General features: G+C 71.9%; 51 protein-coding genes and 2 tRNA genes (1 of these 53 running past the window's edge). 22 read left to right on the plus strand and 31 right to left on the minus strand.

The features are described 5' to 3' along the window. Positions 1-137 precede the first annotated feature (137 nt). The 4 genes from ACFY30_RS15290 to leuS form a co-directional block, all read right to left on the minus strand. Positions 138-1,226: a helix-hairpin-helix domain-containing protein gene (locus tag ACFY30_RS15290; protein WP_390845666.1), complete on the minus strand. Its 1,089-nt coding sequence runs from the start codon at positions 1,224-1,226 to the stop codon at positions 138-140. A 112-nt stretch (positions 1,227-1,338) separates the two neighbouring features. Further along, positions 1,339-2,184 carry a DegV family protein gene (locus ACFY30_RS15295; RefSeq protein WP_390845667.1) on the minus strand — a complete coding sequence of 282 codons (846 nt, stop codon included), beginning with the start codon at positions 2,182-2,184 and terminating at the stop codon, positions 1,339-1,341. Positions 2,185-2,279: 95 nt separating this feature from the next. Then, positions 2,280-2,960: a hypothetical protein gene (locus ACFY30_RS15300; RefSeq protein ID WP_390845668.1), complete on the minus strand. Its 681-nt coding sequence runs from the start codon at positions 2,958-2,960 to the stop codon at positions 2,280-2,282. A gap of 136 nt (positions 2,961-3,096) precedes the next feature. Beyond that, the gene (gene leuS / locus ACFY30_RS15305; protein ID WP_390845669.1) at positions 3,097-5,976 is read right to left on the minus strand and encodes a leucine--tRNA ligase; all 2,880 of its coding nucleotides are present in this window, start codon (positions 5,974-5,976) and stop codon (positions 3,097-3,099) included. Between the two features lie 418 nt (positions 5,977-6,394). On the opposite strand from leuS, the gene ACFY30_RS15310 reads away from it, so the two are divergent. After that, complete coding sequence (locus ACFY30_RS15310; protein ID WP_390845670.1) at positions 6,395-7,693, plus strand: cytochrome b/b6 domain-containing protein; 1,299 nt, start codon at positions 6,395-6,397, stop codon at positions 7,691-7,693. Continuing rightward, the gene (locus ACFY30_RS15315; protein ID WP_390655339.1) at positions 7,690-9,300 is read left to right on the plus strand and encodes an NADH-ubiquinone oxidoreductase-F iron-sulfur binding region domain-containing protein; all 1,611 of its coding nucleotides are present in this window, start codon (positions 7,690-7,692) and stop codon (positions 9,298-9,300) included. Before ACFY30_RS15310 ends, ACFY30_RS15315 begins: the two co-directional genes overlap by 4 nt. Positions 9,301-9,437: 137 nt before the next feature. On the opposite strand, the gene ACFY30_RS15320 is transcribed toward ACFY30_RS15315, so the two are convergent. From ACFY30_RS15320 to ACFY30_RS15330, 3 genes are all read right to left on the minus strand, one after another. Then, positions 9,438-9,510, minus strand: a tRNA-Ala gene (locus tag ACFY30_RS15320). A 102-nt stretch (positions 9,511-9,612) separates the two neighbouring features. Beyond that, entirely contained in the window at positions 9,613-9,846 is a 234-nt protein-coding gene (locus ACFY30_RS15325) for a hypothetical protein (protein WP_003976229.1), read from the minus strand. A 3-nt stretch (positions 9,847-9,849) separates the two neighbouring features. After that, entirely contained in the window at positions 9,850-10,023 is a 174-nt protein-coding gene (locus ACFY30_RS15330; protein ID WP_390655338.1) for a hypothetical protein, read from the minus strand. Positions 10,024-10,343: 320 nt separating this feature from the next. On the opposite strand from ACFY30_RS15330, the gene ACFY30_RS15335 reads away from it, so the two are divergent. Further along, positions 10,344-13,718 carry a BTAD domain-containing putative transcriptional regulator gene (locus tag ACFY30_RS15335; RefSeq protein ID WP_390845671.1) on the plus strand — a complete coding sequence of 1,125 codons (3,375 nt, stop codon included), beginning with the start codon at positions 10,344-10,346 and terminating at the stop codon, positions 13,716-13,718. Positions 13,719-14,430: 712 nt separating this feature from the next. Here ACFY30_RS15335 and ACFY30_RS15340 read toward each other — a convergent pair. Next, on the minus strand, positions 14,431-15,438 hold the full coding sequence (locus ACFY30_RS15340; RefSeq protein ID WP_390845672.1) for a beta-ketoacyl-ACP synthase 3: 1,008 nt from the start codon (positions 15,436-15,438) through the stop codon (positions 14,431-14,433). A 188-nt stretch (positions 15,439-15,626) separates the two neighbouring features. On the opposite strand from ACFY30_RS15340, the gene ACFY30_RS15345 reads away from it, so the two are divergent. From ACFY30_RS15345 to ACFY30_RS15415, 15 genes are all read left to right on the plus strand, one after another. After that, the gene (locus tag ACFY30_RS15345; RefSeq protein WP_390845673.1) at positions 15,627-17,129 is read left to right on the plus strand and encodes a DHA2 family efflux MFS transporter permease subunit; all 1,503 of its coding nucleotides are present in this window, start codon (positions 15,627-15,629) and stop codon (positions 17,127-17,129) included. 277 nt (positions 17,130-17,406) lie between these two features. After that, a complete protein-coding gene (locus tag ACFY30_RS15350) occupies positions 17,407-19,137 on the plus strand; it encodes an AMP-binding protein (RefSeq protein WP_390845674.1) in 1,731 nt (576 codons plus the stop codon). Beyond that, positions 19,134-20,111 (plus strand): ribonucleotide-diphosphate reductase subunit beta, encoded by a 978-nt coding sequence (locus ACFY30_RS15355; RefSeq protein WP_390845675.1) that lies wholly within the window; start codon positions 19,134-19,136, stop codon positions 20,109-20,111. The genes ACFY30_RS15350 and ACFY30_RS15355 overlap by 4 nt, the downstream gene beginning before the upstream one ends. A gap of 56 nt (positions 20,112-20,167) precedes the next feature. Next, positions 20,168-20,431 carry an acyl carrier protein gene (locus ACFY30_RS15360; protein ID WP_390655332.1) on the plus strand — a complete coding sequence of 88 codons (264 nt, stop codon included), beginning with the start codon at positions 20,168-20,170 and terminating at the stop codon, positions 20,429-20,431. Between the two features lie 35 nt (positions 20,432-20,466). Then, positions 20,467-21,150, plus strand: a complete 684-nt coding sequence (locus tag ACFY30_RS15365) for an SGNH/GDSL hydrolase family protein (protein WP_390655331.1) — start codon at positions 20,467-20,469, stop codon at positions 21,148-21,150. Then, positions 21,150-22,796 (plus strand): GMC family oxidoreductase, encoded by a 1,647-nt coding sequence (locus ACFY30_RS15370; RefSeq protein ID WP_390845676.1) that lies wholly within the window; start codon positions 21,150-21,152, stop codon positions 22,794-22,796. The genes ACFY30_RS15365 and ACFY30_RS15370 overlap by 1 nt, the downstream gene beginning before the upstream one ends. After that, a complete protein-coding gene (locus ACFY30_RS15375) occupies positions 22,793-23,164 on the plus strand; it encodes a hypothetical protein (RefSeq protein WP_390845677.1) in 372 nt (123 codons plus the stop codon). Before ACFY30_RS15370 ends, ACFY30_RS15375 begins: the two co-directional genes overlap by 4 nt. A 113-nt stretch (positions 23,165-23,277) precedes the next feature. Then, positions 23,278-24,540 carry an acyl-CoA dehydrogenase family protein gene (locus tag ACFY30_RS15380; protein ID WP_390845678.1) on the plus strand — a complete coding sequence of 421 codons (1,263 nt, stop codon included), beginning with the start codon at positions 23,278-23,280 and terminating at the stop codon, positions 24,538-24,540. Beyond that, positions 24,537-24,914 carry a hypothetical protein gene (locus tag ACFY30_RS15385; RefSeq protein ID WP_390845679.1) on the plus strand — a complete coding sequence of 126 codons (378 nt, stop codon included), beginning with the start codon at positions 24,537-24,539 and terminating at the stop codon, positions 24,912-24,914. The genes ACFY30_RS15380 and ACFY30_RS15385 overlap by 4 nt, the downstream gene beginning before the upstream one ends. After that, complete coding sequence (locus ACFY30_RS15390) at positions 24,911-25,876, plus strand: hypothetical protein (protein ID WP_390845680.1); 966 nt, start codon at positions 24,911-24,913, stop codon at positions 25,874-25,876. The genes ACFY30_RS15385 and ACFY30_RS15390 overlap by 4 nt, the downstream gene beginning before the upstream one ends. After that, positions 25,873-26,763, plus strand: a complete 891-nt coding sequence (locus ACFY30_RS15395) for a ThiF family adenylyltransferase (protein ID WP_390845681.1) — start codon at positions 25,873-25,875, stop codon at positions 26,761-26,763. Before ACFY30_RS15390 ends, ACFY30_RS15395 begins: the two co-directional genes overlap by 4 nt. Positions 26,764-26,772: 9 nt before the next feature. Continuing rightward, the gene (locus tag ACFY30_RS15400; protein WP_390655325.1) at positions 26,773-27,705 is read left to right on the plus strand and encodes a diiron oxygenase; all 933 of its coding nucleotides are present in this window, start codon (positions 26,773-26,775) and stop codon (positions 27,703-27,705) included. A 17-nt stretch (positions 27,706-27,722) separates the two neighbouring features. Next, on the plus strand, positions 27,723-28,034 hold the full coding sequence (locus ACFY30_RS15405) for a DUF4873 domain-containing protein (RefSeq protein ID WP_390655324.1): 312 nt from the start codon (positions 27,723-27,725) through the stop codon (positions 28,032-28,034). Positions 28,035-28,107: 73 nt separating this feature from the next. Then, positions 28,108-28,875 (plus strand): dienelactone hydrolase family protein, encoded by a 768-nt coding sequence (locus ACFY30_RS15410; protein WP_390845682.1) that lies wholly within the window; start codon positions 28,108-28,110, stop codon positions 28,873-28,875. A 121-nt stretch (positions 28,876-28,996) separates the two neighbouring features. Next, positions 28,997-29,614, plus strand: coding sequence for a TetR family transcriptional regulator (locus tag ACFY30_RS15415; RefSeq protein ID WP_390845683.1), 618 nt, complete (start codon positions 28,997-28,999; stop codon positions 29,612-29,614). Here ACFY30_RS15415 and ACFY30_RS15420 read toward each other — a convergent pair. Further along, the gene (locus tag ACFY30_RS15420) at positions 29,603-31,336 is read right to left on the minus strand and encodes a BTAD domain-containing putative transcriptional regulator (protein ID WP_390845684.1); all 1,734 of its coding nucleotides are present in this window, start codon (positions 31,334-31,336) and stop codon (positions 29,603-29,605) included. The two genes, ACFY30_RS15415 and ACFY30_RS15420, sit on opposite strands and share 12 nt — an antisense overlap. 75 nt (positions 31,337-31,411) lie before the next feature. Here ACFY30_RS15420 and ACFY30_RS15425 point away from each other — a divergent pair, with 75 nt between their 5' ends. After that, positions 31,412-31,954 (plus strand): RNA polymerase sigma factor, encoded by a 543-nt coding sequence (locus tag ACFY30_RS15425; protein ID WP_390655321.1) that lies wholly within the window; start codon positions 31,412-31,414, stop codon positions 31,952-31,954. 50 nt (positions 31,955-32,004) lie between these two features. Here ACFY30_RS15425 and ACFY30_RS15430 read toward each other — a convergent pair. The 7 genes from ACFY30_RS15430 to ACFY30_RS15460 all read right to left on the minus strand — a co-directional run bounded on the left by ACFY30_RS15430 (position 32,005) and on the right by ACFY30_RS15460 (position 36,389). Further along, positions 32,005-32,077 (minus strand) — tRNA-Ala (locus ACFY30_RS15430). A 120-nt stretch (positions 32,078-32,197) separates the two neighbouring features. Next, positions 32,198-32,860 (minus strand): histidine phosphatase family protein, encoded by a 663-nt coding sequence (locus ACFY30_RS15435; RefSeq protein ID WP_390845685.1) that lies wholly within the window; start codon positions 32,858-32,860, stop codon positions 32,198-32,200. Next, the gene (gene rsfS / locus ACFY30_RS15440; RefSeq protein ID WP_390845686.1) at positions 32,857-33,303 is read right to left on the minus strand and encodes a ribosome silencing factor; all 447 of its coding nucleotides are present in this window, start codon (positions 33,301-33,303) and stop codon (positions 32,857-32,859) included. Before rsfS ends, ACFY30_RS15435 begins: the two co-directional genes overlap by 4 nt. 101 nt (positions 33,304-33,404) lie before the next feature. Beyond that, positions 33,405-35,201, minus strand: a complete 1,797-nt coding sequence (locus ACFY30_RS15445; protein WP_390845687.1) for an LCP family protein — start codon at positions 35,199-35,201, stop codon at positions 33,405-33,407. A gap of 16 nt (positions 35,202-35,217) precedes the next feature. After that, positions 35,218-35,844 carry a nicotinate-nucleotide adenylyltransferase gene (nadD, locus tag ACFY30_RS15450; RefSeq protein ID WP_390845688.1) on the minus strand — a complete coding sequence of 209 codons (627 nt, stop codon included), beginning with the start codon at positions 35,842-35,844 and terminating at the stop codon, positions 35,218-35,220. A 79-nt stretch (positions 35,845-35,923) separates the two neighbouring features. Then, the gene (locus ACFY30_RS15455; protein ID WP_390845689.1) at positions 35,924-36,088 is read right to left on the minus strand and encodes a hypothetical protein; all 165 of its coding nucleotides are present in this window, start codon (positions 36,086-36,088) and stop codon (positions 35,924-35,926) included. 145 nt (positions 36,089-36,233) lie between these two features. Further along, positions 36,234-36,389 (minus strand): hypothetical protein, encoded by a 156-nt coding sequence (locus ACFY30_RS15460; RefSeq protein WP_390845690.1) that lies wholly within the window; start codon positions 36,387-36,389, stop codon positions 36,234-36,236. A 145-nt stretch (positions 36,390-36,534) separates the two neighbouring features. Between ACFY30_RS15460 and ACFY30_RS15465 the strand changes: the two genes are divergently transcribed. Beyond that, on the plus strand, positions 36,535-37,653 hold the full coding sequence (locus ACFY30_RS15465) for a M48 family metallopeptidase (protein ID WP_390845750.1): 1,119 nt from the start codon (positions 36,535-36,537) through the stop codon (positions 37,651-37,653). A 77-nt stretch (positions 37,654-37,730) separates the two neighbouring features. Here the strand turns inward: ACFY30_RS15465 and ACFY30_RS15470 are convergent, their stop codons facing one another. From ACFY30_RS15470 to proB, 5 genes are all read right to left on the minus strand, one after another. Then, the gene (locus ACFY30_RS15470) at positions 37,731-38,801 is read right to left on the minus strand and encodes a hypothetical protein (RefSeq protein ID WP_390845691.1); all 1,071 of its coding nucleotides are present in this window, start codon (positions 38,799-38,801) and stop codon (positions 37,731-37,733) included. A gap of 122 nt (positions 38,802-38,923) precedes the next feature. Continuing rightward, positions 38,924-39,505, minus strand: a complete 582-nt coding sequence (locus ACFY30_RS15475; protein ID WP_390845692.1) for a hypothetical protein — start codon at positions 39,503-39,505, stop codon at positions 38,924-38,926. A 114-nt stretch (positions 39,506-39,619) separates the two neighbouring features. Next, positions 39,620-40,906, minus strand: a complete 1,287-nt coding sequence (locus ACFY30_RS15480) for a glutamate-5-semialdehyde dehydrogenase (protein ID WP_390845693.1) — start codon at positions 40,904-40,906, stop codon at positions 39,620-39,622. A gap of 82 nt (positions 40,907-40,988) precedes the next feature. Next, entirely contained in the window at positions 40,989-41,510 is a 522-nt protein-coding gene (locus tag ACFY30_RS15485; RefSeq protein WP_390845694.1) for a hypothetical protein, read from the minus strand. 161 nt (positions 41,511-41,671) lie between these two features. After that, the gene (proB, locus tag ACFY30_RS15490) at positions 41,672-42,778 is read right to left on the minus strand and encodes a glutamate 5-kinase (RefSeq protein WP_390845751.1); all 1,107 of its coding nucleotides are present in this window, start codon (positions 42,776-42,778) and stop codon (positions 41,672-41,674) included. Between the two features lie 235 nt (positions 42,779-43,013). Between proB and ACFY30_RS15495 the strand changes: the two genes are divergently transcribed. Continuing rightward, on the plus strand, positions 43,014-44,417 hold the full coding sequence (locus tag ACFY30_RS15495) for a polysaccharide pyruvyl transferase family protein (protein ID WP_390845695.1): 1,404 nt from the start codon (positions 43,014-43,016) through the stop codon (positions 44,415-44,417). A gap of 103 nt (positions 44,418-44,520) precedes the next feature. Here the strand turns inward: ACFY30_RS15495 and ACFY30_RS15500 are convergent, their stop codons facing one another. The 8 genes from ACFY30_RS15500 to rplU all read right to left on the minus strand — a co-directional run bounded on the left by ACFY30_RS15500 (position 44,521) and on the right by rplU (position 55,101). Next, entirely contained in the window at positions 44,521-45,747 is a 1,227-nt protein-coding gene (locus ACFY30_RS15500; RefSeq protein WP_390845696.1) for a glycosyltransferase family 2 protein, read from the minus strand. Between the two features lie 175 nt (positions 45,748-45,922). Further along, on the minus strand, positions 45,923-48,013 hold the full coding sequence (locus ACFY30_RS15505; RefSeq protein ID WP_390845697.1) for a hypothetical protein: 2,091 nt from the start codon (positions 48,011-48,013) through the stop codon (positions 45,923-45,925). Positions 48,014-48,171: 158 nt separating this feature from the next. Beyond that, entirely contained in the window at positions 48,172-49,671 is a 1,500-nt protein-coding gene (locus tag ACFY30_RS15510; RefSeq protein WP_390655305.1) for an SDR family NAD(P)-dependent oxidoreductase, read from the minus strand. Positions 49,672-49,897: 226 nt separating this feature from the next. Further along, positions 49,898-51,109, minus strand: a complete 1,212-nt coding sequence (locus ACFY30_RS15515) for a hypothetical protein (protein ID WP_390845698.1) — start codon at positions 51,107-51,109, stop codon at positions 49,898-49,900. Positions 51,110-51,196: 87 nt separating this feature from the next. Then, entirely contained in the window at positions 51,197-52,759 is a 1,563-nt protein-coding gene (locus ACFY30_RS15520) for an alkaline phosphatase D family protein (RefSeq protein WP_390845699.1), read from the minus strand. Positions 52,760-52,945: 186 nt separating this feature from the next. After that, positions 52,946-54,382, minus strand: coding sequence for a GTPase ObgE (obgE, locus tag ACFY30_RS15525; protein ID WP_390845700.1), 1,437 nt, complete (start codon positions 54,380-54,382; stop codon positions 52,946-52,948). Between the two features lie 129 nt (positions 54,383-54,511). Continuing rightward, positions 54,512-54,766, minus strand: a complete 255-nt coding sequence (gene rpmA, locus ACFY30_RS15530) for a 50S ribosomal protein L27 (protein ID WP_023550764.1) — start codon at positions 54,764-54,766, stop codon at positions 54,512-54,514. A 14-nt stretch (positions 54,767-54,780) separates the two neighbouring features. Next, a complete protein-coding gene (rplU, locus tag ACFY30_RS15535; protein ID WP_004931419.1) occupies positions 54,781-55,101 on the minus strand; it encodes a 50S ribosomal protein L21 in 321 nt (106 codons plus the stop codon). Between the two features lie 241 nt (positions 55,102-55,342). Between rplU and ACFY30_RS15540 the strand changes: the two genes are divergently transcribed. Further along, complete coding sequence (locus ACFY30_RS15540; RefSeq protein WP_390845701.1) at positions 55,343-55,945, plus strand: acyltransferase; 603 nt, start codon at positions 55,343-55,345, stop codon at positions 55,943-55,945. A gap of 31 nt (positions 55,946-55,976) precedes the next feature. Here the strand turns inward: ACFY30_RS15540 and ACFY30_RS15545 are convergent, their stop codons facing one another. Further along, the gene (locus ACFY30_RS15545; RefSeq protein WP_390845702.1) at positions 55,977-57,254 is read right to left on the minus strand and encodes a hypothetical protein; all 1,278 of its coding nucleotides are present in this window, start codon (positions 57,252-57,254) and stop codon (positions 55,977-55,979) included. A 74-nt stretch (positions 57,255-57,328) separates the two neighbouring features. After that, on the minus strand, positions 57,329-57,671 hold the final stretch of the coding sequence (locus ACFY30_RS15550; RefSeq protein ID WP_390845703.1) for a nucleotide sugar dehydrogenase. The gene runs 941 nt beyond the window's last position; the window shows 343 of its 1,284 coding nt (coding positions 942-1,284); its start codon lies off the right edge, out of view; the stop codon is at positions 57,329-57,331.

A 57,671-nucleotide genomic window follows, 5' to 3' on the forward strand; every position in this document is an offset into this window, starting at 1 on the left:
GGCCGGAGCGGGCGAGCCCCCGGCCGGAGCGGGCGAGCCCCCGGCCGGAGCGGGCGAGCCCCCGGCCGGAGCGGGCGAGCCCCCGGCCGGAGCGGGCGAGCCCCCGGCCGGAGCGGCCGGCGTGTTGCCGTCGGCCCTCATGGCCGTACGAGATTCCGCAGGTCGGCGTAGCGTCGCTCGCCGATGCCGTTGACGTTGCGCAGTTCGTCCACCGAACGGAAACCGCCGTGCTGCGCGCGGTAGTCGACGATGTGCTGCGCCAGCACGGGCCCGACGCCCGGCAGGGTGTCGAGCTGGTCCACGGTGGCCGTGTTGAGGGAGACGGGAGCCGAGGGCCCGGCCCCCGCCGGCCCCGACGCTCCCGCGGCCGACGGGGGCGCCGGTCCGCCGACGACGACCTGTTCGCCGTCCACGAGGAACCGCGCGCGGTTGAGACCGTCCGTGTTCGTCCCCGGCCGGACCCCGCCGGCCGCGCTCAGCGCGTCGACGACCCGGGAACCGGCCGGAAGGCGATGGATGCCCGGCTTGCGGACCTTGCCGCTGACGTCCACCACGATCTCTGCCCCGGCCCTGCCCACGGCTCCCGGCGCGCCGGTCGGCCCGGCGGGCTCCACCGTGCCCTTCTCGGCTCCCACCGCGTAGGGAGCCGCCGCCCGCACCACCTCCGGTGCCCGCACGGGCTGGGTCCGGCCGGTCCAGAAGTGCTGTACGGCCAGGCCCGCGGCGACGACCAGCACCACCGTCAGCGCGAGCACGCTCCTGCGTTCCATTCCACAGCGTGCCTGCACCCACACCGGCATCCGCTCCCACAGAGCCGGTCCGACCCGCTCCCACCGCCGGCCACCCGCGCCCCGGCCTCTGCCCGCGGGGCTCCCGTCGGAGGCGACCGGACCCGCCTCCGCGTCGACCAGGTCGCCCGGGTCGACCGCGTCGAAGAAACTCGTCGCTCGACGTGCGGTCGCGGCATCCGGCGGACTCAGTGCCACCGGTGCCTCCCGCACCTCGGCAGGGACCGTCTCCGCGTCCTGGGCGCCCTCTCCGCCCCGGTCCCCGCCGCGCGCGGCGAACAGCGTCTCCGCGCGCCGGCGCAGCTGCTCCGCCGAGGCGTGCCGGTGGCCGGCGCGGTCCCGGCCGGGTGGGCGGCGGCGGACGCGGTCGTCGGAACCGGGGGCCCGCCCGGGGCCGCTGGTCGCGTTCGTGGTGCGTGAGCGTGATCGAAGTGCCATGGCACGAGGATGGGACACGTCACGGCAGCGCGATGATCTTGCCCAATTCCCGTGGATCACGCCCCAGTTGTGGACAACTCCACCACCCGCACGAGTGAAGGCAGCAGCCTCCTCACCTCGGCGAGACCACAACTCCCAGCAGCCCGGGCCCCGTATGTGCCCCGATCACCGCGCCGACCTCGCTCACATGCAGATCCGCCATCCCGGGCACCCGAGCCCGCAGCCGGTCCGCCAGCGCGGACGCCCGCTCGTGAGCGGCGAGATGGTGGACGGCGATGTCGACCGGCGCGCTGCCCGCACGGTCGGCCACCAGCTCCTCCAGCCGGGCGATGGCCCTGGACGCCGTCCGCACCTTCTCCAGGAGGTCGATGCGGCCGCCGTCCAACTGGAGCAGCGGCTTCACCGCCAGCGCGGAGCCCAACAGTGCCTGGGCGGCGCCGATCCGGCCGCCGCGGCGCAGATATTCGAGGGTGTCGACGTAGAAGAAGGCGGAGGTGGCGTCGGCGCGTTTCTCCGCGGCCGAGACCGCGTCGTCCACCGTGCCGCCCGTCTCCGCGGCCTCGGCGGCGGAGAGCGCGCAGAAGCCGAGCGCCATGGCGATCATGCCGGTGTCCACCACCCGCACCGGCACCGGCGCCTCCCGCGCCGCGAGGACCGCCGCGTCATAGGTGCCGGACAGCTCGGCGGACAGGTGCAGCGAGACGATCTCGGTGGCACCGGCCTCGGCGATCTTGCGGTAGGTCTCGGCGAAGAGCCGCGGGCTGGGGCGCGAGGTGGTGACGGGGCGTCGCTTCTGCAGCGCCTGGGCGAGGGAGCGGGTCGAGATCTCGGTGCCCTCTTCCAGGGCCTCGCCGCCGAGGACGACGGTCAGAGGCACCGCGGTGATGCCGTGGCGCTCCATCGTCCGCTGCGGCAGGTAGGCCGTTGAATCCGTGACGATCGCGACATGGCGGGACATGAGCTGGAGGTTACCTGGCGTAGCGCGTGGACGGCAGCCCGGGCCCTTTCGCCTGGGCAGCCCTTGACCGAATCAGGGGGCGCAGCACGCGGCGGTCACGTGCCGGTCGCCTCGGGGCGGGGCTTCTTCTGCCAGGGGTAGGTGGGTCGTGGACCGGGCGGGGTGATGGCGGGCCGGGCCGGCTCCTGCGCAGCGCTCGAACCGGGCGGCTGCGCCGTCGGCTCCGAGTCCGGGGTGGTCCAGTGCCGCAGGGCGCCGGCCTCGAGGTCGATCTGGGCGCTCAGGGTGTCCAGGTCGTCCTCGGCGAAGCGGCGGGCGCGGTCCCGGGCCGCCCAGCGCAGGGAGTCGGCCGAGTCCGTGATGCGCTCGGTGCGCTCGCGCAGCGACGGCAGCCGCTCGGCGAGTTTCGCCCGGTCGGGCTCGGACTCCAGGCGCTTGAGCTCGCTGTCCAGTTCATGGCCGTGCGCGCTGAGCCGCTGGAAGAGGCCGAGGGACTCCCTGAGGGACTCGTCCTCCGCCACCCCCGCCCGCAGGGCGTCCTGGGTGGCCCGCATCGAGGTGCGCAGGCTGAGCCGGAGCTGGGCGATCTCCCCGGCCGGTCCGGGCTGGGCGAAGGACTTGGCCCGCAGGGTGTGGTCCTCGACCGTGCGCCGGGCCTGGCCGATGGTGCGGTCCACACCGCGCTTGGCGGCACCGACGGCCTTCACCGTCGCGAAGGCGCCCAGCGCGACGAGGAGCACGAACAGCAGGGCCACGACTGCGATCACTGCTTCCACGAGCTCCTCCTACGGTCCGCGTTCCTCTACAAACCGTAAACGACACGGGCAGGTCCGGAGTTCCAGAAGAACCCCGAACCTGCCCGCACCCGCCCCCTAGGGGACGGCCTCGACCGGTCTCACGCCCCGGCCGACCTCACGCCGGAACGATGTTCACCAGCTTCGGCGCCCGCACGATCACCTTCCGGATACCGGCGCCGTCCAGCGCCTTGACGACGTTCTCGTCGGCCAGGGCCACCTTCTCCAGCTCCTCGTCGGAGATGGCCGGGGACACCTCCAGGCGGGCCCTGACCTTGCCCTTGATCTGCACGACGCAGGTCACGCTCTCGTCCACGACGTACGCCGGGTCGGCGACCGGCAGATCCTGGTGGACGACCGAGTCGGTGTGGCCCAGCCGGTGCCACAGCTCCTCGGCGATGTGCGGGGCCAGCGGGGCGACCAGCAGCACCAGGTCCTCGGCGACCGTGCGCGGCAGCGCCCCGCCCGCCTTGGTCAGGTGGTTGTTCAGCTCGGTGATCTTGGCGATGGCGGTGTTGAAGCGCAGGCCCTCCAGGTCCTGGCGCACACCGTCGATCGCCTTGTGCAGCGCCCGCAGGGTGTCCTCGTCGATGTCGGCGTCCTCGACGTCGACGACGGTCACCTCACCGGTGGTCTCGTCGACGATGTTGCGCCACAGCCGCTGCAGCAGACGGTACTGGCCCACCACGGCACGGGTGTCCCAGGGGCGGGAGACGTCCAGCGGGCCCATCGCCATCTCGTACAGGCGCAGGGTGTCGGCGCCGTACTCGGCGCAGATCTCGTCCGGAGTCACCGCGTTCTTCAGGGACTTGCCCATCTTGCCCAGCAGGCGGCTGACCTTCTCGCCCTGGTAGTAGTAGGCGCCGTCACGCTCCTCCACCTCGGCGGCCGGCACCGCGATGCCACGGCTGTCGCGGTAGACGTAGGCCTGGATCATGCCCTGGTTGAACAGCTTGTGGAACGGCTCCGCCGAGGAGACGTGCCCCAGGTCGTACAGGACCTTGGACCAGAAGCGCGCGTACAGCAGGTGCAGCACGGCGTGCTCGGCGCCGCCGACGTACAGGTCGACGCCGCCGTGCGGCAGGCCCTCGCGCGGGCCCATCCAGTACTGCTCGATCCCGGGGTCGACCAGCCGCTCGCTGTTGTGCGGGTCCAGGTAGCGCAGCTCGTACCAGCAGGAACCGGCCCAGTTGGGCATGGTGTTGGTCTCGCGGCGGTAGCGCTTGGGGCCGTCGCCCAGGTCCAGCGTGACGTCGACCCAGTCCTCGTTGCGGGACAGCGGCGTCTCCGGGGAGGTGTTCGCGTCGTCCGGGTCGAAGGTGCGCGGTGAGTAGTCCTCGACCTCGGGCAGCTCCAGCGGCAGCATCGACTCGGGCAGCGGGTGGGCGATGCCGTCCTCGTCGTAGACGATCGGGAAGGGCTCGCCCCAGTAGCGCTGGCGGCTGAACAGCCAGTCGCGCAGCCGGAAGTTGACGGTGCCCTCGCCGATTCCCCTGCTCTCCAGCCATTCGGTGATGCGCGCCTTGGCTTCGGCGACGCCCAGGCCGTCCAGGGAGACCTCGTCGTTGGCGGAGTTGATGATCTTCGCGTCGTAGGACCCGAAGGCGTTCTCCCACGTGGCGGTGTCGGTGCCGCGGCCGTCGGTCGGCTCCACGACGCAGTGGATCGGCAGCTCGAAGGCGCGCGCGAACTCGAAGTCGCGCTGGTCGCCGGCCGGGACGGCCATGATCGCGCCGGTGCCGTAGCCCATCAGGACGTAGTCGGCGATGAAGACCGGGATCCGCTCGCCGTTGACCGGGTTGGTGGCGTACACGCCGGTGAAGACGCCGGTCTTGTCCTTGGCCTCGGCCTGGCGCTCGACGTCGGACTTGGAGGCGGCCTGCGCTCGGTAGGCGGCGACGGCCTCGGCCGGGCTCGCGTGCCCGCCCGTCCACACCTTGTGGGTGCCCTCGGGCCAGACCGCCGGGACGAACGTGTCGACCAGCGGGTGCTCGGGGGCCAGGACCATGTAGGTCGCGCCGAACAGGGTGTCCGGACGGGTGGTGAAGACCGTGATGTGCTCGCCGTCGACGGGGAAGTCGACACGGGCGCCCTCGGAGCGGCCGATCCAGTTGCGCTGCTGCAGCTTGATGGCCTCGGGCCAGTCCAGCGCCTCCAGGTCGTCCAGCAGACGGTCGGCGTAGGCCGTGATGCGCATGTTCCACTGGCGCAGCTTGGCCTTGAAGACCGGGTAGTTGCCGCGCTCGGAGCGGCCGTCGGCGGTGACCTCCTCGTTGGCCAGCACGGTGCCCAGGCCGGGGCACCAGTTGACCGGCGCGTCGGAGGCGTAGGCCAGCCGGAACTCGCCCAGGACGTCGGCGCGCTCGACGACGGTCAGTTCGCTCCACGCGCGTGTGTGGCCGGGTACGGCACGCTCACCGGATGCGAACTGTGCGATCAGCTCGGAGATCGGGCGGGCCTTCTTCGCCTCGTCGTCGTACCAGGAGTCGAAGATCTGCAGGAAGATCCACTGGGTCCACCTGTAGTAGTCCGGGTCGATCGTGGCGAAGGACCGGCGCTTGTCGTGGCCCAGGCCCAGCCGGCGCAGCTGGGCCTTCATGTTCTCGATGTTGGCCTCGGTGGAGACACGCGGGTGCGTGCCGGTCTGCACGGCGTACTGCTCGGCGGGCAGGCCGAAGGCGTCGAAGCCCAGGGTGTGCAGGACGTTGTGGCCGGTCATGCGCTGGAAGCGCGCGAAGACGTCGGTCGCGATGTAGCCCAGGGGGTGGCCGACATGCAGGCCCGCACCGGAGGGGTACGGGAACATGTCCATGATGAACTTCTTGGGACGGGCGACGACGGCCGGGTCGCCCGCCAGGTCACCCTCCGGGTTGGGAGCGGCGTAGGTGCCCTCGGCGTCCCAGAAGTCCTGCCAGCGTGCCTCGATCTCGGCGGCCATGGCCGCCGTGTAGCGGTGCGGCGCGGCCACCTCGGCGGCAGCGGGGTTCGTCTCGCTCATGATCCTCAAAGCTCCATCGATCGTCTCTGCCAGCGGCTGTGACTTCCCTGGAAACGAAAAATCCCCTCGCACAGGAGGGGACGCCGCGCCGATTCCGAACCGTCCGGTCCACCGGCGTTCGGGACTGATCAGCGCGGCTCGCTAAGCAGAAGGCGTACGGCACGCATGGCGCTAGGGTACCGCAGGCCTTGAGCAAGCTGCGACGGACTTACGTATGACCTACGGACACCGGGCACACCCGGCCGAAGTTGAACAAAGGTCAAGGATTACTTCGCGTAACAGTAACTAAAGGGACATCGTCCCGCCCAGATGGTCACTTGATAACAACGCAATAACTCAAACCTCGTACCCATCGGTATGGAGCCACTTAGAGTTCGGCAGCGGGACCGCTTTCCCGAAACTGCTCGGAGTTGCCCCCATGAACCCTCTTCTCAGTAACAGCTCGATCCCCAAGCCCGGCCGGTCGGCCTACGGGGTGGCGTCGGCTGTCGTCCTGGTCCTCATACCCGTGGTCGTGCTGGCCGGCGGCGACCAGGTACAGGCCTTCCTCAACTTCGGTGCGGGCGTTCTGTCCCTGGTGTGCCTCACCTGCTCGGTCATCTGGGGCCTGGTCGCCCAGGACCGGCTGCTCCTCAACACACGCCAGCGGATCATCGCGCAGGGCGTCCACCGGGTGACCGCCGTCGGCTCGATCGCCTTCCTGCTGGTCCACATCACCGTCAAGATCGCGCTGCAGCACACCGTCCTGATCGGCGCGCTCATCCCGTTCTCCCTCGGCGTCACCGGCATCGGCGGTCTGATCGGCCTCGGCTCCGCGGCGGGGCTGCTCATGATCTTCGTGGGCATCACCGGTGCCCTGCGCAACCAGTTCGCCGCCCCGGCCGAGGTCGCCGCGCGCTGGCGCGCCATGCACATGCTCGCCTACCCGGCGCTGTGCTTCGCCCTGATCCACGGCCTCTACGCGGGACGACTGGCCAAGCCGTTCTTCTTCTACGCGTACGAACTGTGCCTGGTCGGCGTCATGGCCGCCCTCGTGCTGCGCGCCGCCCCGCGTTCCTTCAAGCGCAAGATCGCCGACCAGATCACCGGCATCCTGGGCACGGGCGAGCGGTCCGCCATGGACGGCCTGGAGGCGTCACGCGCGCGCATGGCGGAGGCATCGTCGCTGCCCGGCTACGAGAGCCGTCCGCCCCGCCGGTCCGCGGCCGACACCGTGGGCTCCCGCAGGCCCCCGCAGTCCGCGTCGCCGCTGTACGACACGCCCGCGGCGGAGTCCGGGGCCGGCTTCGCGGCCGCCTACCGCGCCGTCAACACCCCGGGCCCGCAGCAGCAGTACGCCGCGGCCGACCAGACCGCGCGGATGAACATGCCGTTCGACATGCAGGCCACGGAGGCCATGCCGCGCATGGACAGCGGCGGCAGCACCTCGGGCAGCTGGCCGATCCCGTCCCCGCCGCCCGTCGGCGAGGCGCCCCCGTCGGCCTACGACCCGCTGCAGGACACCGGATTCAACATCCCGGTCTATGGCAATCCGGGCACCGGCGGTCCGGGCGGACGTGATGTGTACGACACGGGTGAGACGAACACCCAGTTCGGCACGTACAACTCGAATGACACGTACAACAGCGGTCCCGCCAGTGCACCATCGCCCGGAGCGTCCTTCGACAATCCGGGTTCGGGCGAACCTTGGAACACGCCTTCCGGAGGCTATAGGTGAACGAGGCCCTGCCCGACGTCCCAGAAGTCCGCGTGGTCGGGCTTCCGCAGCTCACGTCGGGCTTCGACCTTGTCGAGAGACTCGATCTGCCCATGCACCTGAAGGTGCATGGGCCGCTTGAACCCATGGGCGGAGAGAAGCTGGCGCAGCTCTCCGAGCGCATCAACCTCAAGGGCCGCGGCGGCGCGGGCTTCCCGTTCCACAAGAAGCTCCGCTCGGTCGCCGACGCCGCGATCAAGCGGGGCGTACGGCCGGTCGTGGTCGTCAACGGCAGCGAGGACGAGCCGGCCTGCCGCAAGGACACGGTGCTGATCAACCGTGCCCCGCACCTCATCCTGGACGGCGCGCTGCTGGTCGCCGAGGCGCTGGGTGCCCGCACGCTCGTGGTGGGGGTCACCCGGGAGTCGACGGAGCGTTCCATGGAGGCCGCGCTGGCCGAGCGCGGCCTGAGCAACGGCCGCCGCTCGGCGCTGAAGGCGTTCGTCCAGCGCAACCCGATCCGCATGGTCACCGGCGCGGCCGCGTCGCTGATCCGCTCCATCGACGGCGGCCCGGCGATCCCGCCCGGCCGCAAGACCAGCGCCTCCCAGAGCGGCGTCGGCGGCGCCCCCACCCTGCTGTCCAACGCCGAGACCTTCGCCCAGCTGGCCATCGCCGCCCGCATCGGGCCGGAGCGCTACGGCAATACCGGCCTCTACGACGAGCCGGGCACCGTCATGCTGACCGTCTCCGGCGCGGTCGCCCGCCCCATGGTGATCGAGGTGCCCACCGGTGTCCCGCTGCGTTACGTCCTGCAGCTGGCCGGCGCCCCGCCGGTCCCCCAGGGTGTGCTGACCGGCGGCTACCACGGCAAGTGGATCGACGCGGCGACGGTCAACGAGGCGATCGTCTCCCGCAACTCCCTGGACGCGGTGGGCGGCGCCCTCGGCGCCGGCGCGATCCTGCCGATCAGTCAGGAGACCTGCCCGCTGGGCGAGTCGCTGCGGGTGGCGCAGTGGCTGGCGGAGGAGAGCGCGGGACAGTGCGGTCCCTGCTACCTCGGCCTGCCGGCCGCGGCGCGCGGCATGGAGGACATCATCAACGGCGGCGGCCCGGCCGCCCTGGAGGCGCTCAAGCAGGTCGCCAAGAACGTCAAGCGGCGCGGGGCGTGCTCGCACCCCGACGGCTCCGCGATGTTCCTGGAGTCGACCATCAAGGCGTTCACCGACGACCTCGCGGCGCACGTCCTCGGGAACGGCTGCGGAAGACCCGTGGAGGGCGTTCTCCCGCTCTTCGAGGACGGCAAGCTCCCCACCGGCATCCCCGGCGGCGCGGAGCCCCAGGAGACCGGCGACAGCCGCCAGAAGATCTTCGTCGACTGGACCCTGTGCCGCGGTCACGGTCTGTGCGCGGACATCCTCCCGGAGGTGTTCCAGCTGGGGGCCGACGGTTTCCCCACCGTGGCCCAGGCGAAGGTGCCGCGCTACGCCGAGGCCAAGGCTCTACGCGCGGTGCGTCGCTGCCCGGCGCTCGCCCTGCGCCTGGAGGAGGACACGCGCGCACAGGCGCCCTCCCGCAACCTGCCGGTCCTCTCCCAGGGCCGCGGCCGCCGCGCCCTCGGCCGCTGACCGCCCCCGCATCCGGAAGGGGCCGCCTGATTTCTCCAGGCGGCCCCTTCGGCATTCCGGCGCACTCACGGCAAGGCGGCAAGGCGATGCAAAAAAGACCCCGCCGGATCGAATCCGATCCGGCGGGATCTTGCTTGTGGAGCTAAGGAGAATTGAACTCCTGACCTCCTGCATGCCATGCAGGCGCTCTACCAACTGAGCTATAGCCCCTTGCGGTGCTCCTTCCGGGTTTCCCCGGCGGCGACGCCAACATTACCGGTCCTCCCGCGAGAGAACCAAATCGTTTCCGTTCTGTCCGCTTTGCCCTTAATGTCAAGCGGTGACGAACGAATAGAACCGCTTGAGCGTGCAGTGCTCCTCGAGGAGCCGGCCGTAGATCGGCTCGCCCTCCAGCTCGCGGTACGTCTCGATCGGGTCGCCTTTTATGATCAGCGCCCGCGCGCATTCCTCGCACCAGTACTGATAGTCGGGGTTCACCGGCTCCATGTCGCGGACGATCGGGGTGCCGCTGCCGCACCAGTCGCATTTCCGCCTGTGTGCACCCATCGATCAGCTCCAGCTGTGGCCGCAGGCCGTGCACACGTAGGAGATTCCGCCGTTGTCCCCGAGGACTTGCGCCACGAACGCGGAACCGCAGGAGGGGCAGCTGAGCCGGGTGGCCTTGTCCCGTGTCAACGCCGCTTCGGAGAGGTGGCCGACCTCTCCGAGGATGCTCGCAGGCATCGCTACTCCCTCCCGTCGGGCCGCGCCCCCTTCCGGCCGTTTGATTCTGCCACGGCCGGGCCAATACGGTCAGCGACGCCTCAGTACCAGTCCGGACACGGCAGGCGCCTCCGCAGAGGTATACGCCTGGCGGGGCCGATCCGACTCAAGCGGGCTCCCGGCCGGGCGGAGCCCCGACACGGCCTCAGGGAATATCCCGGAGGGCTTTGCCACCACGGGCTCACTCGGGAAACCTTGAGTCCGCCACCGCGGAGGAGCACCAGCCGGCCCCGCGGCCGATCCACTCTCGAGCGGAGTCAACAGTGATCGACTTGCGGGTGTTGGGACCAGTACGAGCGATGGTCGGCCGGCAGGACCTGGACATCGGGCACGCACGGCAGCGCAGCCTGCTGGCGATGCTCCTGGTGGACGTGAACAACGTGGTGCCCACCGAGCGGCTCACCGAACTCATGTGGGACGACCACCCGCCGCGGCACGCCCGCAACGCGCTCGCGGGGTACGCCGCCCGGCTGCGCAAGGTCATGGCCGGGGCACCGGGGGAGCCGGTCCTGGCGTCCCAGGGCAACGGGTACGTGCTGCGGGTCCATCCCGCGGCCGTGGACCTGTACCGCTTCCGGGACCTGGCCGCCCGGGCCGCCGAGGCCGAGGACGACGAGAAGCGCTCCGGGCTGCTGGAGGCCGCGCTCGCGCAGTGGTCGGGGTCCGCGCTCGGCGACCTCGGGGGCACCCACGTCGACTCGCTGCGCACGACGCTGGAAGGCGAGCGGCAGGCCGCCCTGCTGGGCTTCTACGACACCCGATTACGGCAGGGCCGGCCGCAGGAGATACTCCCGCTGCTGCAACAGATGGCCGAGAAGAGGCCGTACGACGAGGAGTTGGCGCTCCGGCTGATCCGCGCCCACCGCGACAGCGGGAACCCCGCGGCGGCCCTGCGCACCTACGAGGCCGTCCGGGTACGGCTCGCCCGCGACCTGTCGACGCGGCCCGGCGAGGCACTGCGCCGGGCCGGGGAACAACTGCTCCGTCCGGCGCGTCCGTCGGTGACGAGCACGACGGTCCCCGCCGCCGGCCGGGCGCAAGAGCGGCTGCGGATGCCCGTCAGCACCGGGTACTTCGCCGGCCGGGAGCGTGAACTGGACCAACTGGACGAGTTGTTGACGCCACCGCGCGGCCCGGGCCGGCAGGCCGGTCCGCAGGGCACCAATCTGGCCGTGATCAGCGGCATGGCGGGGGCGGGCAAGACGACGCTGGCGCTGCGGTGGGCGGAGCGGGCCGGCACGGCGTTCCCCGACGGGCAGCTGTTCGTGTCGCTGCGGGGGCACGAGCGGCATCTGCCGCCGCTCGAACCCGCCGAGACGCTCGCCTCGGTGCTGCTCGCGCTGGGGCTGCCGGCCGCCGACATCCCCTTCGGGCTCGACGAGCGTGCCGCGCTGTACCGGACGCTGCTCGTCGGCAGGCGGGTCCTGCTCGTCCTGGACGACGCGGCGAGCTCCGAGCAGGTGCGCCACCTGCTGCCGCCGAGCGTCGACGGCAGCGCGGTCCTGGTGACCAGCCGGGACCGGCTGCCGGGGCTGACCGCGACCTACTTCGCCGGTGAGGTGCTGCTGGACGCCCTGGACGACGCCTCGGCGCTCCTGCTGCTGGCCTCGCTGGTCGGCAGCGCGCGCGTGGCGAGGGAACCGGAGGCCGCGACCGGGATCGTCCAGGCCTCCGGGCGGCTGCCGCTGACCGTGCGGCTCAGCGGGGCCTACGCGGCGAGCCACCCCGAGGAACCGCTGGGCCAGGTCCTCGCGCAGGTCCCGATGACGGACGGGGCGGACGCGCGCGGGGCGATGGGCCGGGCGCTGGACCTGTCGTACGGCAAGCTGACGACGGCACAGCGGCAGCTGTTCCGGCAGCTGGGCGTGATACCCGGCACCGAGTTCGGCCGCGAGACGGTGGGGGCGCTCGCGGACTGCTCGTTCGCCCGGCTCGAGGAACGGCTCGGGGCCCTCGTACGCGCCAACCTGCTGGCCGAGTACGCGCCGCGCCGCTACCGGATGCACGACATGGTGAAGGAGTACGCGGTGGGGCGGGCCACCACGGAGGACCCCTGGGAGGTGCGCCGGGACGTCCTGCTGCGGCTTCTGGAGTGGTACCGGCAGGCGGTGGAGCGGGCGAGCCTCGCCGACGGCATCCAGATGTCGGGGGTGCACCGGGGGGCGGCCGTGGCGGTGCTCAGGCCCTGGGGCGGGCATCCGGCGGCGGTTCCCGGCCCGGGCGAGGACCCCGCGGACGGCGGCGACCCGGCCGGCGCGGGGGCCAAGGACACCGGGGACGCGGCGCGGCGAGGCCCGGACATCGATGTGGGCTGGCTCGACCGGGAGAAGACCAACCTCTGCGCGGCCATCAAGCTCGCCTCGGACCTGGGGCTGGGTCCGGCGAGCTGGCGGCTGGCCGACGCGATGCTGGGCTACATCCGGCTGCATCCGGGCGGCGACGACTGGTCCGCGGCGGTGGAGTCGGCCCAGCGGGCGGCCGCCAGGTCGGGCCACGAGCGGGCGAACACGGCGATGCTGCTCAACGTCGCCGACTCGCGCTACCGGGAGGGCCGCCCTCCCTCCGAACGGCAGCGGGCCCGGGAGGCGCTCGCCGTGAGCCGGGGTGCGTCGTGGCGGGCCGGCGAGGCGCTCTCGCTGGCCGTGATCGGCCGGTCGTACTGGTCGGTGGGTGTGCTGGGGCTGGCGGACCGGTACATGCGCGCGGCGCTGCGCATCCACGAGGAGCTCGGTGACCTCGCGGGGCAGGCCAACGCGGTCGCCCGGCTGGCCCGCAACGCCTACGACGCCGGGGACGCGGTCGCCGCGCTGAGCGGCTTCCGCGAGGCGCTGAGGCTCGCGGAGCAGTCGGGGTCCCGGTTCGGGCTGATCCGGCTGCCCGCCTACATCGCGCTGTCGCTGCGGCTGCTCGGGGAGCACGCGGAGGCCCAGCAGTGGTGCGAGCTGGCGATCCTGACCAGCCGTGAGATGGACTTCCACGAGGGCGTGGCGATCGCGCTGACCTGCCGGGCGGCGCTCTTCAGCGACCTGGGCGCGCATGCCGAGGCGGTGACCTCCGCGCGCGAGGCGCATGTGGCGATCCCGCACCTGTCCGACCCGCGCATCGAGGCGGACTGCCTGATCCGGCTGGGCAGTGTGGAGGCCGCGGCCGACCACACCGATCTGGCCATGCGCAGCTTCGGCAAGGCGCTGCTCCTCGCGGAGCAGATCACCTACCCGCAGGCGGCGGCGCGCGCCCAGGCGGAGAGCGCGGCGGCGTACGTGCGCCTGGGCCTGTACGAGGAGGCGCTGGCGGCCTGCCGGCGTACCCGGCGCGTCCTGCAGAGCTGTGACATGCGTCTCGCCAGGGCACGCACGCTCGTCTCGGAGGCGGACTGCGCCCTGGCGTCCGGCCGGTGCTCGGCCGCGATCGCGGACTACCGGCGGGCCGCCGCGCTGTACCGGGCGGCGGGCCACCGGCTGGGAGAGACACGGGCCCTCCTCTCCTGGGGCCGCGCCGCCGGCACGGCCCCGCGGCACGGCCGGCCGGACCACCTCTGGAGGCGCGCCCTCCGCCTCGCCGACCCCCTGGGCCTGCCGGAGGCGGACACCCTGCGCACCCTGCTGAGCGGCCACCCCGACCACAGCCACCCCCACCCGGGCCCGCCCTTCGGCTAGGGGCCACGACTCCCGACCTGCCACCGGGGCCACGGCTCCCGACCTACCACCAGGGCCACGACTCCCGACCTACGCCTGGGGCCCACGGCTCCCGACCTACGCCTGGGGCCCACGGCTCCCGACCTACGCCTGGGGCCCACGGCCGCCGGCGCACGGCTGGCGGCCGTGCGTCGGCCCAATGCCGTCGGCGCACGGCGTAGGGCCGGCGGCGGACGCCTGAGGGGCCCACCCCTGCCGGCCGACGGCTGCCTGCCCATGGCTGTCGGGCCCGACCCACCACGCCGGCCAAAAACCGACGGTCCACTCCTGCCGGCTGACAGACGGCCGCTGGCCCACGCCACGGGCCACGGACCGACGGCTGACGGCCACAGCCGCCGACCGACGGCCCACAGCTGTCGGCCCCGGCCCACCGCTGCCGCCGACAACGGACAGCCCATGCGTACCGGCTGAAGGCCGTCGGCCCGCCGATGCGGGCCGAATGCTGGCGACTGACGGCTGACGACTGACGGCCCACCGCCGCCGACTGACAGCTGACGAGCTCACGGCCCGCCGCTGCCGGCCGAAGGCCGCCCGCCCACCGCTGCCGGCCCACGCCCAGCGCCGCGGCCGGCGGCTGACGCCCCACCGCCGTCGGCCGACGGATGGCCGGTCGTCGGCCGGCGGCCGGCGTTCTCCGGGCCCCGGCCCGGGGTGGGCGGAGGGGGCGTGGGGCTCAGGGCATGCGGACCACCATGCCCGCGTAGGTCAGGCCCGCGCCGAAGCCGATCAGGACCGCGAGGTCTCCCTCGGCGAGGACTCCGGAGGTCCGCATGCGGTCGAGGGCCAGCGGGATCGAGGCCGCCGAGGTGTTGCCCTGGTCGACGATGTCGCGGGCCACAGCGACCTCGGCGGGGAACCCCACGCTCTGCGCGACCGCCTCGATGATGCGCAGGTTCGCCTGGTGCGGTACGAACGCCTGGACCTCCCCCGGGCCGACACCGGAGCGGGCCAGCACGTCCCGGACGACGTCGGGCAGGTTGGTCACCGCCCAGCGGAAGACCGAGGAACCCTGCATACGGATGACCGGCCCGCCGTGTTCCGGCTCCTCCCGTACGGTGATCGCGTCCCGCATCCCGGGGTCCGTTCCCCACACCACGGTGCCGATGCCGGGGTCCGTGCTCCGCCCGACCAGGGCCGCGCCCGCCCCGTCGGAGAAGAGAAACGCGGTCGAGCGGTCCCGTGGATCGAGGATGTCCGACATGCGTTCGACGCCGACGACCAGGCAGGTGCGCGCCTGTCCCGTGGCGACGGACGCGGCGGCCAGGGCGAGTCCCACGGTGAAGCCGGCGCAGGCGGCGCCGACCTGCACGGCGGCGGCCGGCACCCCCAGCTGGCGGCCGATCTCCGCGGCCAGTTCACCGGGTGGGGCGCCGGAGCCCGCCGTGCCGGTGTCCGACATGGTGGCGACCAGGATCTGGTCGACCTCGTCGGGGGCGACGCCGGCGTCGGCGAGCGCCTTGCCCGCGGCCGTCGCCCCCATCTCGGCCAGCGTCTCGTCCGGCCCGGCGAAGCAGCGGGTGCCGATGCCGCTGCGGCGCAGGATCCATTCGGGTGACGAGTCCAGGGTGCGGCAGATCTCCTCGTTGGTGACGATCCGTCGGGGCCGGTAGGCACCGATGCCGAGCAGGGCCACGGGGTGGCGGGCCGGCCCGGGGGCGGGTACGGCGTGCGTGGTGTTCACACGGGACTCCTGTCGTCGCTCACGGCTGCTGGTTCTGCTCCTGCGTGCTCCCTTCGTAGGCATTACGCACGCGGGACCCGCGACCCCCTGTGACACCGCGACGACAATGCGCACGGATTCCGCTTGACAATCACATACCTACGGTATGTACTCACATACCCAAGGAATGTTAGTTGGAGGGATCGACAGTGACCTCAGGCACGCTTGCGTCTCGCGCCGAGCCGTCGAGCGCGGGGAAGACACTGCTGCTGACATCGGCAGCGACGTTCATGGCCTTCCTCGACACGACGATCGTCAATGTGGCCTTCCCGGCCCTGCACGAGGACTTCCCGAAGGAGTCCGTGACCGACCTGACCTGGGTGGTGACCAGTTACGGCATCCTCTTCGCGGCTCTGCTGACGCCGGCCGGGCGTTTCGCCGACGTCCTCGGCCGACGCAATCTGTTCCTCTGGTCGGTCGGTATCTTCAGCGCCGCGTCGCTGGCGTGTGCCATCGCGCCGAACGTCGAGATGCTCGTGGCGGCCCGCGCCGTCCAGGGCATCGGCGCGGCCGGCATGATCCCCGCCGCACTCGGCCTGGTCCTGTCCGAGACCCCCGCGGAGAAACGGGCCGAGGCCATCGGCATCTGGGGAGCGGCCGGTTCCATGGCCGCGGCCGCCGGCCCCTCGCTGGGCGGGCTCCTGGTCAGTGAGATCGACTGGCGCGCGGTGTTCATCCTGAACATCCCGATCGGCCTCGCCGTGATCGCCGGCGGGCTGCGGCTGCCCAAGCGGGCCGCGGAGAACTCGAAACTGCCCGACCTCTTCGGCACCGCCACCGTCACCCTCGGCATCGCCGGCATCGTCATCGGCCTCACCAAGGGCGGCGACTGGGGCTGGGACGCGGTGAAGACATGGGTGTGGATCGGCGCCGGCATCGCCTTCGTGGCCTTCTCGCTCCTGCGCTCCCGCTCGCACCAGGCGCCGGCCGTGGAGACCGAGCTGTGGCGCACCCCGATGTTCGCGGCGGCCAACCTCACGTCGTTCCTGCTGGGCGCCGGGCTGTTCGTCTGGTTCCTGTCCGGGCCGCTGTACCTCACCACGATCTGGCACTACTCCGTGCTCAAGGCCGGTCTCGCCGTCACCCCGGGTGCGGTGCTCTCCGCGGTCGCCGCCATCGCGGTGGGCCGCCGGGTGCCGCCGGAGAAGCAGCGGCCGGTGGTCATCGTCTCCGGCCTGATCTTCCTCGGGCTGAGCTTCTGGGCGTACTACGGCCTGGGCAGCGAGGAGAAGTTCATGGCCCTGTGGCTGCCGTACGGCGCCCTCGGCGGAGCGGTGATCGGCGCCGCGCTCACCAGCGTGACGACCGCCGCCTCCATCTCCGTGCACCCGCTGAAGTTCGCCACCGGCACCGGCATGAACACCACCGCGCGCCAGTTCGGCGGATCGGTCGGCGTCGCCTCGATGGCGGCGGTGTTCGCGGCCGGTGACCTGAGCACGCCGCAGCCCTACCTGAACGCGTTCCTGCTGGCCGGCATCTTCATCGCCGCCTCCGCGGTGCCGGCGTTCTGGCTGTTCACCAAGAAGTCGATGGCCCAGATCGCCGAGACCCAGCGGCAGATCCAGGCCTACATGAAGGCCCAGGCGGAGGCCGCGGCCAAGGCCGCCGCGGCGCAGAGCGCCGACAACGCGCCCGCGGTGGACCGGGCCTGACTCCGGCTCACCCCCCGACGCCGGCCGCGGCTCAAACCCCCCGCGGTCGCGGCCGGCCCCCGGCGGGGCCGCGGTTCTCGGACCCGCGGCCCCGCTCGGCGCGTCCCCGCACGGCGCGTCCCCGCACGGCCCATCCCAGCCCGCCACACCCCGCACGGCACATCCCGCACAGCCCGTCCCCGCGCGGCCGCCCGCAGAATTCCGGGATTGCCACGAGGGGGGAGTCCCACCAGCCCGTAACACAGGACGAGAGCCCATCGGTTCATGAGGGGAATTGATGAACACAGTCCTCGACTGGCTGGACTCCCCCGCACCCGAGCGTGGAATCCACTACTACCGAAACGGCGACTGGCACCTGCGCGACTACGCCGGCATCGCCGCGGCCGCCCGCAGCACGGCCGCCCACCTGCACGCGAACGGCGTCACGAAGGGCGTCGTGTCACTGCTCATCGAGGAGCCCGAGACCTTCGTCCCGGCGTTCCTCGGCATCATGTACGCGGGGGCCACCCCGTCACCGATCGCCTCGCCCGTCACCTTCGGCGGCCACGAGGCCTTCACCGAGCACGCGGCCGCCGTCCTCGGGGCCGCCGAACCGGCCGCCGTCCTCACCGACGAGGCCCTCGCCCCGCTCGCCGCCACGGCGTGCGCGAAGGCCGGCGTGGGCACACCCCTCGTCCTTCCGGACCCGGCCACGCTGCCCGCGGCCGACGGCCTGGCACGGCGCACCGCGGAGCTCGCGCTCCTGCAGTTCACGTCCGGCTCCAGCGGCACCCCCAAGGGGGTCCGGGTCACCGGCGAGAACCTCACCGCCAACGTCCGTGCCATCCACGGCTGGCTCGGCGTCACCGGCGAGGACTCGTGCTCGTCCTGGCTGCCGCTGTACCACGACATGGGCCTCATCGGGACCTTCCTGGGTTCCGTCGTGGCCCAGATCGACCTGTGGCTGATGAGCCCGGTCGACTTCATCCGCTCCCCGGCCCGCTGGCTCGACTGCCACGGCCGGCACGGGGTGACCATCACCACCGCCCCCAACTTCGGCTACGGGTACGCCACTTCGCGGGTACGCGAGGAGGAGCTGGCGGGCACGGACTTCTCGTCGTGGCGGGTCGCCATGAGCGGCGCCGAACGCGTCGACGCACGGGTGGTCGCCGACTTCGTCACCAAGCTCGCCCCGTACGGCTTCGACTCCCGCGCCCTCGCGCCGTGCTACGGCATGGCGGAGACGACGCTCGCCGTCACCGGGGTCCGCCCCGGAACGGGCGCGCGCATCGTCCGGCCGGCGGGTCCGCTCGCCACCGGGGCGCCGGTGACGATCGTCGACTCCGGCGTCCTCGGCACCGACCGCCCGGAGGACCCCGCACGCTGGATCGCCTCCTGCGGCACCCCGGTGCCCGAGACGGCCGTGGACGTCGTCGACGAGGACGGCGCACCGCTGCCCGACGGCACGTTCGGCGAGATCCGGGTCCGCGGGACGTCCGTGGCCGGCGGCTACCAGTCGGCCGACCCGGCGGCGAACGAGCCCTTCGGCGACGACGGACTGCGCACCGGCGACGCCGGCTTCCTGTACGACGGCGAGCTGTACGTGGTCGGGCGGATCGGCGACAGCCTCAAGGTCCGCGGCCGCAAGGTGCACGCCGAGGACCTGGAGGCGGCCCTCGTCTCCGTGCCCGGGGTACCGCCCGGCCGCTGCGCGGTGGCGCTCGGCACCCTCGACGCCCGCTCCGGCGCCGTGGTCGTCGTGGAGGCGCCCGGCGACGGCTGGCTCGACGCCGTGACCGGCGTGCTGCGCTCCGCCCTGGACACCACGGTCGACGTCACCGTCGTACGGGCCCGGCGCGGCACCATCCCGCGCACCTCCAGCGGCAAACCGCGCCGCCGGCTGCTGTGGCGTCAGGCCGCCGAGGACACCCTCGCCGGCGACGTCCTGCACACCACCCGCCCGCACCGCCCGGCACCACCGACCGCACCGCAACCGACCGCACCGCAACTGGATGGGGCAGCAACATGAGCGTCACGACCGCCGGGCTCGTACTCGACGTCACCGAGACGGCCCCCGAAACCACCGCCGAGCAGCGCGGCCGGCTCGCGAACTCCGCTGATCTGTACCGCCGTTGGGAACGCCAGCAGTGGGCCGTCGCCCAGGTCGCGCCCGCGGGGGACGCGCAGACCTGGCAGGCGCTCAGCCCCTTCTCGCGCGCCCAGATGCTCGGCTCGCTGGCCGAACTGGAGGTGGGCGAGGTCACGGTGACCCACACCCTGGGCGCCCTGATCGACGCGCCGCCCACCGAGGACGACCGGATCTTCCTGTGCACGCAGCTCGCCGACGAGGCCCGGCACGTGCGGTTCTTCCAGACGTACCTGGAGGACGCCTGCGGCGCCTCCCTGGACGACGCCGAGGAGGGCGCCGACTACGCGGAGGTGTTCGCGCCGGTGCTCACCCGGGCGACCGACGCGGTGCGCGCCGACCACGAGGACCGCGAGTCCTGGTACCGGGCGCTCATCTACTACCACCTGATCACCGAGGGCGTCCTGGCGGCGACGGCGCTGCGCACCACCCGTTTCCTCGCCAAGCGGCTGAAGCTGGAGGCGCTGGAGGAGGGGCTGACCAACGTGACGCGGGACGAGTCGCGGCACGTCTCCTTCGGTCTGCGCGCCGCGCAGGACGGGGTCGCCGGCGGCTTCGCCCAGGTGGTGGAGGACGCCCACTTCGAGTCGCTGGGCGCGGCCGCCTGGGTGCTCATCGGCCCCTCCCGGCACAACCCGTCCCCGGCGATCCGCGCCGCCCTGCTCAGCCGCGCCGCCCAGTTGCGCGGCAGTGTCGACATCGCCCGGGAGCGCCTGGTCAAGCAGCTGCGGCTGGTGGGCCTGCCGCACCTGGTGGAGAAGGCCGGCGCCGCCTGGGACCTCGCGATCGACACGGCACTCGACGCGTACGCGGAGCGCTGGAACGCACCGCACCCGATCCGCGCCGCGGCGGCCTGACGGCCCACCGGACAAGCAGAGCCACGACAGCACCAGCAGAAGGGGACGAAGAGGACATGGACAGCAGCACGCTGCGCGCGCAGGTCCGGCAGATCGTCGGGGAGATGAGCCCGCTCGGCGCCCGGGAGGCGCGTTCCGAGGACCGTCTCGTCGAGGAGCTCGGCTACGACTCGCTCGCCGTCATCGAGCTCTCGCTCCGCATAGAGCAGGAGTTCGCCCTGGTCGACCTCGGTACGGGCGCCACGCCCGACATCACGACGGTCAAGGACATCGAGGACTTCGTCGACCAGCAGCAGGCGGTGCCGAGCGACGCCGCCTGATTCCACCCACCCGCCCAGAGAGGTGCCACGAGAAGATGACGACCCACGATCTGCGCAGTGAAGCGGACGACCCGCTGACGATCTCCCACGACGAGTCCGTCCAGCTGCTGCGCGGGGCGCCCTGGAAGCGGCTGGCCGTGATGGGCGACAGTTTCGCCGCCGGCCTCGGCGATCCCAGCCCCGGCTACGCCACGGTGCCGTGGCCGGAGCGGATCTCGGCCGCGCTCGGCGCCGGCAAGCCCGACTTCGCCTATCTGAACACCGGAGTCAAGGGCAAGCGGACCGGCGCGGTGCGGGCCGAGCAGCTGGAGCAGGTCCTGGCCTTCGAGCCGGACCTCGTGAACGTGGCGGCAGGCGGCAACGACCTGTTCGACGCCGAGCCGGACCTCGACGGTGTCGAGGCCGACCTGGACGCCATGTACACGGCCGTGCGCGCCCAGGGCGCGGACATCTTCACGTTCACGGTGACCAACGTCTTCGAGTCGGTACCGGAGCTGGCGGTCTTCAGCGACCGTACGGCGGCCCTCAACGACCGCATCCGGGCGGTGGCACGGCGTCATGACGCCGTGCTGATCGAGATGTGGCACCACCCCGTGCGGCTGCGCCCCAACCTGATGAGCGCCGACGGCATCCACTTCGCGATGGAGGGGCACGCCGCCCTCACCGCGGAGATCGTGAAGGCCCTCGGCACCCGGATCACGGACCGGACGGAGAGCTGATGGACGGCGACCGCACGGTACGCCACATCGTCGTGGGCGCGGGCTCGGCCGGCTGTGTGCTGGCCGACCGGCTCAGCGCCGGCGACGACGGGGACGTGCTGCTGATCGAGGCGGGCGGCCCCGACCGGCGCGCCGAGATCAGCATCCCGGCCGCGTTTCCCGCGTTGTTCGGCACCTCCGCGGACTGGGGCTACCGTACGGTCGCCCAGCCGGGCCTCGGCGGGCGCGCGCTGAACTGGCCGCGCGGCCGCACGCTGGGCGGCTCGTCCTCGCTCAACGCCCAGATCTGGACCCGCGGACACCGGGCGGACTTCGACGGCTGGGCCGCGGACGACGGGTGCGCGGGCTGGTCCGCCGCCGAGGTGGCGCCGTACTTCACCCGCGCCGAGGACCGCTCCGGCGCGGGCGGCTACGGCGCGGGCGGGCCGATCCGTATCGAGGACCTGCGCGATCCCAGCCCGGCCACCACCGAGTTCCTGGCCGCCTGCGCCGAGGCGGGGCTGCCCGCCCTGGACGACGGCCGGCCGCTGGAACCGGAGGGCGCCGGGCCGGTACGGGCCACCCAGCGGGGCGGACGGCGGTGGAGCGCGGCCGACGGATACCTGCGGCCCGCGCTGCGCCGGGAGAACCTGACCGTCGTCACGGACGCCCGTGTCGAGCGGATCCTGATCGAGAACGGCCGCGCGGTCGGCGTCGCCTTCACGACACCCGACGGGCCCGCCGTCGTCCGCGCCGAGGGCGAGGTCGTGCTCGCGGCCGGCGCGATCGGCTCCCCCCAGCTGCTCATGCTGTCCGGGGTGGGCGACGCGGACGAGCTGCGGCGGCACGGCATCACGGTGCACGCCCACTCGCCGCGGGTGGGCCGGCGTCTCGCCGACCATCTGTACGTACCGCTGGCGTTCGAGGCGAACGGCCGGGTCACCCCCGGCGTCACCGATCAGCAGGGCGAGATCAACGAGTTCCTGCGCGGCCGGCGCGGCCGGCTGACGTCCAACCTCGCGGAGGCCGTGGCGTTCCTGCGCAGCGACCCCGGGCTGGCGGCGCCCGACCTGGAGTTCGTGTGGATGCTGGTGCCGTTCCTCGACCAGGGGAAGGCTCCGCGCACCCATGGCGTCACCCTGGGCGTGGTGCTGCTGCGGCCGCGCAGCCACGGCAGCGTCCGGCTCGCCTCGGCCGACCCGGCGGCGCACCCGGTGATCGACCCCCGCTATCTGTCCGACCCGGACGGCGACGACCTGCGTGTGCTGGCCGAGGGGGTACGCCGGGCCCAGCACGTCCTGACCCGGCCCGCGCTGGCGGGACGGCTCGGGAAGCCGCTGACGCCGGGCGCGCTGGACCCCGGCCCGGAGACCGTGCACGCGGTGACCCGGGCACACGCGGAGACCCTCTACCACCCTGCCGGCACCTGCGGCATGGGGGCGGACCCCGAGGCCGTGCTCGACCCGGCGCTGCGGGTGCGGGGCGTGGCCGGGCTGCGGGTCGTCGACGCCTCCGCGCTGCCGTCCCTGCCCCGCGGCCACACCCACGCACCCACCGTGATGCTCGCGGAACGCGCGGCCGAGCTGATCCTGGCCGGCTCCGGCGCGGGCACACCCATCGACGAGTTCCAGACGAGCCCCACCACTCGAAAGGCAGTACGACTGTGACCCTCAAGGACCCGCAGCTGTTCATCGACGCCTTCCGCGCGGCCCTCACCGACGCCGAGTTCGCCGCGCTGCTCAAGGAGCGCGACTTCTCCCTCCAGTTCGTTCTGACGGGGGACGCCGGCACGGCGTTCCTGCTGGACTCCGACGGCGTGCACGAGGGCGCGCCCCGGCCCGCGAGCCTGCGTCTGGAGGTGCAGCCGGAGGCCCTGCACCTCGTCCTTCTCGGGCAGCTCGGCGTGACCCACGCCATCGTCGGCCGCCGCCTCGCCGTGAAGGGCCCGGTGGCCCGGGTGCGCCTGCTGGCGGACTACCTGCCGGTGCTCGGGCGCGAGTACGCCCGGCTCGCCCTGGCGCCCGCCGCCTCCTGAGGAGGGGGCCGCGGCCACCGCGGGCCCGCCCCCGCGCGCGTCCCGCCGCCCCGCCGCGCCCTCGCCCCGCCACCCGCCACCACATCGCCCGCCACCACAGAAAGCGGACCACTGTGATCGCCACCACCACGACCGCCGTTCCGAACGCCCCGACCCTGTCCGATCTGCGCGCCCTCGACGCGGCGGCCATGCCGTCGATGTTCCGGCTCCCGCCCGAGGTCGAGGAACTCCGCGACGAGGTGCGCGAGTTCGCGCAGACCGTGGTGAAGCCACGGGTCCTGGAGAACGACCTCGCGCCGGCCGACGACTTCGACTGGGAGATGGTCGAGGCCGGCCACCGGCTGGGGCTGCTGCGGCTGACCATTCCCAAGGAGCTCGGCGGCCGCGGCATGGGCGTGCTGGGCGTGGCCGTCGCCCTGGAGGAGCTCGCGTCGGTGTGCGCCAGCACGGCGCTGATCTTCGGCGCCTCGCTGCTCGGCCAGACCTCCGTGCTGTTCTCCGGCGACCAGCAGCTCCAGGCCCGGTTCCTGCCGCCGTTCCTCGGTGACAAGCCGGTGCTGGCCTGCAACGCCATCACCGAGGAGACCGCCGGCTGCGACCTGCTGATACCGGAGAACGCGGAGCTCGCCGAGGACGTGATGACGGCCCGCCGGGACGGGGACCACTTCGTCCTGAACGGCGTCAAGCGCTTCATCACCAACGGCAAGGTCGGCGAGTGGGCGGCCGTGTTCGCCAACATCGAGGGCCACCCCGGCGCCACCGGGCTGACCGTGTTCATCGTGCCGCTGGACAGCGAGGGCGTCACCCGGGGCGCGGTCGCCGACAAGATGGGGTACCGGGCCTGCCTGGGCACCACGCTGCACTTCGACGACGTCCGGGTGCCGGAGGAGAACATCGCCTTCGGGGAGGGCGGCGCCTGGAACTACCTCACCCTCCAGTCCAACCAGGCCCGTTCGATCGTCGCCGCGATCTCGACCGGGGTCGCCCGGGGCGCCTTCGAGATCGCCAAGGAGTGGGCGGGCGAGCGGGTCCAGGCCGGCAAGCCGCTGTACGAGCACCAGTTCACGGCGCGCAAGCTGGCCGAGATGTCCGCGAAGATCGAGGCCTCGCGGCTGCTGTACCTCCAGGCCGCCTACCAGGCGGACAACATGCTCCCCGCTCCCGTCTACGGGCCCGCCGTCGCCAAGCTGTTCGCCGACCGCGCGGCGATCGAGGTGGCCGAGGAGGCCATGTCCATCGTCGGGGCCCGCGGCTACTGCCGTGACCACGCGGTGGAGAAGCTGGTCCGCGAGTCGTTCGGCGCCCGTATCTACGAGGGCACGCCGGAGGTCCTGGCCCTGGCCATCACGGGCGCGCTGTACGGGCGGCGGCTGTGACCCCGCTCCCCGCGACGACGGAGACGGCCACGTCCCCGGCCCGCGCCGCGGCCGCGTCCCCGGCCCGTAAGCCGGGTCGGCGGGCGCGGCCCGCCGCGGCGCTGTCCGCCCCTGGGGCGCGGGCCGCGGCCACGCTCTCGGCCACGCGGTACATCGAGGCCACCCTGGCCTCGACGGCCCGGTTCACCGGCCTGGCGCTGGACCTGCCGGACGCGGCCGGGCCGGTCGCCCCGGCCGCCCCGGCCGCCCCCGCCGGCTCCCCCCGTCCGTCCGGTTCCGCCCGTCCTTCCGGATCCGACCGCCCGTCCGGCCCGGCTCCCGCGTCGGAGCCGGAGGCGTCCTCGCGCGCCGCCGGGCGCCGGGGGCCGGCATGACCGCGCGGACCGTCACCGGCGGGAGGCCGGGGTCCGGGGAGAGAGCGGCCGAGGCCGTGGGGAGCGGCGAGGACGCCCGTCGGGCGCGGTACGTGGCCCATGTGCTGGCGCTGCACGACCGGATGAGCCTCGCGGGCCTGCCCGAGGAGACCGAACCGCTGTATCTCGCCCGCCGGCCCGACGGTCTCACCGTGGTCGCGGTGCCGCAGTCCCGGCTGCCCGAGCGCTACCGGCTGGCGATCTACGGGTTCCGGCTCGCCCAGTACCTGAGGTCCCGTTTCGCCAGTGACCGCGTCGCCTTCGCGCGCGGCCTGTTCGCGGAGCCGCTCGGGGTGGGACACGGCGAGGAGATCCATGTCATCGGCATGGAGGAGGAGACCGGCGCGATCCTGCGCTACGTGTCGGTCATCGGCACCACGGACACCGCACCGCTGCCCGTGACCCACCCGGACCGCGCCCTCTTCCCGTGCGAGGTCGCCCACGGCATCAACCTCTTCGACCACGTGCCCCTGGACGAGCCGGTGACGGGGACCGAGGTGTGGGAGATCAAACGCCTGATGCAGCGCCCCTCGGAGCGCGACACCTCCCCCGCCCGGCGGCTGCGGCTGTCCCTGGAGCTGATGCTCGGCTTCTACACGGTCCTCGCCGGGCTGTCGCCGCAGCCCAAGCTCCTGGTCGGCGACGGCGAGGAGGGCCTGGCGGTACGGCGTCTGACGCGCAGTCTGAAGGACGTCACCGTCATCGAGGGCACCCGGCCCTGTCTGCCGGAGGACGACCTGCTCTTCCCCGCCTACGTGGAGCGCGCGGTCGTGAAGCCGTTCGTGGCCCGCGTCCCGCGGGGCGAGGAGCTGGCCGAGCTCGTGCGGTGGCTGGGCCGGGCGCTGGACGCGACGAACCCGCTGGCCGGCTTCCAGCAGCTGGTCGGCCGGGTCGGAGGAGAGATCCGGAGGGTGAGGATATGAGCACCACCGCCGCGGCACCCGCGGAAGAGACGGTCCCGGCAGGCGTCCCGGAGGATCCGGAGGCGTACTACCGGGCCCTCACCGAGCGCAACCGGGGCCTGATCCCGGACGCCGTGCAGGAGCGGCTGCGCACCGCCACGGTCCTGGTGGCCGGGTGCGGCTCGACGGGCGGCGCGGTCGTCGAACCGCTGGCCCGCCTGGGCACGGGCCACTTCGTGCTCGCCGAGCCCGGGGAGTACGAGCTGAACAACCTCAACCGGCAGAGCGCCACGTACGCCGACATCGGCCGCAACAAGGCGGAGGTGGCGGCCGAGCGCATCCGGTCGGTCAACCCGTTCGCCCGGATCCGGGTCGACACCGTCGGCATCCGCCCGGACGACCCGGACCTGCTCCTGGACGGCGTGGACGTGGTCGTCGACGGCGTGGACGTCACCACGCTGAGCGGCTGGCGGGCCAAGTACGCCCTGCATGTCGCGGCGGCGCGCCGCCGGCTGCCGGTGGTCTCCGGCTACGACCTGTCGGGCACCCAGCACGTCCGCTACTACGACTACCGCGCCGAGCCCGACCCGCTCGCGGGGGCGATCGCCGAGCAGGACATCACCGAGGGCGCCCTGTGGACGCTGCTGCTGCGGGTGATCCCGCGCGAGATCGTCCCGGCCGACCTGATCGCCGACGTCACCGCGCACCGGTCGGAACCGGACTACAGCGTCCCCCAGCTCGTCTACGCGTCGCACCAGTTCGGTGTGCTCGCGGCCCGCTACGTGGTGGAGATCCTGGCCGGCCGTCCGGTCCGGGAGGAGATCACGGTGGATGTGCACCGGCTCGTCTCGGCGGACGCCGGTCCGGCGGACGCCCCGTCGCACAGCACCCAGCGAACACAGGACTAAGGAGCCTTGATGACCACCGCAACCGACCGTCCGGGCCGCCGCTCGGAGGACCCGCTCGCCCGGCAGACCAAGAAGGCCGCGCAACTGCTCATCGCGTCGGCCCGGCACTCCTACGACCCGCGCGTGGACGTCAACTGGGACGAGCCGCTGGAGGAGGGCAAGTGGTTCCTCCCGGAGAAGCGGATCTCGCTCTACGGGACGGAACTGTACGACTCGCTGAGCCTGGAGCAGAAGCTGCTGCTCAGCCGTGAGGAGCTGGCCTCGTCGCTGGCCGCGGGCGTGTGGACCGAGCACATCCTGCTGCACCTGGTGTCGCGCTACGCCTACAAGCGGGACATCACCAGCCCGCAGGTGCAGTTCGCGCTGACGGAGGTGGCGGACGAGGTGCGCCACATGATCATGTTCGCCCGGCTGGTGGAGAAGACGGGCACGGAGTTCTACCCGCTGAACCCCAAGACCCAGCGCAGCGGGCTGCTGCTGAAGACGTTCGCGCCGGTGCCCGCGCTGTGGGCGATGCTGCTGCTGACCGAGGAGTTCTTCGACCGCTTCCAGCGCGAACAGGCCGCCGACGAGACGGTGCAGCCACTGGTGCGCACGGTGGCCCGGATCCATGTCGTGGAGGAGGCCCGGCACATCAGCTTCGCCCGCACCGAGCTGGAGCGGTTCGTTCCGACGCTGTCCTCGCGGCGCCTGGAGCTGCTGCGCAACTTCCTCGCCGCGGTGGTCAAGTCCATCCGCCGCGACCGCTACAACCCGCTGATGTACGAGCGGGCCGGCCTGGACCCGAAGGCGGCCGTGGAGGCGGGCCGCAACAACCCGATCAGCAAGGCCAACGGCGGCTACGGGGCCGAGCGGATCGCCCCCTACTACCAGTCGCTCGGTCTGATCGGCGGTCGCTCGGAGAAGGTGTGGCGTGAGGCCGGTTGGCTCAAGGACGCCTAGATTCAAGGGAGTTGATTGTGGAGGATGACGGTTACGAGGGACCGGCCGTACTGGTCGTGGAGGGCCGGGCGGAGTTCACCCTCCGGGCCACGCTGACCGGCGGCTTCCAGCCGCTCGACGGCCGGTACCGCTGGTACGGACGGTTGGAGGCGCACGAGGAGCTGACCCGGCTGGTGGGCGACCGCAGCGCCGGCGTGGAGCTGCGTACGGCCGAGGGCCACGCGGCGGGCCGGATCACCGAGCCCGACCTGTGGAACCGGTACCGGATCGAGGGGACGAGCGTGCCCCCGTTCCGGGTTCCGTTCAGCATCGACGAAGTCGAACCGTAGAAGACACGTTCACCGAAAAACCGAACACCCTGACACAACGCAAAGAAACAAAAGCGATGGAGGCCCCCGGCCCATGTGCTTCGACGAAGACGCCGTTCCGCCGGTACCGCAGATTCCGGATGCCGCGATCGAGAGCGGTTATCTGGAATTGACCGCGAAGGACGGCAACGTTTTCGCCGCTTTCTCCGCGACCCCCGCCGGCGGCTCCGGAACGGCCGTCGTGATCCTTCCCGACGTCCGCGGCCTTTACGGGTTCTACACGGAGCTGGCCAAACGCTTCGCGGAGAACGGCGTAGGGGCGCTCGTCATCGACTACTACGGACGGACGGCAGGCGTCGGAAAGCGGGAGAAGGACTTCCCCTACGCCCAGCACATGGCCAAATTGAGCCCCCGCGAGCTCTATGCCGACCTGGCCGCGGGCGTCGCCCATCTGCGCTCGGACGAGGGCGGCGCCGCGCGCGCCGTCCTCACCGCCGGCTTCTGCATCGGCGGACGGCTCGCGGTGATGGCGGCGGCCGGGGGCCTCGGCCTGGCCGGCGTGATCGGGTTCTACTGCTGGCCCGCGGACGGCCCGGACGGCTCCCCCGGACCGACCAGCCGGGCCTCGGACCTGGCCGCCCCGGTGCTGGCCCTGATGGCCGGGGACGACCCGGGCATCCCGGCCGCCCATGTGACGGCGTTCGAGGAGGCCCTGGCCGCGGCCGGCGTCGACCACGAGGTCGTCACCTACCCGGGCACCCCGCACAGCTTCTTCGACGCCCAGCGCGACGCGTACGCCGACGCCTCCGCGGACGCCTGGAACCGGGTGCTGCGCTTCACGGCCCGGGTCGGCGCCGCCTGACCCGCCCGACCCGCCCGACCTGCCGGGACAGGACCGACCGGAACACATACGTATGGATGGAATGAAAGTGCGTGTAACCTAGAAGGCCAGCTCAAGGCGGTCCGACCCGGGAAGTGTGAACATGCCCACGACTCGTACGAGAACACGTCTGACGCAGCGTGAGCGGTCCGACGGCACCATCGAGGAGCTGCTGCGCGCCGCTCGCACGCTGTTCGCCGAGCGGGGTTACAACGCGACGTCGCTGGATGCCGTCGTGGAGGCCGCCCACCTCACCAAGGGCGCCCTCTACCACCACTTCTCCGGCAAACAGCATCTCTTCCGGGCCGTGTACGAGCGCGAGCAGACCCGGCTGGCGCACATCGTCGCCCGCGCCTACCTCGATGCCGAGCCGGACTCCTGGGAGGCGGTGTACGTGGGGGCGAGGGCCTTCCTGGTGGAGGTTCTCGCCGCCGACGTCCAGCGCATCAACCTGCTCGACGCGCCGGGCGCGCTCGGCACGGAGGAGATGCGGGAGATCAACACGGGCTGCCTGAAGATGATGGAGGAAGGCGTCCGGCGGGCCGCGGAGAGCGGCGACATCGCGCCGCACTCCGTCACCTCCCTGACCCATCTGCTCTACGGCGCCCTGTGCGAGACGGCCATGGCGGTGGCCCGCGCCGAGGACCAGCAGAAGGCCCTCGACGCGAGCCTCACCGAGCTGCGCCTCCTCTTCGACGCCCTGGCGGTGTCACCCCGCTAGGGCCTGTCCGTCACCGGGCCCGGCCGCCATCGCCTCCGCCAGGTCGGCCAGCGGCAGACAGGGCCGTACCAGCGCCTGCTCCGCCGCCTGGCTCAGCGCCCTCGGAGTGCGGCGGCACAGCTCGATGATCCGCGACACGGCCGCCGGCTCGGCCGCCACCCGCCGCTCGCCGAGGATGCCGGCCAGCATGCGCCGGGCCTGCTGGGCGCTCAGCTCCCGCAGCCGTACGGCGCGCAGCGCGCCGAGTCCGTGGAGGCGGCCGGCGTCGCGCGTGGTGACCAGCAGCGCCCCGGCCGACGGGCCCGGCAGCAACGCCGCCAGCTGCCCCGCCGTGGCGAGGTCGTCGAGCACCACCAGCACCCTCAGCTCCTTCAGGACGTTGCGGCCGAACCCCGCCAGGTCGCTCTCCCCTCGCGGCACGGTCACCCCGAGGCTGCGCAGCACGAACCGCAGCACGTCGTCGGCGGACGGGGCCGGATCCCGGTTCAGCGCCGCCCGGCCGCCCGGGAGCCGCTCGGTCCGGTCCCGGACGGCCCCGGGCCGGCCCGGGGCGGACCCGCCGCCCGGTCCGCCGTCGGCGGTGCTGCCGTGCAGGGCCACGAAGATCTGGCCGTCCGGGAACCGGTGGGCCACCCGGTGGGCCCACTGGACCGCCAGAGCCGTCTTGCCGATACCGGGCGGCCCCTCGATGACACGGGTGAGCGGCCGGCCGTCGTCCGCCGTGACGAACCCGTCCAGCATCACCAGCTCCTGCTCCCGGCCCACGCAGCGGATGCCCCGCGGCAGCTGGCGCGGCACGGTCGGTGCCGCGTCGGCTGGCTTCGCGGGAGCGACCTCCGGGTCGCCGCGCAGGATGCGGGCGTGCAGCTCCCGCGTCTGGGGAGCCGGGTCCACGCCCAGCCGGTCGGCGAGCCGGCGGCGCAGGGCGTCGTAGGCCTCGACGGCCTCGGCGCGGCGTCCCGAGCGGTGGAGCGCCGTCATCAGGTTGCGGATGACCAGCTCGTTGTCCGCGTGCTGGTCGGCCAGCGAGTGCAGCTCGTCGAGCAGCCCGAGATGGTCGCCCAGGCGTAATTCGGCCTCATGGCACTCCACGAGGGCCGACACCCGCTCCCGTTCGAGCAGCCGCCGGGTCCGCTCGGCCCACTCGCCCTTGAGCCCGCCGAGTGCCCTGCCCTGCCAGGCGCCGAGCGCCTCCCGGAACAGCCGCACGGCCGTGCGGGTGTCCCCCGCGCCCCGGGCGTCCGCCACCATCCGGCGGAAACGTCGCAGGTCGACGCAGTCGGGCTCCACCTCCAGGGTGTAACCGCCGTTGCGGCGGCGCAGTGTCACCCCCGGTGCGCCCCCGCTGTTGTCCAGCGCGCCGCGCAGCCGGGATATGTAGGAATGAATCATGTTCCGCGCCGACTGGGGCGGGTCCGCGCCCCACGCCCAGTCGATGAGTTCGTCGGGCATGACGACTTCATTTGCACTTACCGCGAGCATTGCAAAGATGCAACGCTGTCTTGCCTGCCCGAGTTCCACCAGGCTTTCCCCCTCGGCCCGGTACTCCACAGGTCCCAACAACTGAACAAGAACCACGCTGCCACTCCCCCGGGTGTGCGCTGTCTCTGATCGTTGCGCCCCGAAGCGGTCGACTTCGTACTGACGAACGAACATCGTCAGTATGGGGCATTTCTTGATTTTCACTGAACGCCGCCCGCAGCGCCCGTCAAACGCGCCCATGAAGGCATCAAGGTTTTCGTCACAGGGCCCGTCGAGGCTGTTCCCACCACCACGACCTCGCCTGCGGGAGCTGCTGTGACGCGCACGTCGTCCGACACTTGCACGGAGAAGTACGGGCACCACCACCGCTGGGCCCTGGTGCTCGCCGAGCGCGAGCGTCTGCTGCGCCTGGCCACCGGCCGGCTGGGCCGTACGGCGGACGCCGAGGACTGCGTCCAGGAGGCCATGATCCGCGCGGCCACCTTCGAGGCGCTGGACGAGTCCCGGGTCGCCGCCCTCCTCACCACCATCACGCTGCGTCTGTGCGTGGACCACCAGCGCGGCACCCAGCGGGACCGCCGGCTGGCCGGCCGGGCCCACCTGCTGCACCGCACCGATCCGGACACCGGCTCGGAGGTGGAGTACCGCACCTGCGAACGGGCCGCGGGTGCCTGGCTGCTGACCCAGCTGCCCGCCCTGGGCCGCCGGGAGCGCGATGTGCTGCTCGCCCGGGCGCGCGGTCTGAGCACCGCCGAGACGGCGAACGCCCTGCAGATCACGTACAAGTCGGCGGAGAGCGCCTTCACCCGGGCCCGCAGCCGGCTGCGCAGCGTGTACCACGAGGAGATGGCCCGCTGAACGACAAGGATCCCGCCCGATCGAACCGATCGGACGGGATCCCGTCACTGTGGAGCTAAGGAGAATTGAACTCCTGACCTCCTGCATGCCATGCAGGCGCTCTACCAACTGAGCTATAGCCCCTGGCCCCACGCGGCCGGAGCCGTGTGGTGTTCGGTCCCGCTCGGCGGGGCGAACAAGAAGAACTTTAGCCTGCGACCTGCCAGAAAGTGAAATCCGGGTCCCCGGCCCGCCGCGGACCGCTCAGTCGTCGTCGCCGAGCACCGGCTCCGGCAGGGTGCCGGCGTTGTGCTCGAGCAGCCGCCAGCCGCGGGCGCCCTCGCCCAGGACGGACCAGCAGCAGTTGGAGAGCCCGCCGAGGCTCTCCCAGTTGCGCGCCTCCAGGCCGAGGAGACGGCCGAGGGTGGTGCGGATCGTGCCGCCGTGACTGACGACGACGAGCGTGCCGTCCTCCGGGAGCTTCTCGGCGTGCCGCAGCACGACGGGCGCGGCACGGTCGGCGACCTCGGTCTCCAGTTCGCCGCCACCGCGGCGGACCGGCTCACCGCGCTTCCACGCCGTGTACTCCGCGCCGTACCGGGCGAGGATCTCCTCGTGCGTCAGCCCCTGCCACACGCCCGCGTAGGTCTCGCGCAGGGCCTCGTCGTGGGTGATCTCCAGGCCGGTGAGCGCGGCCAGCTCCGCGGCCGTGTTCGCGGCGCGCGAGAGGTCGGAGGCGATGATCGCGTCGGGCCGCAGGGAGGCGAGCAGCCGGGCGGCACGGCGGGCCTGGGCCACACCGGTCTCGGTCAGCTCGACGTCCGTGGTGCCCTGGAAGCGCCGCTCCACGTTCCACGCGGTCTGGCCGTGCCGCCACAGGATGACCCGGCGGCCCCGGCCCGGCCGGCGCTCGGCGGGGGCAGTCAACGCAGCTCCCCGAACCCGGCGGTGTCGTCCTCCTCGGCCCGCAGCTTGGCGTACTCGGCGGCCTTGCCCCGGGTGGCCCTGGCGTCCTCGGGCAGCTCCAGCTCGGGGCAGTCCTTCCACAGCCGCTCCAGGGCGTAGAAGACGCGCTCCTCGCTGTGCTGGACGTGGACGACGATGTCGACGTAGTCGAGCAGGACCCAGCGGGCCTCGCGGTCGCCCTCGCGGCGCACCGGCTTGGCGCCGAGCTCCTTGAGGAGCCGCTCCTCGATCTCGTCGACGATCGACTTGACCTGGCGGTCGTTGGGAGCGGAGGCCAGCAGGAAGGCGTCCGTGATCGACAGCACGTCGCTGACGTCGTAGGCGATGATGTCGTGCGCGAGCTTGTCGGCGGCCGCCTGGGCGGCGGTGTGGATGAGCTCGATGGAGCGGTCGGTGGCGGTCACTGCGTGGCTTTCCGTCGGCGGTCGTTTGCCCTCAAGGGTCTCACGGACCGCCGACAGCACCCCACGTGATAAAGCGATCGCCGGGCCGCAGCGTGCTCCGGCTACGACGACGAGGGCTCGTAGTCCTGGCCCAGCACCACCGTCACGTCCGCGCTCGCGGAGACCTTGCCCTTCTTCACGGTGCCGGTGGGCAGGCCCAGCGTCTTGGCGACCTCGGTGGCGTTCTCCTTGTCGGCGGCGTCCGCGTACAGCACCTGCGAGGTGGCCTGCGTGGCCGTGGCCGTGCCGCCGTCGAGGAAGGTGAATCCGCCGTTGAGGAGGACCACGCGCGCGTCCTCGGTGTCGGACTTGGTGCCGCCGGCGTTGCGGACGGAGACGCTGACGGCCGCGTCCTTGTCGGGGCTCTTGGCGGTGCCGCCGAGGACGTCCTTGACGACACTGGCGCTGTCCTCGGCACTGAGCGTGCCGTCGGCCTGGACCGGCAGCAGGGCGGTCTTGTAGTCGCCGCCCTTGGCGAGGTCGGAGAGCTTGGCGAGGAAGGTGCCGAGGTCCTTGTCGGTGAGGGAGGGGTCCAGGATCTGCGCCAGCGTCTGCACGGTGGTCGTCGCCGCCGTCGGGTCGGAGGAGATCTTGCGCAGCACGCCCTGCATGACCTGGCCGAACCGCTCCAGCTGGGCGTTCTGGGCCTCGCCGGAGGCGCGGTAGGTGGCGTAGGCGACGGCCATCTTGCCGCTCAGGGTCCGGCCCTCGCCCTTGTGGACGAGGGGGGCCTCGCCCTTCTTCTTGGCGGCCGGGTCGGGGACGTCGGCGTCGGTGTCGATCTCGATGTTGCCGACGAGGTCGACGAGGTTCTGCAGATAGGGGGTGTCCAGGCGCCAGGTGCCCTCGATGTCGGTGCCGAGGACGGTGTCCAGGGCGTCCCGGGTGCCGGCGGAACCGTCGTCGTCGACGGACTTGGCGAGGGTCGTCGTGGTGCCGTCCTCGTCGGTGAGGACGAGGGAGTTGGGCAGCAGGACGGTGGTGCCCTGCTCGGTGGTGGTGTTGTCGACGAGCAGCGCCGTGGCGGTGCCGCCCCCGGAGGTGTTGTGGAGGTGGACGACGACCACGTCGCGCTTCTGGGCGGCGCTCGCCGTGGTGGCGCCCGTCTTGGAGCCGGAGGAGGACGACGACAGGCCGGGCAGCTTCCCGGCGTACCAGAGGTAGCCGACGCCGCCGACCGCGACCAGGGCGAGGACCACGACGAGCGCGACGAGCCGGCTGCGGGCGCGGCGCTTGGCCTCCTCGCGGCGCTCGGTGCGGTTCTCGGTGAAGTTCAGCCAGTCGATGACGTCCTCGGAGTCGCCGTCGGGCTCCTCCACGAACGCGAACTGACCGGTGTGGTAATCCCGCTGGGTCCGCTCGGGGGCGTCGGGACCGCCCCGGCCGCCGGCCTCGTCCTCGCCGGGGCCGGCCTGCTGCGGGATGTAGGCGGTCTGTTCGGCGGTGCGGGGCTGTTCGAGGCGGGGCTGCTGCCCGCTGGTGGCGGTCTGCCCGTAGGGGTCGTAGGGGGCGGCGGTCGCGGGGCCGCCCTGGGCCGCATGGGTGCCGCCGGCGTACGGGTCGTAGCCGGTGTGCGCCTGGTGGCCGGTGTCGTACCCGGAGGTGGACTGCTGCCGCCCGGTGTCGTACGGGTCGTAGGCGGGCGTCTGCTGCCCGCCGGTGGCGTACGGGTCGTAGCCGTAGCCCTGCCCGCCGGGCTGTTCCTGCTGCCCGTACGGGTCGTAGGCCTGCTGCCGGGGCAGCTGGGGGGACTGGACCTGCCGGTAGATGGGCTGCCCGTACTCGTCGTAGCCGACGAGCTCGTACTGGTCGGCCCCGTACTGCTCGGCCCCGTACCCCGCGTCGTATCGGTCGTTCACCGGTACCCCTCTCGGCTCACTCGCCGCGGTACAGCTCGCGCTTGTCGATGTAACGCACGACTCCGTCCGGCACCATGTACCAGATGGGGTCGCCCTTGGCGACTCTCGCGCGGCAGTCCGTCGAGGAGATGGCGAGCGCGGGAACCTCCACCAGGGAGACGCCGCCCTCCGGGAGACCGGGGTCCGTGAGGTGGTGGCCCGGCCGGGTGACCCCGATGAAGTGCGCCAGGGAGAACAGCTCCTCGCTGTCCCGCCAGGTCAGGATCTGGCCGAGGGCGTCGGCACCGGTGATGAAGAACAGGTCGGTGTCCGGGTTGAGCGCCCGCAGGTCGCGCAGGGTGTCCACGGTGTAGGTGGGGCCGCCGCGGTCGATGTCGATGCGGCTGACCGAGAACTGGGGGTTCTCGGCGGTCGCGATGACCGTCATCAGATAGCGGTCCTCGGCCGGGGAGACCCTTCGGTGGCTCTTCTGCCAGGGCTCACCGGTCGGGACGAACACGACCTCGTCCAGGTGGAACTGCGCGGCGACCTCGCTGGCCGCCACGAGGTGTCCGTGGTGGATCGGATCGAACGTCCCGCCCATGACACCCAGGCGGCGCTTGCCCGGGTTCGACCGGCCGGTAGGCATGTCCTGCTCTCCCATGCGTGCAGACCCTACCGGCCCGTCCTGAGGAACCCGTCCGGCCGATGCCCGAAGTGCCCCGGTATGAACACGGAGTGCCTCAGCGGTCGCGGTTGAAGCGGGTGGTGACCCACAGCAGGAGCAGCAGGATGAGGAACGCGCCGCCGCCGGTGATCAGCGGGTTCAGGCTCTCGTGGTTGCCACCGTGCTCCTCGCCCTCGGCGGCGAGGGTGACCAGCTGGGCAGCGGTGCTGTGAAGGCTCATCTTCGGCAGGACCTATCCGATGAAGGTCCCCCCGCTCGAGCGGAGTCGAGAGTGGGGGAGGGCGGGATAAAGATGTCGGCCCATGGTAAGCGGGCGGCTCGGCGGCGATCACGCCGACTCCGCCATCGGGAACCTTCCCGCCGGCTCAGTCGTCCTTCCGCTTGTAGCCCCGCAGCAGGAACCACGCGGTGAGCACACAGCCCAGGACCATCACGATCAGTACGACACGGAGCAGATTCCCCGCCCCCTGCTGTCGGGCGGCCTCGGTCAGCCAGACGGCGGCTGCGGGGTGGTGCTCCATGGCGCGGGACTCCTTCGGTGTGGTGCCCGTCCACGGTAACTCCGCCTAGGCTGGGCTCTGCTTCGGGGGCGCAAAGGGCCGCACAAGGGTCCGCAAAGGGCGGGCCGCACCACCGAGGGCCACACAGACGCACATGGGGGAGTACATGTCCGACGACGGCCGCCAGAACAACGGCTCCGAGAACGTGCCGAGCAGGCAGCGCAGGCGGTTCCCCGGGATCTCCTCGCGTGCGTACGAGCACCCCGCCGACCGCTCCGCCCTGGTGGCGCTGCGCAAGCTGAGCGGTTTCGACACGGTGTTCAAGGCGCTCAGCGGGCTGCTGCCCGAGCGGAGCCTCAGGCTGCTGTTCCTGTCCGACTCGGTGCGGGTCTCCGACCAGCAGTTCACGCACCTCAACGACATGCTGCGGGACGCCTGTTACATCCTGGACCTGGAGAAGGTCCCGCCGATGTACGTCAACCAGGACCCGCAGCCGAACGCGATGTGCATCGGCCTGGACGAGCCGATCATCGTGGTCACCACCGGGCTCGTCGAGCTGCTCGACGAGGAGGAGATGCGGGCCGTCATCGGCCACGAGGTGGGCCACGCCCTGTCCGGGCACGCCCTGTACCGCACGATCCTGCTGTTCCTGACCAACCTCGCCGTCCGGGTCGCCTGGATCCCGCTGGGCAGCATCGCGATCATGGCGATCGTGACGGCGCTGCGCGAGTGGTTCCGCAAGTCGGAGCTGTCCGCCGACCGCGCCGGCCTGCTCGCCGGGCAGGACCTGCGGGCCTCGATGCGCGGTCTGATGAAGCTCGCGGGCGGCAACCACCTGCACGAGATGAACGTGGACGCGTTCCTCCAGCAGGCGGACGAGTACGAGGCGGGGGGCGACCTGCGCGACTCCGTGCTGAAGATCCTGAACGTCCTGCCCCGCACCCACCCCTTCGCCACGGTCCGGGCGGCGGAGCTGAAGAAGTGGGCCGAGTCCCGCGACTACCAGCGGATCATGGACGGTCACTACCCGCGGCGGGACGAGGACAAGGACACCTCGGTCTCGGACTCCTTCCGCGAGTCCGCCGCCCACTACGCGACGAGCGTCAAGAGCTCCAAGGACCCGCTGATGAAGCTGGTCACCGACATAGCCGGCGGGGCCGGCGGCCTGGGCGGCCGGGTCCGGCGCGGCTTCGACGGCTTCACCGGCTCGCCCTCCTCGGACGCCCCCTCGGACGGCTCCCCGAGGAACGGCTCGGACGACACACCTCCGCGGTCCGAGGACTGACGGCCCCCGCGGTCCGAGATCCGGCGGCTCCCCCGCGGTCCGGCTCCTGGCGGCTCCTGCGCGTCCGTCGCCCGGCCTCACACCTTCGGCTGGGCGCTGGTCGCCAGTGAGCCGCACAGGGCCGTCGCGCTGCCCGTGGCGTAGGGGTCGGTGCCGGCCGGGGCGCCCGCCTTGGCGGTCTGGCCGGCCAGGAGGGGCCGCAGATGGTTGGTGGAGTCCTCGGCGCAGGAGAGCGGGCCCGCCTGGACGTAGGCCACGATCAGCTGCGTCTGGTGGGTGCGCAGGTCGGCGCGGTCGAAGCGGAAGTGCAGTTCGCGGCGGACGGTGAACAGGGAGGCCGGCGACTTCGCCTCGGCGCCGGCCGGCCGCAGGGCGTACACGAAGGTGTGGTCCGCGGTGACCTCCAGGGTGGAGGAGTCGGTCTCGGCGGCCGTCAGGGTGCCCTGGACCCGGACGCTGCGGTCGGCCAGCTCCGCCTGGGACGGGTCGAAGCGCACCAGCCAGCCGGTCGGCGCGTGCCGGCCGTCGGCGGCCGGGTGGCTGAAGCTCTCGTCGAACTGGTCGAGCTGCGCGGCGTCGATCAGCCCGCGCACCGGCTGCACCTCCTGCCCGGTGAGCACCTCCGGGTAGAGGGAGGAGCGCACGAGGTACTCCTTGGCGGTGGTCAGGGCGGTGACGACCTGGCTGTCGGAGAAGTGCGCGGTGCTCCGGGAGGCCGGCAGCGGAATCCCCTCGGCGCCGATGCGGAACTGCGCGGCGGGGCTGTGCTCGAACAGCGACTCGGCGTCGGCGGTGCCGGGCACGGCGCCCTGCGGGGCGAGCGGGATGACGGTCATCCGCAGGGGCTCCACGGGCCGGCGCGTCGCGGAGTTCTGGTAGGGGTTGCGGACGCCCATGTAGATGGCGGTGCCGAAGGCCAGGGCGATCAGCAGGACCAGGATCAGCGCCTGCCGGGACAGGCCCCGGCGCAGGGGCGGGCGGCGGCGCACGGCGGGCGTGTGGTCGGCCATGCGCTCCTGGGCCGAGTACTCCTGCAGACGGGCAGCACGGACGAACGATTCGTCGAAGACGACGGATCGGTACTCGTCCTCGCCACCTCCGGAAGCGCCCTCGGGTGTCCCCTCCGGTGGGTCTCCAGGCCCGGCCATACTTTCAGAGTAGGTCGCGCGGAGCCCGGGTAAACGCCCCGCTGCGCGACAACTTCTGACAGGTTCTCACCAGGTTCGACGCGCCGGACGGACCCTGTACGGCCCTTGCCCGGCCCCTTTCCTCAGGGGGTGCGGGGAACCGCCGGGACGGGTGTCGGGGAGTGCTCGGCGGACGCGGAGGGCGGCGCGGCGCTCCCCTGCTCCAGCCCGCTGGTGGCGGGCGGCGGCACCTGGTCCCGGCTGCTCGAGGAGGCGCCCCGGTAGACCGCGGCGAAGGCCAGCGCGACCATGCCGACGCCCATGACGACGGCGAGCATCCAGGCGACGGGGCGGTGCCAGCGGACCTGTCGGCCGTAGGGCCCGGTGGCGTAGCGCCCGTCCGGGTAGTCGGAGTCGTCCAGCTCGTCGAGATCGGGATCATGGCCGAGATCGCCGGGGCCGTACCCGTCGTCGTAGCGGTCGCCGCGGGCGCGGGACCGGCGGGCCTCGGCCTCGGCTCTCGCCTCGGCGGCGGCCAGGAGGCGTTCGACGGCGGTCGGCTCGTGCACCACGGCCGCCTGTACGAAGGCCTCGTCGAAGACCACGGAGGCGAACTCTTCGTCCGACACCCCGCGGTCGTGGTCGTCGTCGGGCTCCCAGCCGTCAGGGAACGGCGTGCCCCCCACGTCCTCCGGCACGGATCCAGAGTAGACCTGGGGGGTCAATTTGGGCAGACGGTACGGAAATTCATCCACCAGATGAGACGCCCCTCACGTGGCGCGCGCCCAGACCGGACGCGCTTGCCGGGCGCATATGCGCGCCTCCCGTGAGGGGGTCGATCAGCGCCGTACGTGCCCGTCGCCGGTGACGATGTACTTGGTGCTGGTCAGCTCCGGCAGGCCCATCGGGCCGCGGGCGTGCAGCTTCTGGGTGGAGATGCCGATCTCCGCGCCGAAGCCGAACTGGCCGCCGTCGGTGAAGCGGGTGGAGGCGTTCACGGCGACCGTGGTGGAGTCCACCAGCTGGGTGAAGCGGCGGGCGGCCTGCTGGGAGGTGGTGACGATCGCCTCGGTGTGGCCGGAGGTCCACAGCCGGATGTGCTCCACGGCCTTGTCGAGCGAGTCGACGACCGCCGCCGCGATGTCGTAGGAGAGGTACTCGGTCTCCCAGTCCTCGGCCGTGGCCTCCACGACGGTCGCCTTGGAGTCCTTGGCGTACGCCATGACCCGCTCGTCGGCGTGGACGGTGACGCCGGCCTCGGCGAGGGCGTCCAGGGCCCGGGGCAGGAACTCGGGGGCGATGTCCTGGTGGACCAGGAGGGTCTCGGCGGCGTTGCACACGCTGACCCGCTGGGCCTTGGAGTTGATCAGGATGTCGACCGCCATGTCGAGGTCGGCGTGGGCGTCGACGTAGACATGGCAGTTGCCGGTGCCGGTCTCGATCACCGGAACGGTGGACTCGGAGACGACCGTCTGGATCAGCGAGGCGCCGCCGCGCGGGATCAGCACGTCGACCAGGCCGCGGGCGCGCATCAGCTCGCGCACGCTCTCCCGGCCCTCGCCCGGCACCAGCTGCACGGCGTCGGCGGGCAGCCCGGCGCCGCCGACCGCGTCCCGGATCACCCGGACCAGGGCGGTGTTCGACTCGTAGGCGGAGCCGGAGCCGCGCAGCAGGACCGCGTTGCCGGACTTCAGGCACAGGGCCGCGGCGTCCACCGTCACGTTCGGGCGGGCCTCGTAGATGATGCCCACGACGCCGAGCGGGACGCGGACCTGGCGCAGGTCGATGCCGTTGGGGAGGGTGGACCCGCGGACGACCTCGCCGACCGGGTCGGGCAGCGCGACGACGTCCCGGACGTCGGAGGCGATGGCGCGCACCCGCTCCGGGGTGAGGGTGAGCCGGTCGACGATCGCCTCGCTGGTGCCGGCCTCGCGGGCCTTGGCGATGTCACGGGCGTTGGCCTCGACGATCTCGCTCGTACGGACCTCCAGCGCGTCCGCGATGGCGAGGAGCGCGTCGTCCTTGGCGGCCCGGGGCAGCGGCGCGAGGTCGGCGGCGGCCGCCTTGGCGCGGTAGGCGGCCTGGGTGACCGGGGACATGGAGTCGTACGGCGAGAGCGTGGTCATACGGGAAGGGTAGTGCGCCGGGCGGGCCCGTCCACGCTTCATCCCACACCCCGAGACACCCGGCGAGACGCCGTCGACGGGGTCAAAAAGGATGCACACCCACCGGTGTCGCCGGCGCCGGGCCGTACCCCTCGGCGATGCGCTGGTGGTAGGTCTGGCGGTCGATGACCTCGAGGCCGACGATCTCCCAGGGCGGCAGCCCGGCCGTCTGGCGGTGCTCGCCCCACAGCCGCAGGGCGACGGCGGCCGCGTCATGCAGGTCGCGGGCCTCCTCCCAGTACCGGATCTCCGCGTGGTCGGGGGCGTATCTGCTGGTCAGGAGGAAGGGGTGGTCGTGGGCGAGCTGTTCCAGGGCGCGCCGGACCTCCTTGAGCGGAGCCTCCTCGCCGGAGACGCTCAGGGTGACGTGCCAGAGCCGGGGCGCATCCGCGGGGCGTACGCTCCCCCCTTCGCGCTCCTCGGCGCGGTACCGCTCCCCCGTCGCCACGCTCGTCAGGGCCCGCTCCTCACCGGGCGCCCTCGAGGGCGCCACGCCGGCCGCGCCGTCCCGGCCGGTGCTCGTACTCCCACGGGCCGCCGCCACCCCAGGGCGCACTCGTCTCACGACGGCCTCCTTTACGCAGCGCTCGTGCGGAACGTGTCCCGCGGGTTCGTGTCACTGAGACAAAGTTGAGCAGGCCGCACGGCTCCTTGGGGCGGTTTCACGGAACGTCCCCCACCGGTACGGACCGTTCGAGACCCTCGGGAGACAGCCGTTCGACGGCCTCAGGGGTGCAGGATCACCAGGTCGTCGCGGTGGACGACCTCCCGCTCGTACTCCGCGCCCAGCTCGCGCGCCAGTTCGCGGGTGGACCGCCCGATCAGCCGGGGGATCTCCCTGGCGTCGAAGTTGACGAGGCCGCGGGCCACCGCGTGCCCGGCGGTGTCGCGCAGCTCGACGGGGTCACCCGCGCTGAACTCCCCCTCGACGCCGGCGATCCCGGCCGGCAGCAGCGAGGTGCGCCGCTCGACGACCGCGCGCACCGCGCCGTCGTCCAGCGTCAGCGAGCCCTGCGGGGTCGAGGCGTGCTGCAGCCACAGCAGCCGGTCGGCGGAGCGCTTGCCGGTGGGGTGGAAGTAGGTGCCGGTGTCGCCGCCGGCGAGCGCGTCGGCGGCGTGGACGGCGCTGGTGAGCACCACCGGGATGCCGGCCGCGGCCGCGATCCGGGCGGCCTCGACCTTGGTGACCATGCCGCCGGTGCCCACACCGGCCTTGCCGGCGCTGCCGATCTCGACGTGCGCGAGGTCCCCGGGGCCGCGCACCTGGGCGATCCGTGAGGTGCCCGGCTTGCTGGGGTCACCGTCGTAGACGCCGTCCACGTCGGAGAGCAGGACGAGCAGGTCGGCGTGGACGAGGTGGGCGACGAGGGCGGCGAGCCGGTCGTTGTCGCCGAAGCGGATCTCGTCGGTGGCGACGGTGTCGTTCTCGTTGACGACGGGGAACGCGCCCATCGCGAGCAGCTTGTCGAGGGTGCGCGAGGCGTTGCGGTGGTGGGCCCGGCGGCTCATGTCGTCACTGGTGAGCAGCACCTGGCCGACGCGGACGCCGTAGCGGGCGAAGGAGGCGGTGTAGCGGGCGACGAGCAGGCCCTGGCCGACACTGGCGGCGGCCTGCTGGCGGGCCAGGTCCTTGGGGCGGCGGCGCAGGCCCAGCGGTGCGAGACCGGCGGCGATGGCGCCGGAGGAGACGAGAACAATCTCACGTTCTCCCCCGCTGCGGCTCTTGGCGAGGACGTCGACGAGCGCGTCGACGCGGTCGGCGTCCAGGCCGCCGGAGGCGGTGGTCAGCGACGAGGAGCCCACCTTGACGACGATCCTGCGGGCCTCGCCCACCGCCTGCCTTGCCCCTGCCACCTTGTTCTTCGTCCCCTCGCGCAGCTAGCCGACTCCTCTGGCAATCTACGCGAACGCCCCTCGGACCGCGCGCGAGTTCCACTCCCCGGACGAGCATCTCCCCGTAACCGTTTGCTCACGCTTTGCGTACGGCAAAAAGGTTGTGCCGGTTCCACATGGAATCTGAAGGGAATACAAATTTATTTTGAAGTTTGTGTCACCTACAGTTCGCCCTGTGAAGCGCATACTCCTCAGGTCGGGGAAGAGCCCCTTCGACGTGGTCCCCGTCGAGGAAGCCCTCCACCGCGATGTTTTCGCCACCAACGCCGGCAATCTGATCTTCAGCGACGCGGCCCACAAGATCCTCACCGTGCCCGGCAGCACGGAGGTCGTGTCCAACGGCATCGCGACGCAGACCAACGCCGCCGCCCGGATCAACGAGGAGTACGACGCGTTCGTCGTGCCGCTGGCCAACGCCTTCCGGCCGACGTTCGAGGGCCCGCTCAAGCGGCTGACGCAGCTCATCTCGAAGCTGAAGATCCCCGTGGTGGTGCTCGGCGTCGGCGCGCAGGCCGGCCTGGACAACGACCCGGCGCGGCTGAAGGCCATGGAGCCCACCGTCCGGGCGTTCGTCTCCGCGGTCCTGGACCGCAGCGCCTCCATCGGCGTCCGCGGCGAGTTCACCGCGAAGTACCTCACCGACATGGGCTTCTCGGACGTCGAGACCATCGGCTGCCCGTCGCTGTTCATGCACGGCGACACCCTCACGGTGGAGAAGCGGGCGGCGTCGCTCACCCGCGAGTCGAGGATCTCGACCAACGGTTCGCACACCGCGGTGCGCGGCGGCCTGGGCAAGATCATCGCCCGGACCCACCAGAACTACCCGAACCTGCGCTACATAGGACAGAACCTCACCGACGCCCGCCAGCTCTACTGGCGCGACGTCGACTCCCCGGCGGGCCGGGTCCGGGAGATGCCGACCCACCCCGACCACCCGATGTACCGGGAGGACAAGGTCCGGGTGTACATCGACCCGGTCACCTGGATCGAGGACCTCAAGGAGTACGACTACTCGTTCGGCTCGCGCATCCACGGCAACATCGCGGCGCTGCTGGCCGGCACGCCGGCCACCGTGCTGGCCTTCGACTCGCGCACGCTCGAGCTGTGCCGGTACTTCGAGATCCCGCACCGCCTGCTCAGCGAGGTGCCCGACGACCTCGACCCGGCCGAGCTGTACGAGGAGGCCGACTTCGGCGCCCTGACCGGCAACCACCGCGAGCGGTTCGACCGGTTCACCTCGTTCCTGGACAAGAACGGGCTGGAGAACACCTTCACCCACGGCGACGGCGGCGCGGCCTTCGAGGAGAAGCTGCGGGGGCTCGACTTCCCGGCGGGCGTGCGCCCCTGGAACGACGCGGACCTCGCCTCGCTGACGAGCCGGTTCGGCTGGCTGCAGCAGCGCATCACCGAACTGGACACCACCAACGCGCAGTTGAAGCGGGAGCTGGCGAAGTCCCGGGTGGCGGGGGCGAAGGCGGCCGCCAAGGCCGTCGCGGCCGTGCCGGCGCCCTCGATCTACCGCCGTGCGCGACGCGTGGTGGGCGCCCCGCTGCGCCGGGCGCTGAAGCCGTCGAAGTAACACCGGCGCCGTATACGAACGGCCCGGTCCCCTCCACGGGACCGGGCCTTCTCCCTCGTGCGGACACCTGCGGTCTCACCTCCGCGGTGTCGCGCGCGTCCTCTCAGTCCGTCCTGCCGCGCGGTCGGGTCACGCGCTTCTTCAGCCGCCGCAGCTTGCGCCGCACCTTGCGGGTGGCGCCGCGCAGGAAGGTCTCGGCCGGGGTCTGGCGCCAGCCCGGGTAGGCCTTGGCCTCGCGCGGTTCGGCGAGGTAGACGCGGTCGGGCACACGGGCCTTGCGCGAGCGGTAGCCCGGGTAGGCGAGGTAGAGCTGGGTGCCGCCCTTCCTCAGGACGGGCCTGGGCTCGCTCCCCGCCTTCATGAACTCCAGGACCTCCACCAGAAGGTCCGGCCGCTCCATGGCCACCAGCTGCAGCCGCACTCGCTCGTGGACCTTGAGGCGCTGCGCGACGCCCTCGTTCCAGTAGGCGTCCATCAGCGGCTTGGCCAGCTCGAACTTGGTGCGCCTGATCGCCTCGTCCTGCCGGAGGAAGACCGGTCCGAACTGAGGGAGCAGCGTGACGAGGAAGGGGCGGACCATGAGCACGTCCCGCTTGGGTCCGGGCGGGAGCATCCGCTCCAGCAGGCCCATCAGGGCGCGCGCGGAGTCGAAGCGCAGCTTGTAACTGCCGCTCTTGGTCACGTGCTTGCCGTCGTCGCGGCCCACCAGGTAGTAGCAGGTGTAGTCGGCGACTATGGAGACGCCGTCGGCCCGCAGATAGGCCTCCATGGTGAACAGCGCGTCCTCGCCGGTCCACAGGGACTCGTCGAAACGCATGCCGTGGCGCTCCAGGAAGGCCCGGCGGAACAGCTTCTGCGCGCTCAGCGTGAACTTGATGTTGGAGGAGAACACGTCCGTACGGTCGCGGTTCTTCCCCCACATCGACTTGGGTGCGTTGCGGTTGACGCCCTCGACCTTGCCGAGCACGACGTCCGTGCCGTTGCGGTCGGCCATCGCGACCATCCGCTCCAGCGCCTCGGCGCCGAGCCGGTCGTCGGCGTCGAGGAAGAACACGTACCGGCCGGTGGCCTTGGTCAGGCCCACGTTGCGCGGGCCGCTGGGGCCGCCGGAGTTCTCCTGCCGGATCACGGTCACCGCCATGGGGGCCCGGGCGGCGAACTCCTCCAGGTAGTCCCCCGTGCCGTCCTTGGAGCCGTCGTCGACGGCGATGACCTCGATCCGCGCCGGGTCCAGCGTCTGTGCCTCGACCGATGCCAGGCACTCGATCAGGTACGGCATCGCTTCGTACGCCCCGATGACCACCGTGACGTCAGGCTGCGCAAGCGTCACTTTTCCCTCTCATCACGCAACGGTTCCCCCCAGTCAACTCTTCAGATACTCGGTAGACGGTTGACCCGTTGAACAGGTTGCTCCGGCCCGGACACGTGTTCCAGCTCACAGAATGCCCGAAAGGCCCGGTCCCCGGAGCGCGTCTCCGGGGACCGGGCCTTTCGAAATACGGGCGTCAGCCGGCCGTAACACCATGGGGCAGTTCCGCGCCCCCGCCGGTCCCGCCGTCGGTCGCGCCCTCCGCCGCGGCGGCCCGGGACTCCTGGCCGACGTTGCGCGCCTCGGCCTTGAGGGCCAGGTTGGCGATCGCGGTGTTGAACTGGTCGAGGGAGGTCGGCTCGTCGGGGCCGAGCAGGTACTCCTTGAGCTCCTTGCGGTCCTCGGCCAGCGCGTCGGCGGCCGGGTCGCGCACCGCGTCGAGCAGCTGGTCCAGCTCGGCGGCGCTGTTGCTGAGGATGACCGCGGCGCGCACCGCGGTGTTCTGCCGCCTGAACTCCTCCGCGCCCAGCTCGGCGGAGTCCGTGACCGCGTACGGCTTGCCGCTCGCGATGAAGTCGGAGACCACGCTGGAGATGTCGGAGACCATCGCCTCGGAGGCGTTGAAGCAGTCGTACAGGCGCGGTTCTGCGCCGGTGATCACCCGGTGCTCGAAGTCGGGGAAGGTCCGCCAGTAGGCGGCGTTCCACTCGGCGCGCAGCCGGGCGGCCTCCTCGTGCTTGCGCATGTCGACGATGCCGTCGCGGCTGGTCACCGCCTCGTCGGCCTTCTCGTCGAAGGAGAGCGAGAGGTCGTCCAGGCGGGCCTTGAGGCGGGTCAGGTCGGCCTTGGCCCTGGTCTGCGCGGCCGCGTCCGCCGTGAAGCGGGAGTCGGCGGCGCGCTGCTCGGCGGCCTTCTTGATCAGGGCCGTGATCCGGCGGTGCGCGGCCCCGGCCCGGGCGCTGCGGGTGCCGGTGAACGGGTGCGGTTTGTACAGGACCCGGACCGGGGGCTCGGCGGCGACCAGCTTCTTCACGATGTTCTCGCCGGCCAGCAGGATCGAGGTGTTGCCCGGGTTGTCGTCCCAGCCCTCCCAGGTGGGCGCGTACAGGATCGTCGGGATGCGGTCCTTCGGCGCGCCCTTCCACGTCTCGATCGGCGCGAGCTGCGGGCGGCCGACCTCCACGATGTCCTCGTCGCGGATGCCGACGTCGGCGATGGCGTAGCGGTCGCGGCCGGCCCGGCCGGCGGTCCACACCTCGTCGTACACCTTGCTGAACGGGTTGACGCTGGCGAGCTTGTCGCTGTCGCCGTGACCGATGAAGACGTGCTTCATGGTGGGCACGCGCAGCATGTGGATGTTCTTGCCGACGTTCGCGGCGTACAGCGTGACCCGCACCATGGAGAGGTCCATGTTCATCAGGTGCACCCCCCCGGGCACGCAGATGACGGGGACCGTGGTGGGCGCCATCCGCTCCAGGACGGAACGCTCACGCAGGATGATCAGGGGCCGGGAGTCCAGCTGCTCCATGGTCTCCAGCCACATGTTGACCTGGTAGGCGGAGTCCTTGGATCCGGAGAAGTACAGGACCGTCTCCGGGCGGTACTCGCGCAGCCAGGCGCTGACCGTGGCCAGGACCTTGTCGGGCTTCGGCGGCAGGCGGCGGGCGCGCAGGTGCGGCACCAGCAGGGCCACGTACAGGGCGCCGAGGACCAGGGTGACGCCGACGCCCACGTATCCGGCGAGGTCGCTGCCGGTGAGCGCGCAGACGAGCAGGCCGGCGGTGGCCGCGAGGTCCAGGTGGAGCATCTTCTGCCCGGCCCTGGTGAGCAGGCGGCGCGGCGGGGCGTCCGGGATGGTCAGCCGGGAGGCCAGGTCGACGTTGCGAGTCACGACGGGCATCTGGCGGCGCTTGCCGATCAGGGTGACCAGGGCGCCGTGCGGGGCCTGGAGGCCGAAGAAGATCGTGAAGCAGGCGATCGCCGCGTAGAAGACCGGCTCCTCCGAGAGGCCGAGCCGGGCCAGCAGCAGGATGAGCAGCAGCTCGCGGACCAGGAACCGCGTGGACAGGCCGGCCCTCACCTTGTTCAGCAGGTTGATGAGGTAGGTGCCCTTGCGATGGAGATAAAGGTCCGCCAGGTACGTCACGGCGGCCGCGGCGGCGAAGGCGGGGGTGCTCGGGACGAGCGCGGCCAGCATGAGGCAGGGGTAGCCCAGCATCATGAGGACCGCCGCGGCCAGTTCGGCCGCGCTGCCCACTCGGGCCACGCGAATGGCAGTGGATATCACGGAGAAACCTGCTCTGGGAGGGGTGCCGGTCATAGAAGCCTAAAAGTCCGGAAAATCCTTTGTGAAGGTTTCGGGAGTTTTACGGATTCAGGCCCCTGTGAATTCTCCGTAAACAGGGAGCCACAGAGGCCTGAAATTCAATGGCTATTTGCGGGAGATTATGCCACGCCGTCCTGCCGGTCGAGCACCGAGGCCAGGGCCTGCTCGAAGCCGGTGGCCTTGCCGGCCGCCGCCGTGGGGTCCTGCTGGCGGACGTCGATGACGTGCCCGGTGAGCTCGGAGAGCAGCACGTCGAGCGAGGTGCGGGCGACGGCCTCGGAGGAGAGCAGGGTGCCCGCGGGCTCCTGGCCGAAGGCCTTGGTGCGCATGGGGGTGGCCGTGCGCTCCGGGTTCACGCAGTTCACCCGGATGCCGTCGCCCGCCCATTCGTCGGACAGGGCCTGGGTGAGGTTCACCATGGCGGCCTTGGTCGAGGAGTAGAGGCTGTACTCGGCGCGGCCGCGGGTGTAGCTGCTGGAGGTGTACAGCAGCAACTGCCCCTTCGTCTCCGCGAGGTACTTGTAGGCCGAACGGGCGATCTGCACCGGCGCGAGGTAGTTCACCTTCAGCGCTTCCTCGATGGTCGCGTTGTCGGTCTCGGCCAGCTTGCCGATGCGCAGGACGCCCGCGGTGTTGACGACGTAGTCGATGCGCCCGGACTCGCTGTAGGCCTTCGACAGCGCGTCGTCGACCTCCTCCGGGTTCTCGACGTGCGTGCCGGTGGTGGAGCGGCCCAGGGCGTAGACCTTGGCGCCGTAGGACTCGGCGAGCTCGGCGATGTCCTTGCCGATGCCGTAGGACCCGCCGAAGACGACGACGGTCTTGCCGGTCAGCAGCTCGCGGTAGACCTCCTCGCCGTTCTGCTCGGGCGCGGCGGTGGAGGCCAGCTGGAAGAGCTTGTCGGCGATGAAGACGTCGACCGGCTGAGTGACCTTCATGTTGTACTCGTCGCCCGCGACGACGTGGATCGGCACGTCCGGCAGGTACTTGAGCACGACGGTGCAGTCGTCCGTGGCCTGGAAGTTGGGGTCGCCGGCCGCCACCTCGTACGCGCGGCGGATCGTGGACAGCTTGAAGGCCTGCGGGGTCTGGCCGCGGCGCAGCCGGGAGCGGTCCGGGATCTCGGTGATGAACTCGCCGTCCTCGCCGTGCGTCCGGGTGACGATGATGGTGTCGGCGGACGGGATGGCGACGTCGACGGCCTGGTAACGCTCCAGCGCCGCCACGCAGTCGTCGATGACGCGCTGCGAGAGCAGCGGGCGCACGGCGTCGTGGAAGAGGACGTTGACGTCCTCGCCCTCGGCCAGGCCCTCGCCCAGGGCGGCGATGGCGCGCTCGGTGGTCTCGTTCCGGGTGGAACCGCCCTCGATGATCCGGGAGACCTTCTTGAACCCGGCCTTGGCGACGATCTTCTCGATGTCGGGCACATAGCCCGGCGCCATCAGCACGATGACGTCGTCGACGGAGTCCGCCTTCTCGAAGGTGGTCAGGGTGTGCTCTATGACGGCCTTGCCTGCGATCTTCAGCAGCTGCTTGGGGATCGACAGACCCACGCGCTGACCGGTACCGCCGGCCAGGATCACTGCGGTCGTACGGGGCTTGGCTATGTGCTGGGACACCAGAAGACCTACCTTGGGGCGACAGGGAACGGGGAAATGGTCCCACTTGCGGTTACCGCGATGCAAGGTGAGCGCCCTTCGCTGCATATGTGCGCGCTACCCGCCATTCACCTTGAACCGCTGGTGATTGGTAAGACGCCCGGGGGACCCGTGAGGATGCCCCCGGAAATCCTGTGAGTAACTCCACAGGGAGTAAGTGATACCTGAGAGTGACGACGAGGTGCGTTCAGTGGCGGCGCAGCCTCTTGAGACAGCGGCGGCCGAGGACTTTCACGAGTTCCTTGGACGAAGTCTGGTGCACCCCGCGCGCTCCGGCCCGCGCCACAGGAGCCGCGGCCACCGCCGCGAGCGCCCCGTACAGGGCCTGAGCGGCCACCTCGGGCGCGATCCGGACCTCCGCCGACGTGGCACCGACGGCCGGTTCCGGCGCGGCGGACAGCAGCTCCGGATCGCCGATGACGCGTACGCCCATCGCGGTGATGCGTCCGGCCATCTCGGCGCCGATCTCCGCGGCCGCCTCCACCGCCCAGGCCGGGGTGGAGATCTTCACGTCGTGCGACGCGGGGCTGCACGCGTTCTTCATATGCATGACCGCGCCGTTGCGAATAAGTTTCGAATAAAGCTCGTCCGGCAGGCCATTGCCCCGGAATTCCTTATTAAGATTCCGCAGCATTTCGGTCTCGGCGAGGGTGAGCGAACGATTCGCGGTGTCCGGAACCGGCCGCAGGAGACGGTCCGGGAGACCGAGAAGGGTCTCGAAGGTGCGCATCAGCCCCTCGCGGTCCCGGTCGTCGACCACGACGACGGTGACCCGGTCGGCGCCGACCACCCGCACCCAGCGCTCGATCAGCCGGTCGTGCCGGTGCCGCCGCCAGAAACTCGGATTGGGCTTCTCGTAGGGGGCCTTGCGGAGCATGTGTTCCAGCCAGTCCTCGTAGCCCATGCGCAGCCCGTTCTGCACGTACTGCTGCCACTGCGACGGCATGATTCTCGCCAGCGGCCGCAGCGTGACCAGGACGTGCACGCGGTCGCCGCCGAGCTGCCCCACGACCCGCTCGACGGTGGCGCCGTCCGGCGCGTCCGCGAAGAACTCGCTGCTGATCACGGAGGTCTTCGCGCCCGTGGCGCGCACCTGCTCCAGGAACTGTTCCCAGTGCCGTTCGGTGGGCGTGGTGTCACCGATCATCCCGCCCCGGGAGCAGGCCGCGAGCACGGCCTGCATGGGGTGCCTGCTCGTGGCCGGGAACTCGACGCCGTAGGCCGGCATCCTGTCCTTGGCGTCGAAGAGGGCGCCCTGGATCGAGGTGGTCCCGGTCTTGTGCGGGCCGATGTGCAGCAGCCGGGTGCCGGCGGGCAGCGGGGCCGGCTGCGCGCACGGCGGAGTCCGCTCAGCGGGCGCGTTCACCGGGGGGTCGTCTCTCGTACAGTCCGTCTCCATGGTCAAGGGACGGTAAGAGACGTTCCTTAGGGTTCACTGAGAGGAGCCTGGGGCACAGATGAGTCCCAGGCTCCGGTCACACCGGTTTCACACCTTGTGGACGCCCGGCCTGCCGTCCGCGACCCGGAACCTCGCCAGGGTGCGGGCCGTCGCCTGCGTCTTCAGGACGGTGCTGACGACCCGGACCTGTGCGTCGACGGCGTCCTCGCGGATGTCGAAGAGGTGGTAGCCCCGGTGGGCGTCGATCAGCTTCCAGTGCGGGTTGCCGGCCTTCAGCGGGTCCCACTGGGCGTGGAAGGCGGCCTGGTCCTGGTCGCCGTTGCTGGAGATCGACGTACCGACGAACTCGGCGCCGACGACCGCGGAGGACGGGTCGGCGAAGTCCCGTTTCAGGTCGCTGATCATGGTGAGGTGCCGGTCGCCGCTGAGCACCACCGGGTTGCGCACCGAGGCCAGCTCCCCGAGCAGCGCGTCGCGTTCGGCCTGGTAGCCGTCCCACGCGTCGTAGTACCAGAGCTTGCCCGGCCCGGCCAGCAGGTCGGTCTCCGCCATCATGATCTGCGAGGCGACCAGGTTCCAGCGGGTGTCCGAGTTCCTCAGCCCGTCGGTCAGCCACCGCTTCTGCGCGGCGCCCAGCATGGTGAGCGCCGGGTCCTGGGCGCCCTCCTGACTGACGGCCTGGTCGCTGCGGTACTGCCGGGTGTCCAGCACGTTGAGCCGGGCGAGGCGGCCGAACCGCAGGGCGCGGTACATCCGGATGTGCGGGCCGTTCGGGATCGCCGTGGCACGGACCGGCATGTGTTCGTAGTACGCCTGGTAGGCAGCGGTCAGCCGGGCCGTGAACGCGTCGTGCGTCTGCTTGTCGGGGTCCTGCGGGACCTCCCCGGCGAAGTCGTTGTCCACCTCGTGGTCGTCGAAGGTGACCACCCAGGGCGCGCGGGCGTGCATCCGCTGCAGATCGGGGTCGCCGCGGTACTGGGCGTACCGGTTGCGGTACTGCGTGAGCGTGTACGGCTCGCCGCTCCCCTCGTGGCGCCGCACGGCCGTCGCGGAGGGCCCCGACTCGTAGATGTAGTCGCCGACGAAGAGGACGACGTCCGGGTCCTGCGCGAGCATGTCGGCGTACGGCGTGAAGTAGCCGTGCTGCCAGTTCTGGCAGGAGGCGAGCGCGAGGCGCAGCGAGCCGCCCGAGGCGAGGGGCCGGGGCGCGGTACGGGTACGGCCGGCCGGGGAGATCCGGCCGCCGGCGCGGAAGCGGTACCAGTAGTCGCGGCCCGGCTTCAGTCCTCGTACATCCACATGAACGCTGTGCCCGTACTCGGGCCGGGCGGTGGCGGTGCCCCGGCGCACGGAGGAGGCGAACCGCGGGTCGGGCGAGATCTCCCACTGCACGGCCACGTTCTGTTGCGGCATCCCGCCGCCGTTCAGCGGCTCGGGGGCGAGGCGCGTCCACAGGACGACCCCGTCGGGCAGCGGGTCGCCGGAGGCCACGCCGAGGCTGAACACGTTCTCCGGCAGGGTGGTCGCGGCGGCGTGCGCGGTGGCGGGCACCCACAGCTGGGCGGAGGCCGCGGCACCGAGGACGGCGGCGCCGGCGGTGAGGAGACGGCGGCGGTCGGGGGACGCGAGTCGGTCGGTTCCGGCGGCCATGGGGGGAACTCCCTTGCGTCACTGGCGTCTTGACGCAAAGAAGGTGGCATGGGCAGCCAGTCACCCTGCTGAACAGAGAATCGCGCATACATGACAAGCAGAGAGACAGGAGAGGACCCGTTGCGCTCAGGGAACAGGCGGTGAAACCTGACCTTGCCGCAACGGGTCCAGAGGTCCCGGCAGGCTCTAGAAGGGCTCGAAGCCGTCGAACTCCTGTGCCGCCTCGTCGCGTTCGGCCTGGCGGTCACGGCGGCGCTGGCTCGCGGGCCGCGGTGCGTCGAAGCGGTGGTCCTCACCGCGCCGGCCCAGCATCTCCGCGCCGGCCATGACCGACGGCTCCCAGTCGAAGACGACCGCGTTGTCCTCGGGGCCGATCGCGACACCGTCGCCTGCCCGGGCGCCCGCCTTCATCAACTCCTCTTCCACACCGAGGCGGTTGAGACGGTCGGCGAGGTAGCCCACGGCCTCGTCGTTGTTGAAGTCGGTCTGCCGCACCCAGCGTTCGGGCTTCTCGCCCCGGACGCGGTACAGACCGTCCTCCTCCAGCGTGACGGTGAAGCCGGCGTCGTCCACGGCCTTGGGCCGGATGACGATCCGCGTGGCCTCCTCCTTGGGCCGGGCGGCCCGCGCCTTCCCGACCAGGTCGGCAAGCGCGAAGGACAGCTCCTTGAGCCCCATGTGCGCGACGGCGGACACCTCGAAGACGCGGTACCCGCGCGCCTCCAGGTCCGGCCGCACCATCTCCGCCAGGTCCTTGCCGTCCGGTACGTCGATCTTGTTCAGGACGACGATGCGGGGGCGGTCGCCGAGCCCGCCGTACTGCCGCAGCTCCTCCTCGATGATGTCGAGGTCGGATACCGGGTCGCGGTCGGACTCGAGGGTGGCGGTGTCGAGGACGTGCACCAGGACGCTGCACCGCTCGACGTGCCGCAGGAACTCGAGCCCGAGGCCCTTGCCCTGGCTGGCACCGGGGATCAGGCCCGGGACGTCGGCGATGGTGTAGACGATCGAACCGGCGGTCACGACGCCCAGGTTCGGCACCAGGGTGGTGAACGGGTAGTCGGCGATCTTCGGCTTGGCGGCGGAGAGCACCGAGATGAGCGAGGACTTGCCGGCGCTGGGGTAACCCACCAGGGCCACGTCCGCGACCGTCTTCAGCTCCAGCACCACGTCCCGCAGGTCACCCGGCTCGCCGAGCAGCGCGAACCCGGGGGCCTTGCGGCGGGCGGAGGCCAGGGCCGCGTTGCCGAGGCCGCCGCGGCCGCCCTGGGCGGCGACGAAGGAGGTGCCGTGTCCGACGAGGTCGGCGAGCACGTTGCCCGCCTTGTCGAGCACGACGGTGCCGTCCGGCACGGGCAGGACGAGATCCTGGCCGTCCTTGCCGGAGCGGTTGCCGCCCTCGCCCGGCTTGCCGTTGGTGGCCTTGCGGTGCGGGGAGTGGTGGTACTCGAGGAGTGTGGTGATCGACTGGTCGACGGTGAGGATGACGTCACCGCCGCGCCCGCCGTTGCCGCCGTCGGGCCCGCCGAGCGGCTTGAACTTCTCACGGTGGACGGAGGCACAGCCGTGGCCTCCGTTACCCGCGGCGACATGCAGTTCGACGCGGTCCACGAAGGTGGTCATGGTTCAGTGCCTCCAGAGACGTACGGATCTTCTTATGCGTAACACGCGAAAGGCGGACCCGCCTTCCCGTGAGGGAAGTGAGGTCCGCCTCGCGAAGCGTTCGGGCTCAGCCGTGAATCAGGAGCTGACTCAGGCGACCGGAACGATGTTCACGACCTTGCGGCCACGGTGGGTACCGAACTCCACCGCACCGGCCTGCAGCGCGAACAGCGTGTCGTCGCCGCCGCGGCCGACACCGGCGCCCGGGTGGAAGTGGGTGCCACGCTGGCGGACCAGGATCTCACCCGCGTTGACGACCTGACCGCCGAAGCGCTTCACGCCGAGCCGCTGGGCGTTGGAGTCGCGACCGTTCCGGGTGGACGATGCGCCCTTCTTGTGTGCCATGTCTCCTCAGTCCCTTACTTCGCAGCCGCGGGGATCTCAGTGACCTTGATCGCCGTGTACTGCTGGCGGTGGCCCTGACGACGGCGGTAGCCGGTCTTGTTCTTGTAGCGCAGAATGTCGATCTTCTGGCCCTTGTGGTGGTCCACGACCTCGGCCTGGACCTTGATGCCGGCCAGCACCCACGGGTCGCTGGTCACAGCGTCGCCGTCGACAACGAGCAGGGTCGAGAGCTCGACCGTGTCGCCAACCTTGGCAGTGGAAATCTTGTCAACCTCAACGATGTCGCCGACAGCAACCTTGTGCTGGCGACCACCGCTGCGCACGATGGCGTACACGCGGATCTCACTCTCTCGCTCGGGAACGGCACCCCCGCAGTCCAGCCGACCGGGAACAGTCACGGACGGCCTCTCCCTGGCCACCGGCGGACCGGCATCCGGGAGGAAGAGGTTTACGGGGATGTGGCGCGCCTAGGGGACACACCGACGCTCAAGGTTACGGGGCGGCCCTGCGGGGGTCAAACCGAGCCCGGTCGCCCGTATGCTCACAGCGCGAACGCAGACACCGGAAGGCGAACAAGTGAACTACAGGGTCCAGCCCAGCGCGCAGGTCGACGAGAGTGCCGAGATCGGCGCCGGCAGCAGTGTCTGGGACCTCGCGCAGATCCGTGAGGGTGCCCGCCTCGGCGAGGGCTGTGTGATCGGCCGGGGCGCGTACGTCGGCTCGGGCGTGCACATGGGCGACAACTGCAAGCTGCAGAACTACGCGCTCGTCTACGAGCCCGCCCAGCTGGGCAACGGTGTCTTCATCGGCCCGGCCGTGGTCCTCACCAACGACCACAACCCGCGTTCCGTGGACCCCGACGGCAAGCAGAAGCGCGGCGGCGACTGGGAGGCCGTCGGCGTGAAGATCCTCGACGGCGCCTCGATCGGCGCCCGCTCGGTCTGCGTGGCGCCGATCACCATCGGCCGCTGGGCGATGGTCGCCGCGGGCGCCGTCGTCACCAAGGACGTCCCCGACTTCGCCCTCGTGGTGGGCGTCCCGGCCCGGCAGATCGGCTGGGTCGGCCGCGCCGGCGTCCGGCTGACCGGGCGCGAGGGCGAGAGCGGCGTCTGGGAGTGCCCGAAGACGGGCGAGCTGTACGACGAGAAGGACGGCGTCCTCACCGAGCGCACCGCCTGAGCGGCGGGAGCGGCAGGAGCGGCACCCGGACTCATCCCACCGGGCGTGGCTCCGGCTTCCGGGCCGGATGCCACGCCCAGTGGCGGTCCACGGCCAGGGGGAGGCCCAGGACGACCGGTGTCCACATCAGGACGCCGAGGCGGTCCGCCTCCTGGACGAGGGGATGGTCGGTGACCACGAACGCCCCGGTGAGCGCGGCCGCCGCGGCCAGCGGGCCCAGCCCCTCGCCGTACCGGGAGAGCGCCCAGACGGCGAGAGCCGTGAGGGCCAGGAAGTAGGGCAGCCCGGCCTGCTGGGCCGCCCAGTCCCGCCAGAACCGGCCGGCGAGGCCGAGCAGATCGCCCCAGGGGTCGGAGACCTCGGGCAGCCGGAAGTGGTGGGTGAAGGTGTCCTGGAGGGTCACCTGCGAGGACGGCAGTGCCAGCGCCTTCATCGCCACGGCCACCGAGGCCGCGGCCACCGCCGACACCACCGCCAGGACGGCCGTACCCCGGTGCCGCAGCCGGGGCGAGAAGCACAGGGCGCCCGTCGCGGCCGCCGCCACGAACGCCGCCAGGACCAGGACCGACGAGTAGCGGGTGACCGCGCCCACCCCGTACGCCAGCGCCGTGACGGCCGCAGCCGTCGGCAGGGAGCGGCGGCGCAGCAGCACCAGGCCGCCCCACAGCGCGCCGAGCGTGCACACCGTGAACAGCCCCTCGCTCAGGGCCTGGTCGCTCCACCAGCCGAGCGGGCAGACGAGGAAGACCACCTGCCCGGTGAGGGCCGCCGTCCGGCTCAGCCCCGCCCCGCGCCGCAGCAGCCCGAAGACCAGCAGGGAGCCGCCCACCGCCGTGAGCAAGCCGAGCAGCCGCATGCCGTCGAGCACGCCGAAGGCGCCCACGAAGGGCGCCGCGAGCAGCGGATAGCCGGGGCGATTGGCGAAGATGGCCTGGTAGCGGGGGTCCGCCGTGGTGATGTCCCGCGCGTCGGCCCAGTGCTCCCAGCATGTGCGCTCGGCGGCGCTCTCCAGGGCGTGCGCACTCGTGCGGTTCGTCGGCGCCAGCCGCGCCTCGTGCGCCTCACGGCGGGCCCGGCTGGTGCAGTACGCCGCCAGCGCCGTGCGGTGCGCCTCTTCGCGGGAGGCGCCCAGGTACTGCTCGGCCGCGCGGGCGTACCGGTAGGAGTCGGGGAACAGCGTCCACCGGGGGCCCGCGGCGAGTTGCAGGACGGCGTACACGACGCAGACCAGCAGGGGAAGGGCGGCCCGCAGACGGCGTGGGCGGGTGACGGTGCGCGCGGTGGTCGGCGCGGTGTGGACGTCCGACACGTACGGGTCCCCCGGGCATAGGAAAACGGCCCCGGCCGACTGGCCGGGGCCGCATCCTACGACGGTCGGCTGTGTCAGCCGCCGATGACAACCCGCCGCACGCCCTTCCACGCCTCCGGGTCCGTCGTGCGACGGCCGTCGACGAGGACCGTGACGTCCGGCAGGTCGGCCGGGGTCAGGGTGCGGTACTCGGCGTGGTCGGCCTGAAGGATCGCCGCGGTGACCTTCTCGCCCTGGTGCGGGGTGAGGCCGTGCGCGGTCAGCTCCTCGGCCGTGTACATCGGGTCCGAGACGAACGGCACCGCGCCGCGCGCCTTGAGTGCCTCGACGGTCGGGAAGACGCCGGAGAACGCCGTCTCCTTCACGCCGCCGCGGTAGGCGGCGCCCAGCACGAGGACGCCCACGCCGGTCAGGTCG

Source organism: Streptomyces sp. NPDC000345 (assembly GCF_042898825.1).
GTDB lineage: Bacteria > Actinomycetota > Actinomycetes > Streptomycetales > Streptomycetaceae > Streptomyces.

Excerpts from the sequence above, each read along its gene's own strand:
- ACFY30_RS15290 (WP_390845666.1), bottom strand. The coding sequence starts at position 1,226 with ATGGCACTTCGATCACGCTCACGCACCACGAACGCGACCAGCGGCCCC.
- ACFY30_RS15295 (WP_390845667.1), bottom strand. The coding sequence starts at position 2,184 with ATGTCCCGCCATGTCGCGATCGTCACGGATTCAACGGCCTACCTGCCG.
- leuS (WP_390845669.1), bottom strand. The coding sequence starts at position 5,976 with ATGAGCGAGACGAACCCCGCTGCCGCCGAGGTGGCCGCGCCGCACCGC.
- ACFY30_RS15310 (WP_390845670.1), top strand. The coding sequence starts at position 6,395 with ATGAACCCTCTTCTCAGTAACAGCTCGATCCCCAAGCCCGGCCGGTCG.
- ACFY30_RS15325 (WP_003976229.1), bottom strand. The coding sequence starts at position 9,846 with ATGGGTGCACACAGGCGGAAATGCGACTGGTGCGGCAGCGGCACCCCG.
- ACFY30_RS15330 (WP_390655338.1), bottom strand. The coding sequence starts at position 10,023 with ATGCCTGCGAGCATCCTCGGAGAGGTCGGCCACCTCTCCGAAGCGGCG.
- ACFY30_RS15350 (WP_390845674.1), top strand. The coding sequence starts at position 17,407 with ATGAACACAGTCCTCGACTGGCTGGACTCCCCCGCACCCGAGCGTGGA.
- ACFY30_RS15355 (WP_390845675.1), top strand. The coding sequence starts at position 19,134 with ATGAGCGTCACGACCGCCGGGCTCGTACTCGACGTCACCGAGACGGCC.
- ACFY30_RS15360 (WP_390655332.1), top strand. The coding sequence starts at position 20,168 with ATGGACAGCAGCACGCTGCGCGCGCAGGTCCGGCAGATCGTCGGGGAG.
- ACFY30_RS15365 (WP_390655331.1), top strand. The coding sequence starts at position 20,467 with ATGACGACCCACGATCTGCGCAGTGAAGCGGACGACCCGCTGACGATC.
- ACFY30_RS15370 (WP_390845676.1), top strand. The coding sequence starts at position 21,150 with ATGGACGGCGACCGCACGGTACGCCACATCGTCGTGGGCGCGGGCTCG.
- ACFY30_RS15390 (WP_390845680.1), top strand. The coding sequence starts at position 24,911 with ATGACCGCGCGGACCGTCACCGGCGGGAGGCCGGGGTCCGGGGAGAGA.
- ACFY30_RS15395 (WP_390845681.1), top strand. The coding sequence starts at position 25,873 with ATGAGCACCACCGCCGCGGCACCCGCGGAAGAGACGGTCCCGGCAGGC.
- ACFY30_RS15400 (WP_390655325.1), top strand. The coding sequence starts at position 26,773 with ATGACCACCGCAACCGACCGTCCGGGCCGCCGCTCGGAGGACCCGCTC.
- ACFY30_RS15410 (WP_390845682.1), top strand. The coding sequence starts at position 28,108 with ATGTGCTTCGACGAAGACGCCGTTCCGCCGGTACCGCAGATTCCGGAT.
- ACFY30_RS15415 (WP_390845683.1), top strand. The coding sequence starts at position 28,997 with ATGCCCACGACTCGTACGAGAACACGTCTGACGCAGCGTGAGCGGTCC.
- ACFY30_RS15420 (WP_390845684.1), bottom strand. The coding sequence starts at position 31,336 with ATGGGCGCGTTTGACGGGCGCTGCGGGCGGCGTTCAGTGAAAATCAAG.
- nadD (WP_390845688.1), bottom strand. The coding sequence starts at position 35,844 with ATGGGAGAGCAGGACATGCCTACCGGCCGGTCGAACCCGGGCAAGCGC.
- ACFY30_RS15455 (WP_390845689.1), bottom strand. The coding sequence starts at position 36,088 with ATGAGCCTTCACAGCACCGCTGCCCAGCTGGTCACCCTCGCCGCCGAG.
- ACFY30_RS15460 (WP_390845690.1), bottom strand. The coding sequence starts at position 36,389 with ATGGAGCACCACCCCGCAGCCGCCGTCTGGCTGACCGAGGCCGCCCGA.
- ACFY30_RS15465 (WP_390845750.1), top strand. The coding sequence starts at position 36,535 with ATGTCCGACGACGGCCGCCAGAACAACGGCTCCGAGAACGTGCCGAGC.
- ACFY30_RS15470 (WP_390845691.1), bottom strand. The coding sequence starts at position 38,801 with ATGGCCGGGCCTGGAGACCCACCGGAGGGGACACCCGAGGGCGCTTCC.
- ACFY30_RS15480 (WP_390845693.1), bottom strand. The coding sequence starts at position 40,906 with ATGACCACGCTCTCGCCGTACGACTCCATGTCCCCGGTCACCCAGGCC.
- ACFY30_RS15515 (WP_390845698.1), bottom strand. The coding sequence starts at position 51,109 with ATGGAGACGGACTGTACGAGAGACGACCCCCCGGTGAACGCGCCCGCT.
- ACFY30_RS15520 (WP_390845699.1), bottom strand. The coding sequence starts at position 52,759 with ATGGCCGCCGGAACCGACCGACTCGCGTCCCCCGACCGCCGCCGTCTC.
- obgE (WP_390845700.1), bottom strand. The coding sequence starts at position 54,382 with ATGACCACCTTCGTGGACCGCGTCGAACTGCATGTCGCCGCGGGTAAC.
- rpmA (WP_023550764.1), bottom strand. The coding sequence starts at position 54,766 with ATGGCACACAAGAAGGGCGCATCGTCCACCCGGAACGGTCGCGACTCC.